Here is a 45,175-nt window from a genome sequence, read left to right as displayed (position 1 = left end):
TATCGAAGCTTATATTAATGATCCACATCACTCAAAATAATACTGACTGCGATTAAAATCGCACGGGTCGCGTTTCCACCCCGCAATAAATTGACGGGGCTACCACGCTCCCGGATGAAGAAGGTGTAAAGTTAACCCCTGATCTATTCGCCAACAGCATGATTAATTTCCGGGCGGTTGGGTGGAAAGGTGCAAGCTCTGAGGCAGGTAACAAACCTTGCCCCTTGCCGCATCGCCCCATAAGAGGTTGGTTTTTCTTGTGGGATAGGCAACATCAGCTGTCCCACCAATTCCAGGTGCTTTCGCTGCCAAACCCACTATTTTTCAGAGAAACCGCTTTAATCGAGCGCCTATCGATCGCGTTTTTGGCTCCCGGACACGACAAGCTTTAATCGCTTTTCAGCGGCAGCGGGGCCTTTTGGCTAATGGGATTGCGAGTGCAAATACCTGGAATGCTCTTCGTCGTTAGGGCAGTCACTATGCCACAATACCTGACCTAAGTAACAAGCGCTTCCAAAGCTTGATACCTTTAGCAGATTTTTAACAGAGCGATCGCATTCATTAAACCAACAGATGCGATCGCTTTCCCATGTCTAGGAGCGAGCGATCGCTTCCGCTTCTTCCATGCTACATTAAGTAAAGAGGTAGTAATACATCGACCAACCTGTAGTTCGGGTTCTGTATGCCCGACTGGTGCGCCACCCTCTGGAGTTGTGCGTATACCGCCCAAGCGATGCGTCACTATTTCACAGTTTGATTAGCTCAGTGGTAGAGCAGCCGAATTTGATCGGTGCGACGTAGGTTCAAATCCTACATCAAACGCCCCGAAAGTTAGCTCAATTGGTAGAGCGATCGCTGTATCGGCGATTTGTCGCAGGTTCGATTCCTGCACTTTCCACCAACGCACCCTCGCCCTGGGTAAGGGCACCTTGTTTTTCACAAGGCAGCTTCACAGCAAAACATACGTTTCGGGAGAAATCCCAAGACGGTTCGAGTCCGTTATCTGACAAACTCTCGCGATGTAGGTGTTCCGCTACCGATCGTCACCTCGCGATCAAAGGTAGTGACAGTAAAGGTGCTAGCGCGATACTCATACCAAGGGTAGCGAGCGATCGCATTCCTCCCTAACTTGAGTATGTCCCTTCGCTTTCCACATTCGGCAAAACGAACGGCTTGCTTTGAGCGCTCTTGTTCTTTTCTGGATTGCCTTTGGGTAGTTTCAGAAAGGTAAGAGCAATCTTAATCCAGTTTTCGAGATGCGAACTGCTTCGCTCCTGCCGCAGGCATTCGCCCGCGCCTAACTGTAAACACCTACATTGGAGAGTTTTAAAATATATGTATTATAAATGTAATAAAAACTTAATTGTTGTGCTATAAATGTTTTTATCAAACCTTCTGCGTCGGTTAATAATGCCCAATTTATCTCGGAAAATTTTTATGTGGAAAACCTTTTATATCAAACCCAACGAAATTGGAATATTATATCACCGCAGCGATTTTAAGAAGATTTTGCAGCCGGGTACTTACACATACTTTGGTTGGCATTGGCAAGTCAAAACCTATGACCTCAACCAACCAGAAGCAAAGATTGAAAACCTGGAATTATTGCTGCGAAATAACAGTTCCGAGTTAGAAGAATATCTCGTAGTGCGAACGGGATTCAATCAAACTGCATTAGTACGCTTGGGGCAAAATTGGGTCGGCGTTGCACCGAATCAACTGCGGGCTTTTTGGCGGGGTTTTATTGAGGTAGAATCCCATCTCTTTAACTTAGAAGAAAGCTTGGAATTACCCGCCCAGTTCGTGCAGCAAGTACGCGGAGTTACCTTAAATGGATTGAAAAAGTTTCAAATCTCAGAGTATGAGATTGGTTTACTATACGTCGAGAATAATTTTGTCCGACCTCTAGAACCTGGCGAGTATGCTTTCTGGTCTGTAGACAGGGATGTTAAAGTTCAGACTCTCAGCCGGATTGTGCCAAATCCAACTTTCCCCCTCGAAGATGTACTGATTGAAAAGCATCCTGACTTTGTACAATCTTACTGCGAAATGGTTCAATTATTGAACCAGCAAGTTGCGATCGTGCGCTATCAAAGTAAGGTTATTTGCATCCTACCGCCTGGAAGTCGCAAGTTGTTTTGGCAAGGAGTTGAAGTGGAAATTATTGATATTTCTGCTGATGCCAAGTTACCACCTCGCTTAGTTGCTGAGTTAGTTTCCGGTGTGCCAGAGGTGTTAAATTTGAGCTGCAAAAGCTTGCATATTTGCGAAGTAGCGGCACAGCATGTAGGATTGCTGTACGTTAATCTTGAATTTCAAGCACAACTAGACCCAGGAATACACGCATGGTGGATATTTGGTCGCTCTTTGAAGGCGGAAGTATTTGACCGGCGCCAACAAACTATGGAAGTATCCGGTCAAGACATTCTTTCTAAAGACAAAGTACCTTTGCGCTTGAATTTAACAGCGGGTTTCCGCATACTCGATCCCCTCAGAGCTAAAAATGGTTTGTCGGATATTTCTGGGTACTTGTACAAAGAATTGCAGTTTGCTTTGCGCGCTGCGGTTGGGGAAAAAACCCTAGATGCCTTGCTGGAGGATAAAGGCGCAATTGATAGAAGTATTGCTGAATCGATTCGCAGCAAAACCGCAGACTATGGAATTGCAGTCGATTCGGTTGGCGTGAAAGATATCATTCTTCCTGGTGAGATTAAAACTATTTTGAGCAAGGTAGTGGAAGCGGAAAAAGCTGCCCAAGCAAACGTAGTCCGGCGTCGCGAAGAAACTGCTGCTACTCGCAGTATGTTGAATACTGCCAGAGTTATGGAGGATAATCCCGTAGCATTGCGTTTGAAGGAACTGGAAGTACTGGAACGAATTGCAGAGAAGATTGAGAAAATTCAAGTCAACGGCAGTTTGGATAGTATCTTGACCGAGTTGATTCGGATTAATCGGCAATAAACCTGCCTTGCCAAACACTCAAGCTTTCGAGTTCTGCACTCCAACAATCGAGCTTGGAACACCATTGTCCCAGATCCTAACTGCAATTACCAGGGTCAGAACTCGATCTTCCGAGTCATGAGCTGGAAAGTTCGAGGTCAGAACTCGATCTTCCGAGTCATGAGCTGGAAAGTTTGAGGTCAGAACTCGATCTTCCGAGTCATGAGCTTGAAAGTTTGAGTAATCAGGTTCGAGTTTTGAGCAAAAAGTATCAATGAGCTAGCGATCGCACTAAGTGCCTTTGATATCGTGTCCGCTTGAATACTCATAGTTAGAACTGACGCGGTGACAAGGGAGAGCGGTGACGCGGTGAGTTTTAATTAAGGGTGAAAAGCCTGACATCATATGACCCATTTTGACAGAGCGGGGGAAGCGATTCTGGCGCGGGAGACGCTTCGCGATCGCGCAGTTCACGACAAAATTATTCGATTGCGCCTTCCACGGCATAAACCTCTCACTGCACTGGAGGTGCGATCGCCCCGCCTGGGGTGCGATCGCGCACCCGATCCGTCACAGCAATCCGCGATAGCGAATAAAAACCAAAATCACCGCCCACGACCCCAACGCGACTTTTACTGCGACCAGGATGTTGAGGATGGGGACAATACCGCCGCTGAAAAGCGCTCCGAACTCTCCGTGGGGTAGTTCGTATCCCGCTAGGGTGATAACCGACAGAACAATGAAAACCAGAACCGACACCTTCTCCCATGTAGCGGCGTGCCAGCGCTTGTAGATCTTCTGCATCAACTGCGGTGATGAGGTAATCGCCACCAGTCCGATTGCCGTTCCCCCCGCCACCCCGGCGGCAAAACCACCGCCCGGACTTAAATGCCCCCGAATCGCCAGTTCGATACCCACCAACGCGGAAATGGTCGCTCCCAGACGCGCCAGCACAATTGATGGTTCATCTTTGAACTGATAAATCGCGCAGGACTGTCTTTCATTCGCCAGCAGAAAACTGGCTCCCAAGATCGCGATCGTAAACACCACCACTTCGTAGATCGTGTCATACAGGCGATTGCGAAAAATGATACCCGAAACCGCATTGGGCAACCCACAGTCTTTTACCACCAATTCGGTGATAGACATCTGCTGGGATAAGTCCGGTGCCGGATTTTGCAGGAGTAGCATTTTGACGTACAGCGCTATCCCCGCTGCAATGTATAACCATTTCATGAATGCTGCTCCTCTAATGCTGGTTTAGTTACATTTGTTGCAATATCATCTGGTATATTTACGTAATCGAGGGTTGTCCCTGCCGACCAAAGTTCGGCTTCCATGATTTCATAGATGCGTTTAATCCTAGTCGCGGTGTGATAGGGTTGCCTTTCTTCCTCATACTCTGAGCTGTCCGGAGCGCTGAATTCCGATGGGATACAGGTAGCATGGATTTCTTTCTCGATGAGCGCGCGGTGTAAAGCTTGGGTATTAGTGTAGGGCACCAGTTCCAGACGCATATAGCGTTTGGCAAAAATGGTGCGTAACTTTTCCAGCAATTGCCCAAAATCTGGATCCCTGTGTGCCTCGTGTTTCACTTCATCTTCGAGTACGCCGAGGCGGAGTACCAGGGATGAACGAACGGCGATCGCATAGAGACTAATCGCCAGCAAGGTTCCTACCAATGCTTCGGTCAAAGCCACATCCGCCGCGCCCAAAATTGAATATATCAAGGCTGCCACCGCTCCCAGTATGCCGCGAATTACCAAGGCATGGAATGGATTGACCTGAAACACCAACATGCAAGCGGACAACGGCATCAGAGCGACTATGGCATAGATATAGTATTCATTCGTAGGTATCATTGACAGTCTCCCCGCTATTGGAACAGTATGCCAACACATACCCCAACATTGTGTTCCAAACCGCCAACCAGATGAGGGCGAGGATCAGCAAGGGCCATACATTGGGTATCTTTAGCAGCAGTCCGACGATGATAGCCATCGATCCGAGGGTATCTGAAACCGAAAGACTATGCAGCTTGAATAATACCGAGCGGTTGCCCAGCAAGAAAGAGGTTCCCCAAAACCAGAAGACCATACCTACGCCGATGCAGGTATAACTAATTACGTTTATTATCATGCATCATTCATCCTTTTGAGAATATGCGCCAGCAACATTAATCCAGCATTACCCACACTCAGAACGATTACCCCGACAACGCCCACCATCCAATCCCCGCGCAAGACGGATACGAATAGAATCATCACCGCCGCCTTGGTGGAAAAACTGGCAAGTGCCAACATTGTCTGCCAGATATCATCTTCCTTCCATGCCTCGTAGAAAGGTATGAGCATTGCCACAATCATGGCGATTACTATCAGGTTCATCAATTTTTCCTCCGTACAACTCGGTGTACTTCGTACCAGCCTTCTTCGTTGTATTTCAAGACAATTGTCTTGGGGGTAAAGGTGATGAGAAATACATCCAAGAATATGAGCCGGGGCGATCGCTTTGATGGCACCCGTTCCAGGATCACGTCTTCATATTTATGGGGACGCAGGAGGAGTTCAAATGCCTCCATATATGCCTGTGGAATCGCCAAAAGGATTTTACCCAGTACAGGTAGCAAATCCTTTAATCTTTCCGGGGTTGTGTAGGTGCGCGGCAATAAAACAGCGATCGCGATGCCGATAATGATATTTTCCACGCTCCAATTGGCGGTGAGCAGAAACCACAAGGTCAGTCGGAATATTAGATGTCCAATCATGCCAGTGCCAACCAGAATAGTAGGATCGAAATCAGCGTCATAAAACCGATCAGATTGTCAAATTCTTCGAGTAAACGCGGCAGTTTGATTGCTGTCCGGCGAAAAATCAAAAAATACGCCACCCATCCAACGGCGATGGTTGCGAGTGGTTTGATGATATTCTCAAAGGTATAGGCATCGTAATACACACCATTTGCCGCCATCAGCCCGCCGAGCAACAAAATCGTCGCTACCCAGAAACCGAGTTTTACTTCTTCATGTCCCCCACGAGGCAGAAAGATGAATTTGGCAAACGAAATTGCCGTTCCTAGTGCTGCAACGTTCATAGCGATCTCTTGCCAAGGCAAAAAATTCTTCGTCGTTAACACCTTCGCCCCAAAACCTGACAACATGGGAAAGCCGGAAATCGAGAAACTAGCTATAACCAGGGCAATCCACACCGGGGTATTGATCTGTTTGAGTTGCAGTTCCTTGAAATTTCGGCTGGGTAAACTTCCCGCGATCAGGAACAGCGCCGCTTTGACCAGTCCGTGAGTTAGGGCATAAAAGCCGCCTACCGCAGGTGCAGCGAGGATAAAGCCTAACTGGGACACCGTGTGAAACGCCAGCATCCGCTTGGTATCTTTTTCAAACACGGCATAGAACACTCCCAGCAGCGCCGTCCCAACTCCGAACATTCTGACGATCGGATCGACTTGCTCCAAAGTCAGCGCACAACGCACCAGGGGATAGACACCAGCTTTTACCACAACACCCGACATCAATGCCGATACTGGTGTTTCCGATTCCGAGTGGGTTAACGGTAGCCACAATCCGGATACAAACACACCCCCCTTGACCAACAGTCCCATAAACATCAGCGCCAGCGCTTCCGGAGGTGCGCCCCGCAACCCGGCAAAAGCAAACGTATGATTTGTTTGATAGGCAAGTACTGCCCCCACTAGATAAAACAACATTGCCGTGTTGCTGACAAACAGATAGCGCAAGGCGACCCAAATCGAGCGATCGCTACGGGGATAGGCTATTAAAAGAAACGCGGCAATACCGCTCACCTCTAACGCCACGTATAAACTGACAAAGTCAGCACAGGCGAACGCGGCATTGACGCTGCCGTGTAAAATGATGGTCTGGGCATAAAAAAAAGCCGTCTTACCTGTGTCCCAACAGTAGAAGACGACCGCAATCGTTACCAGCGCATTGGTCAAGATAAAGAAGGCGCTCAATTGATCCACGACTAACGTGACGCCGAAATTATCTATTAGTTTCAGTGTCAGGGGCGTTGAGGCAAACAGCAGCGCCGCATACCCAGCCGAAACAAGACCCACGCACAGTGCCAGATACCGATCGAGTTTGGGGAGCAGAAAAACGATAAACCCGAGAAAAAACGGTAGGGCGATCCATACAATCGTCAGTTCACTCATCAACTAAAACCTCACGGGAGTTGGGAAACCACCATCTTTTAAAAGTAAACAGAACCTGTTTGAAAAGTAGGGACACGGCATGTGAAACATTGGTTGTCAAACCCGAAATATTGATAATGCCGTGTCCCTACCAGGTTTCGGGTAAACCTCTGAGGAATTTCCGCTCTTTTAAGGCGGTGAGGATGTCAAGGCGTATTGTTTTTCTCGATCTCGTTGGTTTCCAATGTCGGATTATCCCGTGACAGCTTCATGACACCGACCAGCATTAACGCTTGAATCGAAAACCCGATTACAATCGCTGTCAATATCACCGACTGGGGAACCGGATCGGCGTAAGCAACATTATTTTTGGCCTTGTCAAAGATCGGTGTGAACAAGCCAACTCGCGATGCAATCAGCACGTAATAGGCGATTACCCCCGTACTCATGACATCCATAGAGACTATCTTCATCACCAGGTTCTTTTTAAAGATGATGCCGAAAAATCCGCACAATATCGTCGCGAATACGAATGCTTCTAACACGGGATTTGCCTGTTGGGTTAGGGTGACTGTAATTAGCTTTGATAAAATACATTATTTCTGATAGGCAGCGATTGCGGCCGGGAGTCTGGGTAAAGCCGCGCTCGCTTCATTTCGAGAACTTCTCGACATAAGACCGGATAACTGGTCACCAAGAGTCAAAAAGGGCGTTGTTTTTTTCAGCCATTGATAAAACTCGCAGGATGTTATTGACAGACGCATTACTTTTGGTAGTTAACTAGGGTCTTTGAGAGCAATTCTCACGTATATTATATAAAGAATAGATGGTATGATGTACCTAAAGCAATAGATTGGAGTAAATCGGCTGAGGCAAAAAAGCGACACCGAAAGTGCAAGCGATCGCCCCATCACAATCTTGTTGCAGCGGACGGATAAAAACATTACTAGCCGCCAGGGAGCGATATGCCAGAGGCACCCACTCGCGATCGCCCACACCCGCAAAACTAAAGGTTTCCTGCGGCTACGGCGCTCGACGAACCAAGTATCGTAAAAAAAGTATCGCTAGTGCTAATTGAACCGGAAAAATTTTGGTGCGTGACAAAGCGAGCCAAATTTTATTGCCAACAAGCGCAATCCTGTGACGCACCCTACTAATTGAACCGGCAAAAGTTTGGTGCGTGACAAAGCGAGCCAAATTTTATTGCCAACAAGCGCAATCCTGTGACGCACCCTACTAATTGAACCGGAAAAATTTTGGTGCGTGACAAAGCGAGCCAAATTTTATTGCCAACAACCGCAATCGTGTCACGCACCCTACTAATTGAACCGGAAAAATTTTGGTGCGTGACAAAGCGAGCCAAATTTTATTGCCAACAAGCGCAATCCTGTGACGCACCCTACTACCTGAGAAGTACTACAGCTAAAAACCCACAAATAAGCATCAAACCGAGTACCAACAGGTTCTGAGTGGTACGTTGAACTTTGCCTAAGATTTCCTCGTAAGAAAGCTGATGGTTCTGGATCAGGAAGAAAGCTGGAGGACTAAAAAGGTAGGGCAGGGAACGACTGAGTAGAAGTCGGAAAAAAAAGTTGATATTCCACAGCGATCTGCGAAGCGGAGCTTGGTTATACTGCCAAGGAAAAGCAATTTGAGCCAGACGGATTAAAGCTTTGACATCAGGAAAGCGCCAGGATTCGTATAGAGGCAAGGCAACTGAGAGATTGAGATCGCTCTTAGAAAGTGCCTGATTCAGGACAAATACATCCTCCAATGCTGAATTAACTCCTTGTCCGATATCTGGAGGAAAGCAATGAATGGCATCTCCCAACAGTACTACACTAGCAGCGTTAATCGAGTCGCCCATTCCAAGGCTTGCTTGCTTCTGTGCTACAAAGTACAATCGGGAACAGTATTGAGGAGTAGGAAATTTTCCACCTTCACTTTTAGCAAATCGATCGGCTTCTTCGGGCGATAGGATTTGGCTTATAGGCAATTGTGGGAAGGCTTTCTCAAAAAAGTCGTACACCTCCTGACTATTTTTCAATTCCCATATTTTATGGTCAGGCCATGTAATGATATTGGCACTACGGGGTTCATCTGGATTTTTCAGCGGTAATAAACCCAAAGATACGGCTTGCTTGCGACCTCGAAAAGCTCCACGAATCGCGTAAGCCATTTCACATTTTGACTGTTCCTTGCCACTCGGATCGAGAGGAAAGTTTGGCGGTAGGCTTAACACTTTATACCTCAAACCTGCACTGGGCGAGGGAAAACATTTCATCTCAAATCTGTCTGATGCCGAGTCGTCCCACTCTTTCAAGGTGTTGCGGACAATCGAGTTAAAGCCATCACAACCCACTAAAAGATCTGGCTCAAATTTAACCAGATTGTTGTTATCTGTGTCAGCAACAACTTGGAGTTTTTCCGACTCGGCTATCTTGCTAATTTCGATGCATTTGGTATTGAACAGCACGGTGATGCAGTGTTGCCAATTTTTTTCAATTTCCTGGCACAGCAATAACACAAATGCTCTGCGCGGTAACCAGTAGGCAGTTTTCCGGTTTGGATCTGCGACAGGTACTTTAAATGTTTTGCGGCTGTTATTTGGTTTAATCAGCGTTAAATAGAATTCTGTACTGGGAACGCCGATTTTTGATATCTTCTCGGTGATTCCAAGCCAATCGGTCAATTTTTGACCCCGACCATCAATGAGATAATTAAATGATTTATCAGGCTCGTAGTAATCAGCCGCAGGGCGTTTCTCCAGGACGGTGACATTTGTCCATCCCTATCGTCACTTTATCCTATTGGGGTTCTGACTTTCCACCCCAAACTTGATCGGGACTTACCCACGCGGGGGCAGAAACCCAGTTTTTTCGTAGATCTTTAACTTCCCAACTGGGGATTTTTCGTAAAAACCGGGAATATGCGCGTCAGTCCTATTGATAAAAATAAAGATTTTCTTTGGCTAATGCCATCCGGGAAGCCAGTATGTTAGGAAATGTATTTCCGGTCACAAGCCTGAAACCTAACTTTTGCACTATGTCACAATCGACGATTGAATCCATTCTTCAAGAAAAACGTCTATTCCAGCCCAGTGGGGAATTTTCCCAAAAAGCCCATATCAAGAGTTTAGAGGACTACGAGCAACTCTACGACCGCGCTAAGGCCGATCCGTTGAAATTCTGGGCCCAATTGGCTGAAACTGAGTTGCACTGGTTCCAAAAGTGGGATACCGTTCTAGACTGGCAACCGCCGTTTGCTAAGTGGTTCGCCAACGGCAAGATTAATATTTCTTACAACTGTCTTGACAGACATCTCACAACGTGGCGCAAAAATAAGGCGGCGTTGATTTGGGAAGGGGAACCGGGGGATTCGCGGACTCTCACCTACGCGCAATTGCATCGGGAAGTTTGTCAGATGGCGAACGTGCTAAAAGGACTGGGAGTGCAGAAAGGCGATCGCATCGGGATATACATGCCGATGATTCCAGAAGCTGCGATCGCCATGCTAGCTTGTGCCAGAATTGGCGCACCGCACACCGTTGTGTTTGGTGGATTTAGTGCCGAGGCGTTGCGCGATCGCCTGATCGACGGACAAGCCAAAATGGTGATTACAGCAGATGGGGGATGGAGAAAGGATGCGATCGTTCCCCTCAAAGAGCAAGTTGATAAAGCTTTAGCAGAAGGCGTCGAAACTGTCAAGGATGTTTTGGTAGTTAAGCGCACCGGACAGCAAATATACATGGAACCGGGACGCGACCATTGGTGGCACGATTTAAAGCAAGGCGTTTCCGCAGACTGTCCCGCCGAACCGATGGACAGCGAGGATATGCTGTTCATTCTTTACACATCTGGTAGTACTGGAAAGCCGAAAGGGGTGGTGCATACAACGGGTGGTTATAACCTTTACACTCACATGACCACCAAATGGATTTTCGACCTGCAAGATACAGATGTATATTGGTGTACCGCCGATGTAGGTTGGATTACGGGACACAGTTATATTGTTTACGGACCCTTATCCAACGGTGCGACAACTGTGATGTATGAAGGTGCGCCGCGGGCATCGAATCCCGGTTGTTTTTGGGATGTAATTGAAAAATACGGCGTCACTATTTTCTATACCGCACCGACGGCAATTCGGGCATTTATTAAGATGGGCGAACACCATCCCAAGTCGCGGAATTTATCTTCTTTAAGATTGCTGGGAACGGTGGGAGAACCGATTAACCCAGAAGCTTGGATGTGGTATTACCGGATAATTGGTGGGGAACGCTGTCCGATTGTCGATACTTGGTGGCAAACCGAAACTGGGGGAATTATGATTACCCCATTACCCGGTGCAATTCCGACGAAACCCGGTTCTGCGACTCGTCCTTTCCCCGGAATTCTTGCCGATGTGGTGGATTTAGACGGAAATTCGGTTGGAGATAATGAAGGTGGATATTTAGCCGTAAAACATCCTTGGCCTGGTATGATGCGGACAATTTACGGCGATCCGGATCGGTTCCGTCGCACTTATTGGGAACACATTCCCCCCAAAGATGGGCAATATTTCTACTTTGCTGGAGATGGGGCGCGTCGGGATGAAGATGGTTATTTTTGGGTGATGGGGCGCGTCGATGATGTAATTAACGTCGCCGGACACCGTTTGGGAACGATGGAAATTGAATCGGCGTTGGTGTCGCACCCGGCGGTAGCTGAAGCGGCGGTTGTAGGGAAACCGGATGACCTGAAAGGGGAAGATATTGTTGCTTTTGTCACCTTGGAAGGGAATCAAAAACCGACTGAGGAATTGAATAAGGAACTGAAGCAACATGTGGTGAGTGAAATTGGTGCGATCGCGCGTCCCGGTGAAATTCGCTTTACCGATGCGTTACCTAAAACTCGTTCGGGTAAGATTATGCGGCGATTGTTGCGAAATTTAGCTGCGGGACAAGAAGTTTCTGGCGATACTTCGACTTTGGAAGATCGGAGTGTGTTGGATAAACTGCGCGAAGGATCGTAGTTCCAGGAGTTTAAGAAACCCGGTTTTTTGAAAAAACCGGGTTTCTGAGTCAGCTTTGCGATCGTGCTAATCTTCCGCTTCTGGGTTCGCGATCGCTTGCGGATGAACCACTACAATTTCATTGATGTTCCGAAAATCATCTGGGTTAAACGTTAGTAAATGCGTTACACTATGCGCCAACATCACGGCAACTAACCGGGCATCATGTACGCGCTTACCCTGAATTTGGTAGCTTGTCACCAGATTGAACCAGTAGGGGAATATTTGTGGCGTTTCCTCAAGCTGGGGAAACTGATTTAAAATTTGCTCGATTTCAATACGAGTTTGTTCGACACTCCATCCCAAACCGTTGACTTGTGCTGGACGAGTTGCAACAACCCATAACTCAATAATGTTCTGACTGGTGATGAAAACGCGATTTCTTTGCCTTAAAAGAGTAGCTGTTGCTCTACCAGCTAGTAAATTCACTGGTGAAGTGCTGTCGCTCATGCGAAGCAAAACATTGGTATCGAGGAGATAGTCAGTCATTAGTCGTAGATGTTTTCCCGACGTAACGCTTCATCAGGTAGGTTGGCACCATTCTGATGGCTTTGTACCCACTGCATTAATCGTTCCGCCCTTTCTTCAGGCGTGGCGGTTGCCCAAAAGGGTTGCTTTGGGGGAACGGGGGACAGAATTATACGATATTGTTTTCCAACGCTATCCACCTCTACTACAAAGCGGGTATTGGGTCTAATTGCCTGTAAAATCTCGGCGGGTAATTGTAAGATGCCTGATTCACTCACTTCAACGATTGAAGACATTGCGATCGCCTCCAAACAATCAATAAGGTGTCTGTTTAAAGCTATTTTACTGATTCTGGAATTGCCAAGGCTATATTTTTTTTAAGCTTTTAACCCTTTTAGTCTGTCCACTGTGCCACTATTCACTATAATGATATTTACAAGATGCGATCGCAATCTCTTCATCCGTAACTTGATAAACTAAACGATGTTCGTTATCAATGCGTCTTGACCAAAAACCAGTTAACTCGTATTTCAGAGGTTCAGGTTTACCCAATCCTTCAAACGGCGATCGGTCTATATCCTTAATCAATTCAACAATTTTGCGATAAATCTTTTTGTCTAATTTTGCCCATTCATTAAAATCTGCAAAAGCAGAGGATTCAAAAACTATTCTTCTGCTCATTTTCTTCTGCTGATTGCAAATCCTGTAAATTAACTTCAACTAAATTTTGACGCTCTTTAACATTGTCAATAGCTTGCAATAGTTTATTTTTATTGCTTTCTGATTGTAAAAGATATTGGGTTTCATCAAATTCTGAAATAACTATCTCGATTTCTTTATCTGCAAATTCTGCTTTGATTTGCTCTAAAAATTGATTATTGAGTTCGCTGGCTTTTAAACGATAAACTGTTGACATCGTTTTGACCTACTTTTGATTGTGCCAATTCTAGCGTTTTTATTTTAATAGATTTCTCCAAAAAAGAACCTCAAAGACAGGCGGGACGCTTATCCCACAAGAGTTATTGGAGAGGTCTAATGAAGTGCAATGTAATTATAGCATAACCACACCCTGCACGAAAGCGGGTGCGCGTAAGTTCTGTACTCCCCAAGCGATCGCAAGCAGATCTCAACGCTTTTGGCAAAAATCGGGTTTCTGGTTTGTGTAGAGGCAGCAAAAATGGCAGCCTCTACACAAAAGGCGCCAAAAGGCTGTACCTCACTCGCTTCATAAATTTTCCCTAATTTCAATAGGCAATTCTAACCAATCGCTTAATTCGCTAGCCAACCATTTTATTTCTGATTTATTCAGACGAACTTTCCAGTTTAATTGGTATTTCTGATTTCCTGCCCAAATAATTAGCTGAGTGGGAAGCCAACCTATATTACCCCGTTCGTCTGCACCAAATGCATTGATTAATTCTAACTTAGAAATATTGCGCTTAGATGCGGGGCGAAACCGATTCCATTGGCATCCAAACATTTCATTTTTAAAGCAAATTTTATCATCATCAATCCGCAGGCGAAATTGCCTAAATATAAACAAGATAGACTTGATTACGATTAGAGATACCAGAGCGATCGCTAATAAGTGAATAATTGCTTCAGGGACGATATCAGGCAACCTAAATGAAGTCCAAAACACTAATCCCCAGAAAGATAAGGGAATTAAACCAGAAATCCAAGCGATTGCTGCAAAACTCAACCCTCGTGCCGGGATTAAAATTTCAAAAACATCATCTGTTTTTGTCAATTCTACTTCGCTATTACGTGGTTTTATGACTCTCAAGTAAGCTTTTTTTCTAATTTGGGGTTTTGACAATGCTTGCAGTGCTTTACTAGCAGAAGGAAGACGGTTATCTAAACTCGGTTCTGTCATCCATTGCAACCAATCTGCCAAAGCATGATCGATATTAGCTACGTGCTGAAATTGAATGCGAAAATCTTTCTGGGGTAGTTCAGTTGGATGCAAACCTGTGATTAAATAAATCAAAGTTGCGCCTAAACTATAAATGTCAGAAGCAGGAACGGCGCGTCCGCCAAATTGTTCGGGTGGCATATATCCGTAGGTTCCTACAACGGTAATTGTGCCGCCTTCTTTGGCGGCGAGAGTTTGCACGGAACCGAAATCAACTAGATAAACTTGACCGACACTATTGCCAGAGCGATTTGTTAGTAAAATATTGCTGGGTTTGATATCGCGGTGAATAACTGGCGGTTGATGTTGGTGCAGGTAAGTCAGAATTTCTAATAGGGATTTGGCTAATTCTTTGACTTCTGCTTCCCTGAAGGTACGCCCTGCTTTTAGATGTTCTTCTAGGGTTTTTCCCTCGACATAACTTTGAACTAGGGCGAATCCTTTGTTATGGGGTGAATCGAGTTCTAGATAATCAAGGTAGCGGGGAATGGCGGGATGGGAAAGCGCTTTTAAAGTTTCAGCTTCGCGCTCAAATAATTTGAGGTCTTGCCATTCAAAATCATTGCCAAGGGAAAGCAGTTTAACGACTACTAATTCTTGAGTTTGTAAGTCGCGGGCTAGAAAGGTTTTTCTTCCCGTCTGTTGTCCTAATTGCCCTTGGATAGCGTAGCGTTCTCCTAGTAGATTAACGGTCATAGTTTTCGTCCTCTTCTTGTCTACTTTGTTGTGCGTACCAGCGGGCAATTTGTTTGCTACTTGCACCCATAGATAGTCCAGCGAGCGCAGATGGTATTAATACTAAAACAATGTGTAAAAAACCATCAGCCGGTAAACTTTGTTTTGCCAGTATTACGCTAAATGCCACTAGACTCACAATTGTGCCAAATAGCGTGCTGATAAAACTAACGGTGCGTCGATGCGCCTTGGGATCTTCGAGCGGGAAGAAGTACAACCACGTCACAATTGCTACCAATAATCCGTTGAAAAAACCAAGGGGTATGCCAACTATCAAACCAAATAATGAGCCAAAAAATGTGCCAAAAAGTGGATAAACGGCTGTGCCATAAAGAGCGCCGTAACCAGTGCCAACTCCGGCTCCTATGCATATATTCCACACAATTGCGTACCTGAATAATTTCCAGGTTGTAACCGATTTGTAATGGGTGACGGTAATGCGATCGCTCTGGGTCAGCCAAGGTTTTTCTAATGCTTGCAATGCTTCTTTTGCAGATTTAAAGCGGCGATCTACACTCGGTTCTATCATTCGCTTTAGCCAGCGGGTAAAGTCAGGACTGATAGAGGTAATTTGTTCAAATTGAATTCGCAAATCTTTTTGCGGTAAGTCTGCTGGATGTGCGTTAGTCAGCAGTGCAATTAAGGTTGCTCCTACGCTGTAAAGATCGGAAGCTGGAACGGAAATCCCGCCAAATTGTTCGGGGGGCATATATCCATAAGTTCCGACGACAGTAACGGTTTTACCTTCTTTTGTTGCTAAGGTTTGAACCGAGCCAAAATCGATGAGATATAGTTCAGAAATCCGATCCCCCCCTGCCCCCCTTGCTAAGGGGGGTGTTAATTCGGCGGGCGAGACGCCCACCCCACAAGAAATTGATTTGTCTTGTGGGATGGGCATCTTGCCCGTCCCGCCCAATTTATCAGAGATTGATTTGTCTTGTGGCATGGGCATCTTGCCCGTCCCGCCCAATTTATCAGACATTGGTTTCGCTTGTGGGATGGGCATCTTGCCCGTCCCACAAGTCAATAAAATATTGCTGGGCTTAATATCGCGATGGATAACGGGTGGTTTTTGTGCGTGTAGGTAAGTGAGGATTTCTAAAATTGATTTGGCAATTTGCTTGACTTCTCTTTCGCTAAAGTTGCGCCCATCTTTGAGATGTTCTTCTAAAGATTTGGCTTCGATGTAATTTTGTACTAAAGCGAATCCTTTGCCGTTGGGCGTTTCTACTTCAAATGAGTCTAAATAGCGCGGAATGGCAGAATGCGAGAGAGATTGTAAAGTTTCGGCTTCTCGCTCGAATAACTTTAAGTCATCCCAGTTAAAATCGCTGCTGAAGGTGAGCAGTTTGACGACTACGAGTTCTTCAGTTTGTTTATCCCGCGCCAGCAGGGTTTGTCTTCCAGCTTTTTTGCCTAAACGCTGCTGAATTTCGTAGCGACTGTGTAGCGTCATGCTTTTTGCCCTTATGACTAGCCTTTGATCGGTTGTAGCATGTTAATGGTTAGACTACATGGGTGCAATCGCTTATTTCGGATTAGACTTTTGAGCAAACCAACTTCACAAGAGAAGTAGGTTATTAACGCAAGTTGCTAGTTATAAACTTGGGCGTTGGTGGCGCGGGAGCGCGGGATCGCTCGCTCGCGCCGCTCGACCCAAGCGCAGCAATATAGCAAGCATTGTTCTTCCCCTTAGTAGGGACCTTTGTGCATTTGCGCTGTTATCTTGTCGGCCAACAAGAAATATTTCTACGCCACTGCAAAAAGCCCTTACAAGCTATTATATCATGTCCGGTCGATTACCCATAATTAGGAGTAGGGAACAGGAGCAACGTTATTTGTGTGTCTGAGATATCTATGATGTTCCCTACGCAACGACGCGGTGAGATTTTTTATTATGGGCAATTCAACGGACATGATATTAGTAGGGGCGAAGCATTTGCTAGTTATCTCGTTATTGTTAATAGCAACTTGAGTTATTAGTTGGTTCCAGTTGACAAGGGGGACAAAGATGGACTTGCGATGACTATTGAAAATTTCACCAACGGGTTTTGACCACACCCGGGACATGGGGGACGGGGACAAGGGGGACAACTGAAGTATGTGCAGAAAATCTGCTTGTACCATGACTCCCATTAACGATATCAATCTGTGTATCCGCAGATTCCATATTGTGCAGCAGGTGATAAGGAAAAAACGGTTTTAAGTAGATTCAACTATACAATAAGGATGCCAGAGGAATTGATATCAGTAGTAACACGGAAGTGATGCGGCGGAGGGAGTTAGAAAGGGTTATTTTGTAGCGTTTAATAACTTGATGGTTGGTGAGTCTAAGCATCTTGAAGGATAGGTTCTGTGTAGGAGATCGAGTTAGTTTCCTAAGGAATCATAGAGTTTCCTATGGTACCGATCCTTACCTGTTTAAGACTACCAATATGGTTTATTGACGGAATAGGAAGATTTTGTGACCGTTACTATCGACGAGAAAGATATACAAAAAACAGGTATCGAAACGATATCTGTAAGAACCGCAAAGACTCTGGTACTGTCTGACATTGTGGATTTGTTAGAGGGGAGGTTAATTGCGCTACGCATCGCTAATTACTATCCCCAGGAGGAAGTTGAGCGGGCCAGCAAACAGTTACTGAAGCATACAGCTTTTGAACGCTATCTCAGAGCGCCTGATATTGGAGTCCAAAGGACTGGAATCACTTTCTTTGAAACTAATGGGAGTTGGGAAAGGCTCGAACGCTACTATGAGGAAGCTTATCCCTCTATTAAGAGCCTCCGTCAAACTTTTTTCCCTTATCTTTCGCCCATCGACAAGCTGAGAGTGGAACTCGAAGATATTTGGCTAGCAGGAACCTACATAGAGAACATTCATGGGCGCAGAATGTTGGTCGGTATCGGACGTGTATTTGAAGATGGATTTGAACTTCCTCCTCATCAAGATGTTTTGTTGCGAGACATTCTGGACGCTCCGCTTCCTCCGACGCATTCCTTAGACAAACTTATTGTCCAATGCTCCGCAAATATTTACCTACGTCCAGCAGATATCGGTGGAGAGCTTGAGATTTGGGATGAGAAACCATCCAGCGGACAGCAAAAGGCAATTCGCGACCAGAAATACAAATATGAAGGCATCGTTGATCGGCGGAATCTTCCACCAGCAGCAGCGGTTATCAAGCCTTCAGCTGGAGATTTAATTCTTTTTGATGCTGGGCGAATCCACGCAGTTCGTCCTTCAAAGGGGGGTCCGCGCTTATCCATGTCGATGTTTATTGGATATCGCGGTCAGGACAAACCCCTGACATATTGGAGTTGACGCCTGTTCTGCTACTAGCTTGACCGAAAAATAGTCAGTATTTTGTAGGTTGGGTTGAACGATAGTTAAACCCAACACCCCTAAGTGATTTGCCTGTTTGGGTAACAAGCGTCAACCCAACCTACAACTTCAGAACTTAGACAAAGAAACCGGGTTGCTCTGAAAAATCGTCGGGAAAAAAAACTCGCTCTCTAGGTAGAAACCCGGTTTCTAGGAGTACTGACTTATTTGATGACACCTGAATGACCAGGAATGTCGGTCATGGGTTCAAACCGACCCCCCAAGTATTTAGCCAGAAACTCTTCGGCGATCGCATAAAAATGCAATCGATTTTCCGGTCTGGCAAAACCATGTCCTTCATCAGGATAAAGGACATATTCAACTGGTAAGTTTGCCTTTCGCATTGCTGCGACAATTTGGTCTGCTTCTGCTTGTTTCACCCGCGGATCGTTTGCCCCTTGAGCTATTAGCAAAGGTTTCTTGATCCGGTCTACGAAAAATAGAGGCGATCGCGACTTCAAAAACTCCTCTTCTGTCTCTAAATTACCCACGCGATGATAAAACATTGCCTTCAAGGGTTCCCAATAAGGCGGAATCGTTTGGAGCAGGGTAATTATATTACTTGGCCCGACAATATCGACACCGCAGGCGAAGGTATCCGGCGTGAAAGTTAATCCGACTAAAGTGGCATACCCGCCGTAGGAACCGCCCATAATCGCAATCTTTTGCGGGTCGGAAATGCCTTTTTCGATCAGCCAATTGACGCCATCAATTAAATCGTCGTGCATTTTGGCTGCCCATTCGCGATTTCCGGCATTCAAAAATGCTTTTCCGTACCCCGCAGAACCGCGAAAATTAACTTGCAAAACCGCATAACCTCGGTTCGCTAACCACTGCGCTTCTGAATCGTAACCCCAAGTATCCCGTCCCCAAGGGCCACCGTGAACTAACATGACGGTGGGTAAATTTTGGGCAGGAATATTGACAGGAGTTGTTAAGTAACCGTAGATGGTTAAACCATCGCGCGCTTGATAGGAAACGGGTTGCATCGATGCGAGTTGCAACCCTTCTAATTTCGGTTGGTTGGTGAACAGGAAGGTGCTATTTTTAGATTCGCGATTGTAGGCGTAGTAATAAATTGGGCCATCGTCTGTCATGTAAGCGACTAGCCAATTTTTATCTGCCAAATCGCGGCTACTGATGAAGAATTCTCCGGGGCGAACTTGGGAAATTGCTGCAAAATCTGCGGCTATACTTTGGTCGATTATCTGCCATTCCTGTTTGTCTTTAAAAAATGCAACCGCCTCAATAAATCGCGTCACCGGATGTATCATTATCCCGCCAACATCGTATTGGGGATCTTCGGCAATAATAGTTTCCTGATGAGTGGCAAGATCTATGGCAATTAAACGCAGCGCGTTGGCATCGTGACTGCCTTCAATATAAAGCGTTTTGCCATCAGCTGAAAAGCTAACTGCCCCGCCTTGGTCGTCTGGTCCCCAGTGGCGCAATATTTCCCAATCTTTATCCGTTGTTTCCCGATATAAAAGGTCATAACCGCCATCGGGGGTGCTAGCATTTGCTCCACGAATTTGGAATTCGGCATCAGCATTCCAGCTAATAATATTACCTGGATTTTCGATATCGAATTCTACTGCCCCGTTTTTCAAGTTGATGCGATAAACGTCAAACTTTTCCGGGTTATTTAAGTTCATCTGTACCAGCACTTGGTCTGGAAATTTGGGTTCAAGTCCGACCAAATCTGCTTTTACCCCTTGAAATGGCGTTAAATCTCGGACAATATCGTTCCCAGACTCTGCCTGGGAATGCCGAATGTTAACTAAGTACAGGTGAAAGTTTTCGTCGCCGTCCGAGTCTTGCATATAGATTAACTCGTCGGTATTATATGTCCAGAAAAAGATATGAATCCCGCGTTTTTTGTCGGCTGTGATTGTCCTGTCGTCTTCCTGTCCCACTGTTTTTAGCCATACTTGCAAAACGTTATTGTCATCGGGTGCAAGGTATGCTAAATATTTCCCATCGGGGGAAAGACTGGGACTGGTTCGTTCTGGATTTCCGAACAAAATTTCGCGGGAAATCAGCGGCGGTAACGAAGGTGCTTGTTGCTCGATAGTAGCAGATTGCATAGTTGCCTCATCTACTAGAAAATCCTATTGTGACTTGGCTGGCGCTAGGAGTAAATCATACTAACGGGTGAATCAGGTGGATGATATCATGTCCTTAAGATTACCCATAATCATCAGCCGGGACACGGCACGATTAACGTTATCTGTTTGTCCGAGATATCGTCAGATGCCGTGTCCCTACGCAACGACTGGGTGAGGTTTTTTTATTATGGGCAATTCAACGGACATGATATGAGTTGTTGTCCGAGAAACCCGGTTTTTGGCAAAAACCGGGTTTCTCAGTTAAACTAATTGGATGTATAATAATTTTTTCAGCATTTTAGGCTGTGGAAAAAACTGGTTTGATCTTGAAAAAAACAGAAAATTTGTTTTTAGCGATCGCTCTCACATTCGGCATTCTATTCACCCTAATAATTGCCCCCTTTCATGCCGAATCAGATCCTCAACATTACTAGGGTTATTACCAAATATTCCCCAGAAAAATCATAGCAGATAAAAAAGCCAAGTATGGGGCGATCGCCTACAGCAGATTGCAAGTGAGTGAGGTACAGCCTTTTGGCGCCTTTTGTGTAGCGGCAGCGTTAACGCTGCCGCTACACAAACCAAGGTGTACCTCATGCGACTGCAATCCGCTATAAAAATGCCATCCATTTTCCGGTCGGGCAAAACCATGAGCCATTGCTGAGACAATTTGGTCTGCTTCTGCTTGTTTCACCCCTGGAACGTTTGCCGCTTGCTCTCGCTAAATTATTCATTATAAACTTACTTTCAGCTTAAAAATAGAGAGGGGATCGGACATCAGTCGCTCCCACAACCGCTGCCCCAATTCACTAGCAATTTCCTGCCCCAAGCGTTGGGTTTCTTCTTTGAACAACAGTGGGAAAATCTCGGAGAAAGAAGTTAGTTCAAAAGCCGGAGTTTGTTGGATGATATCCACAAGTTGTTGTAGTTTGTCTAGACTGAGCGATTCTCTTGTCGATAGGGGTAAATGAGTAACCGTCAGACCCACCCAGGTCATGACTTTCCCGAAAGTCTTTTGTAAGAGCAGTTCTAAATCGGTAACAATCTCATCAACCAGGGCATGACGCAGGAATTCTCCCTGGGGAGAGTACAAAAACTCTAGTGACCCACCAAGCAGTTGGTTAAAGTCACAATCATCACTGGAACGAGCATTTTGTAATAAGTCAGATACTTGCTGCCATTGGATAGTGCGATTCTTAAACAAGAAATTTGTCAGGGAATTCCTCAAGGTGGGCGTACCCTTCGTTAACATCCACTGTGCAATATAGGGATAGCCCAGCTTAAATGTCTGAAATTTGGGATTGACTTTGAGCGCTATTCCTTCCAGGGTGGCGAAGCAGCGGAAAATCATCAGGTAGTAGGTGGGAGCTTGAAAGGGATATTGATACATCAATTCAGATAGCCTTTCAAAACTTTGCTTGAAGCCAAATTCTGCTACACTCGCTTCCCGGATATTACCAAACACTTGGGCCAGTTTGGGAATCAGGGGAGTTATATCGGTTTGGGGGGGCAGAAATCCCAGTAAGATGTAGTCTTTGGCGAGTCCTTCAAAGTCGCCAGCGATCATATGCAGCAGAGAGACAATCAAGCGATCGCTTGTCTCGGGTGAAACTTCGCTCATCATGCCAAAGTCGAGGTAGGCTAATTTCCCATCGGGGGTGACTAAGGCATTACCTGGGTGAGGGTCAGCATGAAAAAAACCCCCCTCTAGCAGTTGCCTGAGGGAACACTTGAATCCCACAGCTATTAGGTTATTTGGGTCTAATCCTTGGGCGCGAATCTCTTGTGTTGAGGTTAATTTGATGCCATTAATCCACTCCATCGTCAGGACTCGACGACTGGTGTATTCAAAGTAGATGCGAGGCACGTAAATATGATTCAGGTCACCGTATAGTTGGGCAAATTTCTCGGCATTCCGACCTTCCTGAATATAGTCCATTTCTTCAAACAGGCGAGTAGCTAGTTCATCGCTCAAAGCTACCAGGTCACTGTGAATAAATGGAATATTTTTTTGTGCCCAAGCTGCTAATTGGCGCAGCAGGTAAATATCCAGGGCGATGCGATCGATCAGATTGGGGCGTTGCACCTTTACAGCTACGATTTCACCCGTCTTGAGTTTTCCCTTGTAAACTTGCCCCAGGGAGGCAGCCGCTACGGGTTCGGGGGTCAGTTCAGCATAGATTTGGTCATAGCTACATCCTAATTCTTCTTCTATCAGCTGATAGGCTTCCTGATTAGGAAAGGGAGGCAATTGGTCTTGTAAATTGGCGAGTGAGTTTAAATAAATAGGTGGGATGAGGTCTGGGCGGCACGAGAGCAATTGTCCCAACTTGATGAATGTAGGTCCAAGTTGAATCAGCTGATTCCGTAAAGCGCTACCTCGTCGCGCCTGATTTTGTGCTATGCGCCCCGTTAGCCCGTCCCATACTAGAAGAATGCTAAAGGAGAGAAATGTATTTAAAATAGTCAGCCGACGTGCCCAAAGTTTTCGGGGCTGCTGGCTATAGTTGGTCATATCCTTTCCCCAGTTATCGGTAGTGTATGGATGGCTAATTGCTAATTGCTCGCTTGCTAATTGTCAATTGCCAAAAGAGCCATTAGCGATTAGCTATTAGCAGTTACACAACCGTTGCTACCCGACATGATATCATAATTGGTTGCATTATCTGGTAATGGTACTGAAGTTTGATTGAGTAGCCTGATGGCCTGTCTACACCAGATATTTTCTGGGTTGGGAAACCAGTACGGAATTAGAAACCCTTGCTTGCGCTTAATTTCATCAGGACTTACGCAAGGGCGTTGCCATAAACCCGGTTTCGACCTTGCTCTCTGGTTGCCAAACCAACGATTTTTTCTATCACCTTTGTTTCTTTGCGTAATTCCTGTTCATACCAATCCATCCCCTGATTGAATACCTGGGCACTATCTTGAGCAGCTTTATCAGTTATGTCTGAGTTAAATATTGTCTTCATAACAATATTTGCCAATGTGAGGCGCCTCATGTCGGCGTTGACATCACGAGTTTCCCCATCTTGCCTGGTCAGGAATCCCCTCATAGTCAATGCCACAGTACTTACGCAAAGAAACAAAGGTGAGCCGAAAAATCGTTGGTTTGTCAACGAGATATCAAGGTCTAAACCGGGTTTCTGGCCTCGACCTGCGTAAGTCCTGTGCCACTTTCCCTTGCTAGATAGTATAACATTTCATCGGCTATTGTTTCTACAATATCGCGACTGATTGAAGGCTCAGAATACGTGAAATTTAAAATCATTCTTCCCTCAAATTTTGTAACAACAACAACGAGCAATCCTCCATAGGCAGCCATCCCTGCCGTTAAGCTCATTTCTTCTAATTTGAATAGACCGTAAACTCTGGGTATAGTTACATCGCCTACATAGCTGACACCTCCCGTCACAAATGCTAGATTTGGCCATGCGAGATAGGACTCGATCGTCTTCCCAAACATCAAAACCATGCTGTAGATATCGTCACCCTTTATACTAGCGTTCAGTTGTTGTCTCACATCCCGCGCTAATTCCCAAAACGATGTATTCGAGCCTATGGTATGCCATGTTGTCACGTTCGAAGCTAATAGACCCATTTCTTCATGGCTGACAACTGGTGACAAACTTCTCCGCAAATCAACAGCTGAATTACAACTGACGCGCACATCTTTTCTGTTTCCTAAAGTGATTTTTCTCGCGGTTGCGAACATCAGCGCTGCACACAAAGCACCTTGCACCGTTGCCTTTTCCTGCCAGCAACGATTTACGATCTCTCCAGTCAACTCTTTGTCTAGCTGTCTTGTCACCCACCCGCAACGGCGTAACTCTATGGGTACACACTTTTCAAAACCCAAGGTTTCTGGTATGTTTCCCAGGTACTGGAACATCCAACTCAACAAATATGACACACTTTTCAACTGACCTGTCCAACCCTGCATGGATTCAGGAAGTAGCTTTTCGAGAGGTGGAAGTGGAGACAAGCTATCGACTTGGGTAATTTGCTCACCCGATGCAATTTTCTGCATGTATGTCAATAAGTCTTGGTGCATTCTGATGCTTGATAAACCGTCTACTATAGCGTGATGTATTGTTGTAATAAGATAACTTTCACCCTCTGCACTTTCAGGAGGGATTAGTACAGCTCTCATCAAAACTTTGCTACTATCAATTGTCTCGTTCAGTTCGGACGAAACGACATCCTGCCACGCCTGATTATAGACCCCCTTCACAATCCGCAAAGGAATTTGTTGCGTCCCTTCCGTTTCAAAGCGCATACTCCCCCACGCCTCGACAATTCTCGAATTAAGACGTGGATGACGACGCTGAACCAGGTCGAGAGCCTGTCTAACTATTTTTTCATTAAGCGGTCCCGTCAGGCGCATAACTGTCACCACATTAAAGGTGCCAGCACAGCGATTCAGCATTTCCGTTGCTTGCTCTATCGAGTTTAGTTCTCTGTTCTCAATCACAAATACCTGCCTGTAATTCTAACTTTTAATTGTCTATTAACTCAAGTTGCTAGTTACATCCCTTGGCAAAGCAACCCGGTTTCTCTGAAAAATCGGGGTTTTGACGCTAAAGCAACCCGGTTTCAAGGAATTATCGTCTACTCAGAAACCGGGTTGATGACTGGGGTAATGGGTAATTGTCACTCTTTAGACTGCCAATCAATCCAATTACCAATTACCAATTACCAATGTCACAACAATTAACGCAAGTTGCTAGTTATAAACAAGGGCGTTGCGAGCTTGCTAATATAGGATTTTTACTGATTGAGCCATTAGCGATTAGCCATTAGCCGCTGTTCGAGAGATAACTAGTGATTTTGATTACGCAATGCGCTTGAGCATTAAACTGATTGCGTTAATTACAGCTTGCCTATCAACACTGCGGTTTCTCCCACCTGTTTTTGGGGCGGGAATTATTCTCAGGAATAATTCCCATTGTTGTTAAGTGAGGTTACTTGGGTAGTATGGATTCATCGCTTTCGTAACGCTGTCATACGCGTGTTTTTTCTACAAAACTTACGCAAGCGGGGCCAAGGGGCCAAAAACAAAAGTGATGCGTCAATCTCGCGACTCTAATCCCTCATCCCCAGTTTCTTTTACTTGACAATAGTTATGTCTTCATCGCTCTTGACGCTGCTGACATTTTCATTGCCATTTAAGTCGGCGATCTCTTGAGCGAGATTTACGCCTCTTGTCTGTTCATCGCGGAGGAGATCGATCAGAAAAGGACGTAAAATATCCTTAACTGGACGAACCAACTGAGACCAAAATTGCTTCTGATCCTTTAATAACTGAATATAGGTTTCAGCGCTGTGGGGAAAAGGAATGGTAAACGGGATTTCCACAATACCGCCAAAGGATATAGACGCACTTTGACCACCGAGTCCCATAACTGTAATAGCTTCGCCACCGTTAGCATAATTGCCGATGTAAATATTTCCGATCCTTACTCCTTCAGGCGCAATGAGTGACAGAGGGAACGGAGGATCGTAAGGAAATGTTGGAGCAGTATCCAACATATTTTCGACGCGATAGCTGAGTTCCTCGCCCATTTGCTGGTTGTAGTACTCTATAAAGGTTGGGTTGCCGATTTTCGGTGCTGCGATCGCATAAACTTTGATCAGCAATCCCCCTGCTGAAGCAGGCCCGAACCAACGTCGTAGGGATAGAGCAGCTAGCTGGCATAGAGAGCCACCCAAGCTGTGACCAGTTACCCATACCTCTATAGGTTCAGTTAAGGGCGATAGCTTAGATAGAAGTTCTTCTTCAACAAACTGCAACATTTTCTCAAGTTCTTCATCGTCATCAATTTCAGCGTCGGCAAGTACTTTCTGAACTAACTCTTGAGCCTGTTGTTCAAACTCTGCCCCAAGTCGGATTGCACCCGCATTAGCCAAAGCAGTGATGCAGGCAAATTTCCGCAGGGGAGGTAACTGATGGAGCCGCCGGAAATCCGAGGGTTTTAACTCGCCCCGCAGAGTCTTAAAGAATAATTGAATTTCATCCGCCACGGACTCTAAGGCCAGATAAAACCCTCGCACGACTTTCGCCCGTTGGATAGACAAATATTCGTAGCGAACCAGTTCCCAATCGAAATCAGCAGTAAAATCAGTCAGTTCCACGGCACCGCGATCGCTAACGATTGATCCGCGGAAGGAGATCGCATACTGGTGAACTGGCGATTCAGTATTTTTCAGCAGCAGTGCCCGGATATTCGTGTCGTCATTACGGATGGTGTGAACCAGCTGCCATCCCTGATTTCGATAAAGAGCTTTGTAAATTGTCTTTAGCTCTACATCGTCAACACTGCCATCATCATACTGGAAAACGTCATACGCATATTTGGCAAATTGTGTCATTAAAATCGCTTCATCAAAACTGAAGCCCTTACGCATTCTCAAGAATGTAGTCACGGTTAGCTCTCCATTTAATCATCAAAATGAAAATCGGGCACCAACTCAAACTGAGGACTAGCCCTTTCTAGCTGGGTAAAAATGCTGACTAAATTTACCGAATTTTGGGCTTTTCAGCTTAGTGTCTTAGTGACGTACTAAGACACTAAGACACCAATAAAAATACATTACACCCTGAAAGGGCTAAACTTAGGACTTACGCCATTCGTTAATACACATGCTAATCATTTTGTCCAGAGCGTAAGTCCTAAAACAGTTTTTAAACCCTTTCCCAATGCAAATAGGCTCTCACTATTGTGCCTGGTATGGGTAAGCGTAGACTTAATGTCAACCGATTATCTGCAAATTCAAAATAGCGTGGTTGTGCTCCACTGACTGTCATATTAGAAAAGAAATCACCGTAATTAATCACCTTGTCTGGTTGGACTTCATATCTACCACCATAGGAAAGGTTAGTGAACCTAGGAAATGCTTGCAGCGTCCACCTCTCCTCCTCGCTTACTTCTTCTCCCATAAAGACCACGAGTTCTTGCATTGGATCTGGAGGGTTGGGAATCTTCAAGTGTGCAGAAAAGTATCCTTCTTCTGTATATATGATCAGCCCAGTAGCATCGGGACCGTACAATTCACTTCTATTACCCTGGTCGTCCTTGATTTCGGTACTTGCCAGTCGCCAGACTCCGACAAATTGATTCTGTGTCATTTGCTATTACCAGTTCCTTTTTTTTTTGGTTTGAGAATGAACATGATTAAGACAGGCTTTTAACTTTTGGGCTACCACCTGTACGTTAGGGGTTCTTAATACGCTCAGGTGATGACCCGGAATTTGATGAATCTCTACTCCTCCTTTAGCGAAATTGCTCCAGCCTAATGTGTTGTCTCGCTCAACTTCCCAGAGTTTTTCGTTGGTACGAAACAGATGAATTTTCTCGGCATACACCGATGGCACATAGTCGCCACTTGCTATGAAGTTCTTCAAGATTACTCGCAACAAGCGATTAACATTTGGTTGGCGATATTTCATCACCAACTCAGACCGAGGTGCCTGCCTATATTTTAATTTACTCTGAGTTAATTCCCACAATTTTTTCCCAACTCTTTGAACAAGGTTCCTTGGCTTTGATTGATGCAGGGCGGCAAGTGATAGCTCAAGATAGTCGTAGACATACGGCCAGATGTATGGCAGTAATGACATGGAAACAAACTTCAACGCTAGGAAAACACTACCTATCTTGTTCGCAGAAGGGGGCGGCGTGTCTATGACAGCTAGTAAATCTACTTTTTCACCTGCCTGTTCTAGCTGTACAGCCATTTCAAAAGCTACTATAGCGCCAAAAGACCAAGCAACAAGGCGATAGGGGCCTGTTGGCTGAACTGCACGCAAGTCTTGAATATAGCGTTCAGCCATTTCCTCTATCGAGGTTAAAGGTTGCTCATCGTCCCCAAAACCCACTGATTGCAGTCCGTAAACTGGTTGCTTTTCTCCTAACTGACAAGCTAATTCGTAATAGGGGAATACCACTCCAGCAACTGGATGGATGCAGAATAAAGGTGGCTCACTCCCAGATGGTTGCAAGGCAACTAAAGAGGGTGATGCCTTGCTGGTTTCCACTCCGCTAAAAGAAGCGATCGCTTCTTTGATCTGATTTTCCAGTTTAGCAATACTGGAGCCATCAAGGAAGCTTGCTAATGGTACATCCACCTTTAATTCATTTGATAGTCGCTTCCTGAGTTCAATAACTACTAAAGAATCTAACCCAAGATTGCTCAGCGGCTGTTCAATATCTATTTGGTCGGCAGCCACCCCTAATAGCTGAGATACTTGCTCTATTATTAGGGATATTACTGACTTATCATTACTATCATATCTTACCACCTCTGTCAGATTTAGCTCCCGGCGATCGCTTGTTGCTACTGCCAATCTAGCAGCATCTTTTTCGCTCTGGGAGGGTGCTATTTGGCGAGCTACATAACGAATTTGACCGCGAAAGGCTACCTGGTCTGTCCGAGAATCGGAATTTATTTCTTGAAATAAGTATTCAGCTTCATCTCCAATTCTTTCTGGGTCTAAATCCACCCGTATACAGTTTAGTTCAGGGTGTTCGAGGGCGATCGCGTTCCCCATTTTCCATAAACGAGATTGAGCTAACCCTAAAATATTCGGCTCAATTTCAACGGGTTGTGTTCCCCTAGTCACTAACCATAAGCCCAGAGATTGAGAAAATGTTGAATTTAACACCCATTGGACTAAGCCAGACGCACTGCGGTAAGCTATTTCAACTGTTTTCTCTAAATCTCGTACTGTGGAAATTTCTGCTCCTGCTGCATTCAAACTCCACAAATGGATGATTCCATATAGAGGAGTAGGCAAAGACTCGAATATCCGTTGCCAGTCTGTGGGATTGGTTGAGTCTATACTAAATTCAAGCTCTGCTAACTGTTCGTACTTTTCACCTGGGAAGACTTGGGCACATACATCACCCTGAGACGTTAAAAGTGCTGCTAACTGTTGACCCCTTCCCTCGGCATCGCACAGGATGAGCCAATTCCTGCCTGCCACTGACGGCATCATACTTTGAGCTACAATTACTGCCTGGTAGTCGTCAATGCCACGATAGTTGGTTTGTGGCGCAATAGTTGCGGCTTTAGAAAAGCCACTTTCCTGCAACAGTTTCAGCCATTTGGCACTGGAAAGCAAAGGATAGTCAGGACGCAAATCGTAGTCAGTAAACCGCCACCAACCTTCTGTTAACCCAAAGGTTAAGTCCACAAATCCCAGACGACTCGTTAGCTCCAACAATACCAGCATTCCACCTGGAGCTAATAACTGCCGTACATGGTGTAAAGTCTGATGCAAATCCTGGGTAGCATGTAAGACATTTGCGGCGATAACTAGATCGAACTGGTGTAAACCAAAGCCTTGACTCAAAGGGTCTTGTTCGATGTCTAAAAGCTGATAGCGGACGAATGGGTAATCCCTGAATTTATCCTGCGCCTTAGCGGTGAAGAAGGATGATATATCAGTGTATACATATTCAGTTGTAGCGGGGTTGAGGATAGGCAAGACATAGGAGGTTGTCAAACCTGTTCCCGCCCCAATTTCTATAACTCGCAATGTTGATTGTTTTTCTCCTTGGCATTGCTCTAGAGCAAGTTCGACTGCCCTTTGCACCAAGGTTTGCATTATTTTATTTATGGGGGATTCTTGCAGGCGCTGATTTGCAGCTCGATCGTAGACTTTGGGGTGTAACAACTCCAAGGGATCGCAATCTCCTTGGAGTACATCTGCCAAGTTAATCCCACAACGCTGTAGCAGGGAAAGTTCCCCTACGTTGTCTGGATATTGATCCAGAAGATTGTTCATCATCTCCTGTGGATCTAGTATCTGCTGCTCTTTGATCGCTTCCCACCCATCGCCGATTGGCAATAGCATACCTTCTTGGGCGAGCATTTCCAGCACACGACCTAAAAGCTGCTGGTACTTACTGACTACGCCCAACTTCTTTGCTACTTCTGCTACTGAGAAACGTTCTCCAACCTGAAACTGCCACCCCATTTTTTGGAAGGCTTGCAGAACATAGGCCACGCTATTAGCTTCAATTTGAACTAAAAGCTGGTTAAAAATTTTACTATCTGTCTGAGAAATCAGTTCAGGTAATTGGGCAACCAAGCGCTGGCTAATTGCCATCGGAGATAGCAAATAATCCACTAGCCTTCTTTGTAGCACCATAGGCTGCCACTCTATCTCTGAAGTCACTTTGACCAAATTCTTTGAGGGCAAAGAAGCTTGAATCCAATAACGCTGCCGTTCAAAGGGATAGGTTGGTAAGGGCAGGCGATGACGCTCTTGGTGACTATAAAATCCCAACCAGTCCACCTGAACACCCGCTAGCCAGAGTTGACCTAATGCGTTCAACAAGAATGCTACATCAGAATCATTCTGCTGTGGATGGCGTACTGAAGATAGGATAACTTGCTCTGCCGCCCGCTCTGGATGTCTTTTGGCTAATGTGCTTAAAGTTCTTCCCGGGCCAACTTCTAAAAGGATGTTAGCAGGTTCTTTCATCAGTTCAAACAGACCATCAGCAAAGCGTACAGTGGATCGTAAATGCTTAGACCAGTAGCTTGGGTCTGTTGCCTGTGCTGCCGTAATCCAAGTGCCAGTAACATTGGACAGGTAGGGAATTTGCGGGGGATTCAATCTGATTTTTTTGACCCTTTGTGTAAATGAATCCAAAATCGGATTCATCATACTGGAATGGAAGGCATGGGAGGTATGCAAACGCTGACACTCCACCCCAGCAGAGACTAGCTGATTCTCCAAAACATCTATTGCTGCTGTTGAACCTGAAACCACGCACAGGGATGGCCCATTAACTGCGGCTAAGGAGAGTTCAGGATTGAGAAGGGTTTGACACTCCTTTTCTGTCAGGTGAACCACCAGCATAGTCCCACCGGGGAGTTGCTGCATCAACTGTGCCCGTGCGGCTACCAAAGCCAAGGCATCTTCTAGGGAGAAAACACCAGCGAGACAGGCGGCTACATATTCACCAATGCTATGACCAATCATCGCTTTTGGATGCACGCCCCACTCCATCCATAACTTGGCTAGAGCATACTCTATCGCAAATAGTGCAGGTTGAGCGATCGCTGTCTGTTGTAATTTTTCGGTGAATTCTTCAGTGTCTTCTACATCTGGGTATAATATGTGACGCAAATCTCTGCCCAACAGTGGCTGAAGTAATTCGGCACAATCATCAATTTGCTCTCTAAATACAGGCTCACTTTCATAGAGTTCCCTAGCCATGTTCGCATATTGCGATCCCTGTCCTGGAAACATAAAAACGATGGAGCGTTTGATGTTTTCCTGGCAGTGAGCGAACACTGGCTGAGATTCTAACAATGTGGCTGCATCTTTGATATCTTTGCATACCACCATGCAACGATGATTGAATTCTCGACGCCCGACTTGCAGCGTATAAGCTACATCTGCTAAATCTATTTCTGGATGCTGATTTAAGTATTTAGCCAAGTTTGCTGTAGCCGTTTCCAATGCTGAACGGGTTTTGGCAGAAACAACTAACAACTGATGTTTTCTTCCCTGCTCCCCTGCTCCCTTGCTCCCCTGCTTCTTTCCAGTCGGGGCTTCTTCGAGAATGACATGAGCATTCGTTCCCCCAAAACCAAAAGAACTCACTCCTGCACGTCTAGGAGTTTTTCCAGGTTGCCATGCTTGCAACTGAGTGTTTACATAAAAGGGACTATTTGTAAAGTCAATCTGGGGGTTAGGCTGTGCAAAATTCAAGCTAGGTGGAATTAACTTGTGTTGCAAAGCTAAAACAGTTTTAATTAAACCTGCGACCCCGGCGGCTGTATTTAGATGACCGATATTCGTTTTCAACGAACCGATGGCACAAAAGCCCTTTTTTTCCGTACTATCACGAAAAACATTCGTCAGGGCAGCAAGTTCAATTGGATCGCCTAAACTTGTCCCAGTGCCGTGAGCTTCAATGTAGGTAATTGTCTCAGGATCGACTCCAGCTAGGGTGAGTGCCTCGGAAACTACTTCTACTTGACCGTCAACGCTGGGTGCAGTGTAGCCAACTTTATTAGCACCATCATTGTTAATGGCAACTCCTTTAATAATTGCATGGATGCAGTCTCCATCAGCGATCGCATCTGCCAATCGCTTTAACACCACAACTCCTACACCATTACCAACAATTGTCCCACTAGCTTTGGCATCAAAGGCGCGGCAGTGTCCATCCTTTGATAATATCCCGCCTTCTTGATATAAATAACCTGTTTTTTCCGGTACTATAATTGAAATTCCGCCTGCCAATGCCATATCACATTGGTAATTCAACAAGCTTTGGTAAGCTAAAGCAATTGCTACTAAGGAAGTGGAACAAGCCGTTTGAACGGTAATACTTGGTCCGGAAAGATTTAACTTATAAGAAACCCGGGTGCTTAAGAAATCTTTATCGTTCCCAATTAATTTTTGAAAACTACTGACTGAACCTATAGGGTCATTATCAGTATTTAATGCTAGATAAGTATTTAAAGCAGCACCCGCATAGACTCCTATCCTACTTTCACACCGACTAGAGTCATAGCCAGCATTTTCCAAAGCTGACCAAGCACACTCTAAAAATAAACGATGTTGTGGGTCAGTGTTTTCTGCTTCTTTGGGATTAAAGTCAAAGAAGGGAGCGTCAAATAAATCGACATCTTCTAATATCGCTCCCGCTTTAACATAATTAGGATCGTTAATCAGATTTTTATCTACTCCAGCAGCGATTAATTCTGCATCATTGAAGCTATTTACTGACTCTACACCATCTTGCAAATTTTGCCAAAATTCTTCTAGATTTTTTGCCCCAGGAAAACGCCCTGCCATCCCAATGATGGCTATGTCTTTGAAGGCATCATAATCTGTAGCGTTATTCATAATTTTTCTTCCCTTGCTTGTTCAATAATTGCTTTTGGCGGTTCATCGCTTCAAGTTGCTTATTAGCGCGGTTGCGACCGGATTTCAAAGCAGATGAATCCTCTGTTTTCTGATTTAAATATTGCGCTAAAGAACTGATAGTGGGATGTTGAAACATGGACACTATCGATAAATCTTTGTTCAAAATAGCCCTGAGTTTGCTATTAACCTGAACTATTAATACTGAATTACCACCTAGTTCAAAAAAGTTTTGATTTACACCTACTTGTTCTAAGTGTAATACTTCTTGCCAAACCCTAGCAATAATTTTTTCCAAATCTGATTGGGGAGGTGCATAAGCTGCTGCCAAGTGAGGATGTATATTATCGATGACAGGAAATGCACTTCGAGCATAGAAATGAGTTAACTGTTTGAGGTCAACTTCCCCAGTGTCTGTCAAGGGCATTTCATCGAGTTGGACAAAATGGCATTGAGTGGGAGTACCGAAGCGATCGCCTACTTGAACTTGCTCAATTGACAATTCGCGGGTGTTGGCTGTAAACAAGGCAGTTAACTGCTGTAAACTCTGGCAATCTAAAGTAAAGCGCTGAATCGGCGACTTGCTAGCATCCAATCCTATTAAAAGATGGCTAGAGCGATGTGCTAAAGCTATCAATAAGGAATCTATTCCTTGAGAGGGTGAAATGGCATAATATCCCTTAGCTCGACTCACTTCTTTGATGGTATTGCCACGACTCATGCCAGTTTCGTCCCATATACTCCAACTCAAACAATAGCTTTGCCAGGAACTATGTTGTCTTTGATAGGTACTAAAGGCTTCTAGAAAACTGTTAGCTGCTGCATAAGCGCCTACACCTGTGCCCCCAAAGAAGCCATTAACAGAAGAGAAGTGGATAAACAAACCATGATTGTGATTTGGCAGCAGATGATGGAGTACCCAAGTTCCCATCATCTTCTGTCGTAATACATCCGTTAAGCTTTCTTGGGTTGCAGATGCTATCAGTTGCTCCTGGAAAACTCCCGCTAGATGAATCACCCCATCAAATTGAGTTGACCATTGGGATGATACCAAATCCAGCGTCTGTTTCATCTGAGCTAAATTGCCAATATCGACAGCTTGATAGAGAACTGAACCTGGAAGTTGTCTTAGCTGTTGATAAGCCTCAATCTTAGCTCTTAGTTCATCTTCACCTTCTAGATAAGTCTCCCAGGTGCTTTCATCTGGTAAAGGGGTGCGACCAATCAACAGCAAACGAGCTTGGTAATGCTCTAGTAAATACCTGGCAATCTTAACACCAATACCTCCCAGTCCACCAGTAATTAAATAGACTCCACCGTTTTTAAAAGGCAGTTCTTGCTGTTGTTCTTGTTGAAAATCTGTCTTTTGCAGACGAGGAACTAACCGTTGTCCATTTCTGTAAGCGACTTCCTGGTCTGAAGTCAAAGCCGAAATTTCTGCCAGTAAATGAGTTCTATTAATTTCCACCGCAGCAACGGGCAAGTCAATGTGGCGACAGCGCAACCAAGGCATTTCCTGCGGGATGGTTTTCAGGAAGCCCAAAACTGTTGCTTTTTCATAAGCGAGCGCGTCATTCGGTAAGATAAATTGACAATCACTAGCGACAAACAGCAACTGCACATCATCTTTTGTCTCATGCAACTGCTCGATTGCTTTCACCAAAAACAACAAGCTATAAAGTCCTTTCTCTTGACTAACTTCCAGAGCTTCCAGGCTTGATATCCCGTCGTTATAGGTTTCATACTTCCATAGGTGTAAAATCTGACTAATCGAATACTTATTAGCTTTTACCGCTTTGATTAACCGCTGATAATCTGCTTCATTCGCCGGATTTATTACATAATGTTCGCTGCTAATTTGACTATACTTATTTCCTGCCTCTACTTTGATACAAGGATAATTTTGAGCTGCCAGCTCCTGACAAACTGCTTCTCCTAATCCCAAATCGTCAAGCAATACGAGAACTGTTCCTTTGACTGTTGCAATAGGATTAATGTTAGCCTGCTTCTGACACCAGATTTTTTGATAGAACCAATCGGGAATAGTATTCTTGCCCAATTGAATGTCAATTTCCTGAATCAGCCAACTAAAATCACCAGACTCTAGTTTCTGTTTTAGTTGAGACCGCTGAATTTTGCCACTTGTGGTTTTAGGAAATTCCTGGCGTTTTACAGGAATTACATAAGTGGGAGTAATTCCTAACTGAGAGCTAACTTCTCTTCTGATGGCTTGAATAACTTCCAAGTTAAGTTGAGAGGATGTTTTTTCAGGTGCAAAGAAGATTGCTAATCCCTCAGTTCCTGTCTGTTGATTAGAGAATGCACAAGCACCTGCATAGGTGGGAGCTACACCATCAATGCTATTGACAATATCCTCGATTTCATAACAGTAATAATTAGCTCCGTTGATGATGATTAATTCCTTCTCTCGACCAGTCAAAACCAGATGACCTTTCAGAATAAAGCCCAAGTCTCCGGTGTTAAACCACCCATCACCAACAAAAGCCTCTCCATTAGCTTCTGGATTATTTAAATAACCTGGGGTAACTACTTTCCCCTTAATTTGCAATCGCCCTACTACACCTTCTGGCAAGAGAGAATTTTCCCGATCGACTATGCGAATTTGCACTCCAGGCACTGGCAGACCAAGGTCAGTAAACTCAATCGCATCAACGTTATCTGTGGCTAGTTCTAACTGACCACCCACAGAATATTTTTTAATTCTATAAATCCCGGTTGGCTCGTTAAACTGATTTTGATAGGTCATGCAAGTACAGACTTCAGCCATACCAAAAGCCGGTTGCATAACTTCAGAATAAATACCAAAAGATGCAACTGATGCCAGAAATTCTCGGACAACTCTAGGAGTTACCTGTTCTCCTGCATTCATCAAGAATTTCACTGACGAGAGATCCCAACTTTTGCCAGGAGTTTTTGCCAGTACCTCACTAATCAACTTAAATCCAAAGTTTGGTGACCAACTGTGAGAAACTCGATATTGCTCAATCAAATCTAACCATTTTAAGGGTTTAGCTAAGATAACTGCTGTTTCCACTTCGATTTGTTGACAACCCAAATATGTATCTTTAAAGTGACATGTTAATAAAGGTACAACATGGTCAACGGGCAACCAATTCAGGCAAATATCTTCAGTTTCATATCCATTAAATTGTTTAGCTGCCTGGATATGAGCGATAATACCTTGATGAGTTTCTTGAATACACTTAGGAACTCCTGTGCTACCAGAAGTTAGCTGTAAGAAAGCTACTTCATCAGGGCGACATTGGTAAAATTCTGAGGTGGCTGAGTAATTTCTTAACTCTCCTACACAGCAAATTTTTAATTCTGGTATGGCTAGCAATGAGCGCAAATTCCCCAGTGATTCAATTAGAGAATCACTCGCTAAAATCCATGGATGTTCGAGTAATTGCCATGTATTGTATAGTTTATTGATAACTGCATTTTTCTCTGTGTAAGTGGGGGCTACAGCCACAGTCACAGGCTGAATTCCTCCAAGAATACATCCCCACAAGGTGGGAAAATAATCTCGCAGCGATTCAATTTGCAGAATAACTCGCTGTCCTGGTTGTAAGCCTTGATTTCGCAAACCGTTAAGAATGCATTTAGCCTCATCTAGTAGGCTACTATATGTTTGAAATTCATTTTCACCCGAAGAGATGTAAGTAATCCCTTTATTCTTAGAGCGCGTTGCTGTTTGAATTAATGCTTCTACCAAAGTTTTCGGAGCATCCTCTGGAATGTTCAGCGCGCCGCCATCGCTAATAGCAGGTGTTGTGAATTGTGGTTTTTCTGTGGGGACAATACCTATAACAGAAGCAGTTTCAGCAACTGGTAAGGAAATTGCTGTGTTGTTTGTTCCTGGTGGCAGTAGTTTGGCTAAATGGAGTGGTGAGGGTGAAGGGGTGTGACGCGAACTGGCAATTACCACCGCTTGCTCAATTTCGGGATGGCTGTTTAATTGTTCCTGCCATTGTTCTATAAGTTTGTTATCAATAACTTCTTTTGAAGTCAGAACAAGTTCATCAATTTGCCCTGTTGCTGTTAACGGCAAACTTGATACAGGTACATAGGCAACTGGCAACATATAATCGGGCAAGTTAGCATGCAACTGAGGATTGAGAGATTCAGATGATAAGGATTTTGAGCCAACCACGTAAGCAACGAGTTTCCCCGACCGCGCCAGAACATAGCAATCTTCTACACCAGGAATTGATAGTAGAACTTGCTCGATAGTCTGGAGATTTATTCGGTGTCCTTTAATCCAGGCTTGCCGCTGTATTAATCCTAATACCTCTAGAGAGCCATCTCGTCCCAGGCGCCCCCACTTTCTTGTTCTCAGTAAGCTTCCTAGTGAGGGATGTTCCAGAATCTCAGTGAGAGTTTGTTCTTGCTGCTGCTGATTTCTATTTAAATGGGCATCCCCAATATAAATTTCTCCTTCTACACCAAAAGGAACCAATTCTCCACGATTATCTAATACATAAATTGGTGAATTATCTCTCCCTTCAGGATAAATAACTCTAGGATTTTTCTCCCAGATAACTGGTTCGTGACATACCATCAATATCTGCTGTCGTTCTGCTTCAGATAAAAGCGGCAGTTGACTAACTTTTTGCTGTGGATTGGATACAATTGATTCTAATAAATTTTGGAAATTACCTGCTATTTGGGCAATCGTCTCTTCATTAAATAAATCAGTGTTGTACTTGAAAATCCCAGACAAAGACAAATTACTTTCTGCCATAACCAGATCGATATCAAACTGACCCTCCATCTGGGACATTTCCAAAGGTTTGAGTTTAAATCCTTCTCTATCTATTTCACCTCCTAACAGCAGTTGTTGCACATCCGGAAATTGCTGTAAACTCTGCAACGGAAAGTTGAATAAAGCCTGAAAGATGGGGGAGCGGCTCGGATCGCGCTGTGGCTGCAATCGCTCTACCAGTAAAGCAAAAGGAAAATCTTGATGTGCCAATGTTTCCATTACTGCGTGGCGAACTTGAGTGAGAAATTCCTGAAAACTGGGATTTCCTGAGAGATTTGCTCGTGTAACTGTTGTACTAGCAAAGTAGCCAACAATTGGAGCAAATTCCGGCATAGTTCTACCTGAGGTGGGAACACCAATTAGAATATCTTCTTGTCCTGTGTAACGATACAAGAGAACCTGAAATGCAGCTAGCAGAACGACAAATTGGGTGAGACTTTCCCTTTGAGCTAGCTGTTTGATTTGTGCGGTGAGCTTTGGAGATAGTTGGAAATTATAGGAAGCACCGTTATAGGTTTGTATGGCTGGTCGTGGTCGGTCTGTTGGCAAATTGAGTACAGGTAACTCTCCTGCCAGTTTTTCTTGCCAGTAGTTCCAGAGTTTTTCTCCTTGAACACTTGTCAACAATTCTCTTTGCCAACGCACGTAATCTATGTAGGAGTAATTCACAGGAGTCAGAGATGGCTGCACCCCTGACTCTAGTGCGGGATAAATCTCGAGCAACTCTTCGAGCAGCAAGAAAACAGACCAAGCATCAACCGCAACGTGGTGTACTGTCAGCAACAGGACATGTTCTTCCTCAGAGCAAGTGAATAAATGCACCCGCATTACTGGCCCGTTTTCGATGTCGAAGGGTTGCTGGGATTCCTGAAAAATCCTCTGATGAAGCTCCTGCTGACTCCAGGTAGAAGCATTTATTTGCTGAAAGTTTAGCGACTGAGTTTGATGGATCTGTTGAACAGGTTTGTTACCTTGTTTGGGAAACGTGCTACGCAACTGCGGATGACGTTCAATTAGGGTTTGGAAAGCCTTCTGCACAGTCGTAAGATTTACATAGGAACAGATCCGATAGGCAAACGCTACATTGTAAAATCCACTCTCAGGTGCTAATTGCCACAGAAACCACATGGCTTGTTGATTGTAGGAGAGGGGATAAACATCTAAAATCTCTGGGCAATCTCGCAGTAACTGTAAAATTTCAGTTTTGTGCTGCTGTAGCTGTGCAATTACATCACGAGTCAAAGCACTTTGGGAACCACCAATACGCAATTTCTCCCCATCATGCCCAAACTTAACCCCTTTAAAAGAAAGGTCTTGTAAAAATTCTACTAAACTCATAGTTCTATCTCCATCCAATTACTGTCTTTGACATTCGCTAGCTGCAATTGCTCATTACTTCCCGGCTGAATATTTTCAGCTGATTTCTGCTCAAAATTTAAGCCAAAAACTTCCTGGTTCAGATAGTCAGCTAGCAATGCTACTGTAGGATACTTAAAAGCTAAATTTGAGGGCAGAGAGTATCCCAAATTGCTTTGCAAGCGATTTTTCAAATCCAAAGAAGTTAGTGAATCCATCCCTAGCTCGAAAAATTCTTTTTGTAGGTCTACAGGTTCTGATTGATGCCAACCGAGTACTTCTGCCACTACTGAACGAATATGAGTTTGCAAAAGCTCTCGACGTTCACTCGTATCAGCTATTTCTAATTGCTCGCGAAACTCTGATTTGATAACCACCTTGGCTGAAGTTTCTAAAAAGTTAGTAAACAACGCCACAACCGAAGCTGATTTCTCCAAAAACTGCGACCAGTTGATCGATATAACCCCAACTTGGGCAGAGGATTGACACAGTAATTGCTCTAAAGCAATTAATCCCTGTTCTGGGGAGATTGTTTCCATACCGCGCATTTTTGCTTGCCGATCAAGTTGACGATCAGCGAAGGCTCCGATTTGCGACCAAGCTCCCCAATTGATGCTTAAGCCTGTTAATCCCTGAGCCTGACGATAATGCGCCAAAGCATCTAGAAAAGCATTGGCTGCGGCATGGTTAGATTGACCGACATTACCGAGTAGAGAAGCCACAGAAGAAAATAGCACAAAGAAGTCTAAAGGCTGGTTCTGAGTTAAACTATGGAGATGCCAAGCTCCTTGGATTTTCGGAGCCATAACTTTTGTAAAGCGTTGCCAATTTTGTTGTTGTATAACCCCATCATCCAAAACACCTACAGAGTGAATAATTCCGCGCAATGGTGGTAAATATTGCTCAATTTCTCTGATTACTTTTGTGATTTGTTCGACCTCAGATACATCCGCTTGAGCAACAATGACTTGAGCGCCAGCTTGTTCCAACTCTTTAATTTGGTTACTAGCAGCAAGACTTACACCACTACGTCCAACTAGCACCAAATGTCTTGCTCCCTTTTGCACCATCCAACGAGCTACCAGCAAACCCAAACCACCCATACCGCCGGTAATCAGGTAGGTGCTATCTTCACGAAAGCTTTCCAGCTTGTGCCCTGCTTTGGCAATAGAATCTTTGGTCAAGTTGTAGCGAGCTAACCTTGTGACATAACGCATTTGGTCACAGAAGGCGACTTCGTCTTCTTTTGAAGGTAACCAAATTTCCTCAAATAAGGCATGCACTGCATCATCACCTGACTCAGGAGCTAAATCTATCCGCACACAGTTGAGTTCTGGATGTTCTCTAGCAATCACCCTTCCCATTCCCCACAAGCTTGATTGGGCGACTCCTTCTAGGTTGCTGACTGCCACTGCCCCCTGAGTTACTAACCAGAGGCGAGGCGATGCAGAAAAATCAGTCTTTGTCAATGCCTGGATTAAATGCAAAGTGCTACCACATCCTAGCAAAGATGCTGCTGCTAAATCGCCTGCTGTTAGCTGTGCTGCTTTGACTGTATCTAAACTCCAGCAATGAACGACACCATACAAGGGCAAAACATCCCTATTGATTGCCTGCAATAGTTTTTGATAGTGTTCTGGGTTACCTGGGTTAATTTTGAACTGTTGCTGCTCTAATTGTTCATATTCCTCACCAGCAAACACCAAAGTACAGACCTGTGAGTGAGAGTGTAGCTTGGCAGCCAACTGTTGCGCCATCCCATGCTCATCTGCCAACAACAGCCAGCGTTTTGGCTCAACTTGGACTGACTCAGCCTCCAATGGAGGTACTTGTGCCAGCATTACCATTGCTCTTGATAAAACGCTTTGAGTCTGTTGAGGAGGTAGTAAATTGACTGTGCTTGTAAACCCAATCTCTTGCAAAACCTCATGCCATTGGGCAGCACTAATTAAAGGATAGTCTGGTCGCCAGTCCAAATCGCTAAATCGCCACCATCCTGGAGTTAAGCCAAAGATTAAATCAACCCAACGTTGACGCTGAGTTGTTTCCAATAAAATTAATATTCCTTGTGGTGCTAATAATTGCTTGGCGTGCTTGAGGGTTGAGCGCAAATCCTGGGTCGCGTGTAATACATTAGCAGCCACAATCACATCATATTGATGCTGTTTAAATCCTTGATTCAACGGGTCTTTTTCAATGTCTAATACCTCATACTTGACAAACGGAAAATCCCGAAACTTTTCTTGGGCTTTTTTGGTAAAAGAGATCCCAATGTCGGTAAAGTGGTATTCTGTTTGCTCACAGGACAAATGTGGTAGGAGGTAAGAGGTCGTTCCACCAGTTCCCGCGCCAATTTCCAATATTCTCACTCCCCGTCCAGTTGGTAAATGCTCTACAAGTGAAACTATGGTTTGTTGGGCTAAGACATTCATCGCCTTTGTCAGTGGCGAATTCTCATATAACTGGGCTGTAGTTGAGTCGTTTTCCGGGAAAATCAATTCTAATGGGTCACATTCGCCCCGCAATACTTGAGCTAAAGATGAGCCGCAACGTCCTAGAAGAGTGAATTCAGCATTTGCTATTGGATATTGAGTTAACAGGGTATTTAATTTAGCTTGCGGAACGCTGTTTTCTGGCTGGCGGATGACTTGCCACTCCAAAGCCTTTGCTTCTAACACCCCTACTTCCACTAGCATTTGTAGCAGTCGTCCTAGTAGCCGTTCGTGTTGGCTGACTACTCCTAGCTGCTGAGCAATAGCGGCTGTAGTGAAACGCTCCCCTACTTGCAGTTTCCACCCCATTGCTGTTAAGGCTTGCAGCACATAGTCAATACTCAAGGCTTCTAGCTGGCTGACTGCTGCCTCATAGAGTTCTAGCTGTGGTTGAGCTATCAATTGAGCATATTGTGGCTGGAGTTTTTGGCTAATTTCTGCAATTGCTGGCAGGTAATCTGGAGACAGTTGCTCTTGAGTAAAGCGCACTTGAGGACGCCACTGTACTTCGTACAGGCAATTTTCTAAATAATTTTCTTTCAATTCTTCCTGTAGATTTTGTAACAAAGTCTCAGGAGTCGCTTTTCTGCCTGACAAACCTTTGATTTGTGCAATCAACTGCCCGCTAGCATCAAACAGTTTGATATCGGCTATTAGCTCATCGTCATTGGAGTTCTCTGACTGTCGCCGCCACCCATGACACCATAATTGCTGAGTTTGGGGACGTTGGTAAAACTGAAAGCTTTCAATGGCAAAGGGTAAAAAAGTGCCATCAACAGAGAATAAAGTGCTGGTCAGTTGTAAGCAGGAGTCCATCAGACCTGGATGCAATTGATACTCGTTTAGCTGATTTACCAGGGCAGGGCATTTCATCTGGGCTAAGGCTTCTCCTTCTCCACACCAGATGCTATCTAGCCACTGGAAGCTTGGACCCCAGTAAATCTGCTGCTTTTGCCAAAAATATTGGTAAAATTCTCCACCAGCTATTTGTTTCGGACAGCGTGCCTGGATCTCTGGGATGGAAATAGTTTCTAATCTACTGTTAATGCTGCTAGATATTTTCCCTGTGGCATGGACTAGCCACTGATTCACCTGAGTACTGCTGTCGGTGGCTGTATCAAAGCTGATCAGTTGGAAAGAGGTTCCACTCTCTTGTGGGGAAAGCACCAACTGCACCGGGCGTACTGCATCTTCTGGAATCACCAATGACTGCGGAAAAACTATATTTTCTAATAGACATGCCTCGGTGGCGAAAGTTAACTTGGCTGCACCCAATAGCAAGGATAGATGACAGGCTCCCGCCACTACAACAAAGTTATAAACTTGGTGGTCGATTAAAAATGGTAGAGTTTCAGTACTAAAGTCAGATTCAAATAAGATTTCCTTGGATAAGGGCAACTGTAGCTTTTTGTCGATTAAAGGGTGCAGTTTTGTCAAATTTTGTTGCCGTTGTCGCTGAGGTGGTGTATTTTCCACCCAATAGCGCTGTCTTTGAAATGGATAGGTTGGTAGTGCGACTTTTGTCCGAAGGTAATCGCGGTCAAATACTGCCCAATCTACCTTGACTCCGGCGACATACAACTGCCCTAAACTAGAGAGCATCACTTGCCAAGAGTCCACGCCAGGACGCAAAGAAGGTAACCACAACCCCTCACTTTCTGGTAAGCACTCCCGCCCCATCCCCAACAAAATCGGCTTTGGCCCGATTTCTAAGAATACTTCATATCCAAGCTGATGCAATGTCTCCATACTATCAGCAAACCGCACTGTTTGACACACATGATGCACCCAGTATTGCGCTGTTGTAATCGACTCATCAGCAATTTTTCCGGTGACATTGGATACTAAGGGAATTTGAGGCTGATTGTATGTGACTTGATTGGCTATTGCTTCAAAGTCAGCCAACATCGGTGTCATCAACGGGGAATGGAAGGCATGGGATACTTGTAATCGTTTTGTCTTGACTCCCTGTGCTTCTAACTTTTGACAAATAGTAGCCAGAGCGGCACTGGCTCCAGATATTACCACACTTTCCGGACCATTAATCGCAGCGAGCGCTACTGTCTGATCGTATGGTGCGATCGCTTGCCTCACTTGTGCTGCTGTTGCAGACAGCGAAACCATCTCCCCACCAACTGGTAACTGCTGCATCAATCGTCCCCGATGGGCAATCAGTTTCAGTCCATCTTCTAAGCTGAAAACCCCTGCCACACAAGCAGCAACATATTCACCAACACTATGCCCCATGACTGCATCTGGAGTTATTCCCCAAGATTTCCATACCTGATACAAGGCATATTCAAAGGCAAATAATGCTGGTTGGGTATAGGCTGTTTGGTCTAATAATGATGATGCAATTTTCTCAACAGCTTGTTCAGGATATAGTATCTCTAATAAAGAATGTTCCAGCTCGGGGCGTAAAATTTCATTACACTGCTCTATAGTCTGGCGGAAAATCGGCTGATTGTCGTAGAGTTGCCGTCCCATGTTGATATACTGGGAGCCTTGACCTGTGAACAAAAAGGCTATCTTTGACAGCTTTTTGCCTGTCTGATTGCTGAGTAATGCAGTGGTTTCTTGACCTGTTGCTTTAGCAGCTAGTTGTTCGATTAATTGCTCTTTTGATTTGGCCACAACTGCGAGCCGTTGCTCAAAATGCGCTCGCCCTGTATTGGCCGTATAACAAATATCTGCCAGTGGCAAATCTAAATGAGTTTGAATATAGTTTTGATAGCGAGAAGCTAACTGCTCTAAAGCTGATTGTGTCTTGGCTGATAGAGTCAATAGATGTAAAGGACGTTCTACTGATGCGGTTACTGGTTGAGATATTGGGGCTTGTTCCAACACTACATGAGCGTTAGTACCGCTAAACCCGA

32 protein-coding genes, 1 tRNA gene and 1 pseudogene are annotated in these 45,175 nt (G+C 44.8%); 6 read left to right on the top strand and 28 right to left on the bottom strand.

From position 1 onward, the window contains the following. Positions 1–143: 143 nt before the first annotated feature. Positions 144–287 carry a hypothetical protein gene (locus MiSe_RS24220; protein WP_226585656.1) on the bottom strand — a complete coding sequence of 48 codons (144 nt, stop codon included), beginning with the start codon at positions 285–287 and terminating at the stop codon, positions 144–146. A gap of 2 nt (positions 288–289) precedes the next feature. On the opposite strand from MiSe_RS24220, the gene MiSe_RS52890 reads away from it, so the two are divergent. Beyond that, positions 290–469: a peptidoglycan-binding domain-containing protein gene (locus tag MiSe_RS52890; protein ID WP_373872859.1), complete on the top strand. Its 180-nt coding sequence runs from the start codon at positions 290–292 to the stop codon at positions 467–469. Between the two features lie 60 nt (positions 470–529). Here MiSe_RS52890 and MiSe_RS24210 read toward each other — a convergent pair whose 3' ends face one another. After that, entirely contained in the window at positions 530–742 is a 213-nt protein-coding gene (locus MiSe_RS24210; RefSeq protein WP_226585655.1) for a hypothetical protein, read from the bottom strand. 9 nt (positions 743–751) lie between these two features. On the opposite strand from MiSe_RS24210, the gene MiSe_RS24205 reads away from it, so the two are divergent. Beyond that, positions 752–822, top strand: a tRNA-OTHER gene (locus tag MiSe_RS24205). Between the two features lie 14 nt (positions 823–836). Here the strand turns inward: MiSe_RS24205 and MiSe_RS24200 are convergent. After that, positions 837–1,010, bottom strand: coding sequence for a hypothetical protein (locus MiSe_RS24200; RefSeq protein ID WP_226585654.1), 174 nt, complete (start codon positions 1,008–1,010; stop codon positions 837–839). Between the two features lie 427 nt (positions 1,011–1,437). Here MiSe_RS24200 and MiSe_RS24195 point away from each other — a divergent pair, with 427 nt between their 5' ends. Further along, complete coding sequence (locus MiSe_RS24195) at positions 1,438–2,961, top strand: slipin family protein (protein ID WP_226585653.1); 1,524 nt, start codon at positions 1,438–1,440, stop codon at positions 2,959–2,961. Between the two features lie 270 nt (positions 2,962–3,231). Here the strand turns inward: MiSe_RS24195 and MiSe_RS24190 are convergent, their stop codons facing one another. From MiSe_RS24190 to MiSe_RS24150, 9 genes and pseudogenes are all read right to left on the bottom strand, one after another. Then, entirely contained in the window at positions 3,232–3,447 is a 216-nt protein-coding gene (locus MiSe_RS24190) for a hypothetical protein (RefSeq protein WP_226585652.1), read from the bottom strand. 63 nt (positions 3,448–3,510) lie between these two features. Further along, positions 3,511–4,176, bottom strand: coding sequence for a Na(+)/H(+) antiporter subunit B (locus MiSe_RS24185; protein WP_226585651.1), 666 nt, complete (start codon positions 4,174–4,176; stop codon positions 3,511–3,513). Next, positions 4,173–4,802 carry a DUF4040 domain-containing protein gene (locus MiSe_RS24180; protein WP_226585649.1) on the bottom strand — a complete coding sequence of 210 codons (630 nt, stop codon included), beginning with the start codon at positions 4,800–4,802 and terminating at the stop codon, positions 4,173–4,175. The genes MiSe_RS24185 and MiSe_RS24180 overlap by 4 nt, the downstream gene beginning before the upstream one ends. Then, a complete protein-coding gene (locus MiSe_RS24175) occupies positions 4,786–5,079 on the bottom strand; it encodes a monovalent cation/H(+) antiporter subunit G (RefSeq protein WP_373872858.1) in 294 nt (97 codons plus the stop codon). Before MiSe_RS24175 ends, MiSe_RS24180 begins: the two co-directional genes overlap by 17 nt. Beyond that, positions 5,076–5,327 (bottom strand): hypothetical protein, encoded by a 252-nt coding sequence (locus MiSe_RS24170; RefSeq protein ID WP_226585646.1) that lies wholly within the window; start codon positions 5,325–5,327, stop codon positions 5,076–5,078. The genes MiSe_RS24175 and MiSe_RS24170 overlap by 4 nt, the downstream gene beginning before the upstream one ends. Continuing rightward, positions 5,327–5,707 carry a Na+/H+ antiporter subunit E gene (locus MiSe_RS24165; RefSeq protein ID WP_226585644.1) on the bottom strand — a complete coding sequence of 127 codons (381 nt, stop codon included), beginning with the start codon at positions 5,705–5,707 and terminating at the stop codon, positions 5,327–5,329. The genes MiSe_RS24170 and MiSe_RS24165 overlap by 1 nt, the downstream gene beginning before the upstream one ends. After that, positions 5,704–7,128 (bottom strand): cation:proton antiporter, encoded by a 1,425-nt coding sequence (locus MiSe_RS24160; protein WP_226585643.1) that lies wholly within the window; start codon positions 7,126–7,128, stop codon positions 5,704–5,706. The genes MiSe_RS24165 and MiSe_RS24160 overlap by 4 nt, the downstream gene beginning before the upstream one ends. 185 nt (positions 7,129–7,313) lie before the next feature. Then, complete coding sequence (locus MiSe_RS24155) at positions 7,314–7,652, bottom strand: NADH-quinone oxidoreductase subunit K (protein WP_226585642.1); 339 nt, start codon at positions 7,650–7,652, stop codon at positions 7,314–7,316. An 857-nt stretch (positions 7,653–8,509) separates the two neighbouring features. Beyond that, positions 8,510–9,898 (bottom strand): annotated as a pseudogene (locus tag MiSe_RS24150) (FAD-dependent oxidoreductase); the annotation flags it as partial. A gap of 254 nt (positions 9,899–10,152) precedes the next feature. Between MiSe_RS24150 and acs the strand changes: the two are divergent. Continuing rightward, complete coding sequence (gene acs, locus MiSe_RS24145) at positions 10,153–12,120, top strand: acetate--CoA ligase (RefSeq protein ID WP_226585640.1); 1,968 nt, start codon at positions 10,153–10,155, stop codon at positions 12,118–12,120. A 66-nt stretch (positions 12,121–12,186) separates the two neighbouring features. On the opposite strand, the gene MiSe_RS24140 is transcribed toward acs, so the two are convergent. From MiSe_RS24140 to MiSe_RS24115, 6 genes are all read right to left on the bottom strand, one after another. Next, the gene (locus tag MiSe_RS24140) at positions 12,187–12,648 is read right to left on the bottom strand and encodes a type II toxin-antitoxin system VapC family toxin (RefSeq protein ID WP_226585639.1); all 462 of its coding nucleotides are present in this window, start codon (positions 12,646–12,648) and stop codon (positions 12,187–12,189) included. Next, positions 12,648–12,923 carry a hypothetical protein gene (locus MiSe_RS24135; RefSeq protein WP_226585638.1) on the bottom strand — a complete coding sequence of 92 codons (276 nt, stop codon included), beginning with the start codon at positions 12,921–12,923 and terminating at the stop codon, positions 12,648–12,650. The genes MiSe_RS24140 and MiSe_RS24135 overlap by 1 nt, the downstream gene beginning before the upstream one ends. A 118-nt stretch (positions 12,924–13,041) precedes the next feature. Beyond that, a complete protein-coding gene (locus MiSe_RS24130; RefSeq protein WP_226585636.1) occupies positions 13,042–13,308 on the bottom strand; it encodes a Txe/YoeB family addiction module toxin in 267 nt (88 codons plus the stop codon). Continuing rightward, a complete protein-coding gene (locus tag MiSe_RS24125; protein WP_226585634.1) occupies positions 13,286–13,543 on the bottom strand; it encodes a hypothetical protein in 258 nt (85 codons plus the stop codon). The genes MiSe_RS24130 and MiSe_RS24125 overlap by 23 nt, the downstream gene beginning before the upstream one ends. 309 nt (positions 13,544–13,852) lie before the next feature. Then, positions 13,853–15,238 (bottom strand): serine/threonine protein kinase, encoded by a 1,386-nt coding sequence (locus MiSe_RS24120; RefSeq protein WP_226585632.1) that lies wholly within the window; start codon positions 15,236–15,238, stop codon positions 13,853–13,855. Next, on the bottom strand, positions 15,228–16,733 hold the full coding sequence (locus MiSe_RS24115) for a serine/threonine protein kinase (protein ID WP_226585630.1): 1,506 nt from the start codon (positions 16,731–16,733) through the stop codon (positions 15,228–15,230). Before MiSe_RS24115 ends, MiSe_RS24120 begins: the two co-directional genes overlap by 11 nt. Positions 16,734–17,134: 401 nt before the next feature. On the opposite strand from MiSe_RS24115, the gene MiSe_RS51145 reads away from it, so the two are divergent. Next, complete coding sequence (locus tag MiSe_RS51145; protein ID WP_264196677.1) at positions 17,135–17,260, top strand: hypothetical protein; 126 nt, start codon at positions 17,135–17,137, stop codon at positions 17,258–17,260. Positions 17,261–17,741: 481 nt separating this feature from the next. Further along, positions 17,742–18,602 (top strand): 2OG-Fe(II) oxygenase, encoded by an 861-nt coding sequence (locus MiSe_RS24110; RefSeq protein ID WP_226585629.1) that lies wholly within the window; start codon positions 17,742–17,744, stop codon positions 18,600–18,602. A 224-nt stretch (positions 18,603–18,826) separates the two neighbouring features. Here the strand turns inward: MiSe_RS24110 and MiSe_RS24105 are convergent, their stop codons facing one another. The 10 genes from MiSe_RS24105 to MiSe_RS24060 all read right to left on the bottom strand — a co-directional run. After that, positions 18,827–20,749, bottom strand: coding sequence for a S9 family peptidase (locus tag MiSe_RS24105; protein ID WP_226585628.1), 1,923 nt, complete (start codon positions 20,747–20,749; stop codon positions 18,827–18,829). 520 nt (positions 20,750–21,269) lie between these two features. Then, a complete protein-coding gene (locus MiSe_RS24100) occupies positions 21,270–21,464 on the bottom strand; it encodes a nucleoside phosphorylase-I family protein (RefSeq protein WP_226585627.1) in 195 nt (64 codons plus the stop codon). A 39-nt stretch (positions 21,465–21,503) separates the two neighbouring features. Continuing rightward, entirely contained in the window at positions 21,504–23,285 is a 1,782-nt protein-coding gene (locus tag MiSe_RS24095; RefSeq protein WP_226585626.1) for an ABC1 kinase family protein, read from the bottom strand. Positions 23,286–23,556: 271 nt separating this feature from the next. Then, a complete protein-coding gene (locus MiSe_RS24090) occupies positions 23,557–23,826 on the bottom strand; it encodes a cytochrome P450 (RefSeq protein WP_226585625.1) in 270 nt (89 codons plus the stop codon). Positions 23,827–23,903: 77 nt separating this feature from the next. Further along, the gene (locus MiSe_RS24085; RefSeq protein WP_226585624.1) at positions 23,904–25,244 is read right to left on the bottom strand and encodes a phthiocerol/phthiodiolone dimycocerosyl transferase family protein; all 1,341 of its coding nucleotides are present in this window, start codon (positions 25,242–25,244) and stop codon (positions 23,904–23,906) included. A gap of 635 nt (positions 25,245–25,879) precedes the next feature. Further along, entirely contained in the window at positions 25,880–27,196 is a 1,317-nt protein-coding gene (locus tag MiSe_RS24080) for a lipase family protein (RefSeq protein ID WP_226585623.1), read from the bottom strand. Positions 27,197–27,455: 259 nt separating this feature from the next. Further along, positions 27,456–27,899 (bottom strand): lipocalin-like domain-containing protein, encoded by a 444-nt coding sequence (locus MiSe_RS24075; protein ID WP_226585621.1) that lies wholly within the window; start codon positions 27,897–27,899, stop codon positions 27,456–27,458. 6 nt (positions 27,900–27,905) lie between these two features. After that, on the bottom strand, positions 27,906–33,647 hold the full coding sequence (locus MiSe_RS24070) for a type I polyketide synthase (protein WP_226585620.1): 5,742 nt from the start codon (positions 33,645–33,647) through the stop codon (positions 27,906–27,908). Continuing rightward, positions 33,640–39,789 carry an SDR family NAD(P)-dependent oxidoreductase gene (locus MiSe_RS24065; RefSeq protein ID WP_226585619.1) on the bottom strand — a complete coding sequence of 2,050 codons (6,150 nt, stop codon included), beginning with the start codon at positions 39,787–39,789 and terminating at the stop codon, positions 33,640–33,642. The genes MiSe_RS24070 and MiSe_RS24065 overlap by 8 nt, the downstream gene beginning before the upstream one ends. Continuing rightward, positions 39,786–45,175: type I polyketide synthase (locus MiSe_RS24060; protein ID WP_264196676.1), on the bottom strand; the 5,390-nt coding region annotated here is incomplete at its 5' end. The genes MiSe_RS24065 and MiSe_RS24060, both read right to left, overlap by 4 nt.

Source organism: Microseira wollei NIES-4236 (genome assembly GCF_020521235.1).
In the GTDB taxonomy this organism is placed as follows: domain Bacteria; phylum Cyanobacteriota; class Cyanobacteriia; order Cyanobacteriales; family Aerosakkonemataceae; genus Microseira; species Microseira wollei.
This window is presented reverse-complemented; position numbering and strand designations above follow the sequence as displayed.

Bases quoted from the DNA above. Each gene is read 5' to 3' on its own strand.
- MiSe_RS24195 (WP_226585653.1), top strand. From the start codon at position 1,438: ATGTGGAAAACCTTTTATATCAAACCCAACGAAATTGGAATATTATAT.
- MiSe_RS24190 (WP_226585652.1), bottom strand. From the start codon at position 3,447: ATGCCGTGGAAGGCGCAATCGAATAATTTTGTCGTGAACTGCGCGATC.
- MiSe_RS24185 (WP_226585651.1), bottom strand. From the start codon at position 4,176: ATGAAATGGTTATACATTGCAGCGGGGATAGCGCTGTACGTCAAAATG.
- MiSe_RS24180 (WP_226585649.1), bottom strand. From the start codon at position 4,802: ATGATACCTACGAATGAATACTATATCTATGCCATAGTCGCTCTGATG.
- MiSe_RS24175 (WP_373872858.1), bottom strand. From the start codon at position 5,079: ATGATAATAAACGTAATTAGTTATACCTGCATCGGCGTAGGTATGGTC.
- MiSe_RS24170 (WP_226585646.1), bottom strand. From the start codon at position 5,327: ATGAACCTGATAGTAATCGCCATGATTGTGGCAATGCTCATACCTTTC.
- MiSe_RS24165 (WP_226585644.1), bottom strand. From the start codon at position 5,707: ATGATTGGACATCTAATATTCCGACTGACCTTGTGGTTTCTGCTCACC.
- MiSe_RS24160 (WP_226585643.1), bottom strand. From the start codon at position 7,128: ATGAGTGAACTGACGATTGTATGGATCGCCCTACCGTTTTTTCTCGGG.
- acs (WP_226585640.1), top strand. From the start codon at position 10,153: ATGTCACAATCGACGATTGAATCCATTCTTCAAGAAAAACGTCTATTC.
- MiSe_RS24140 (WP_226585639.1), bottom strand. From the start codon at position 12,648: ATGACTGACTATCTCCTCGATACCAATGTTTTGCTTCGCATGAGCGAC.
- MiSe_RS24135 (WP_226585638.1), bottom strand. From the start codon at position 12,923: ATGTCTTCAATCGTTGAAGTGAGTGAATCAGGCATCTTACAATTACCC.
- MiSe_RS24130 (WP_226585636.1), bottom strand. From the start codon at position 13,308: ATGAGCAGAAGAATAGTTTTTGAATCCTCTGCTTTTGCAGATTTTAAT.
- MiSe_RS24125 (WP_226585634.1), bottom strand. From the start codon at position 13,543: ATGTCAACAGTTTATCGTTTAAAAGCCAGCGAACTCAATAATCAATTT.
- MiSe_RS24120 (WP_226585632.1), bottom strand. From the start codon at position 15,238: ATGACCGTTAATCTACTAGGAGAACGCTACGCTATCCAAGGGCAATTA.
- MiSe_RS24115 (WP_226585630.1), bottom strand. From the start codon at position 16,733: ATGACGCTACACAGTCGCTACGAAATTCAGCAGCGTTTAGGCAAAAAA.
- MiSe_RS51145 (WP_264196677.1), top strand. From the start codon at position 17,135: ATGATGTTCCCTACGCAACGACGCGGTGAGATTTTTTATTATGGGCAA.
- MiSe_RS24105 (WP_226585628.1), bottom strand. From the start codon at position 20,749: ATGCAATCTGCTACTATCGAGCAACAAGCACCTTCGTTACCGCCGCTG.
- MiSe_RS24095 (WP_226585626.1), bottom strand. From the start codon at position 23,285: ATGACCAACTATAGCCAGCAGCCCCGAAAACTTTGGGCACGTCGGCTG.
- MiSe_RS24090 (WP_226585625.1), bottom strand. From the start codon at position 23,826: ATGAGGGGATTCCTGACCAGGCAAGATGGGGAAACTCGTGATGTCAAC.
- MiSe_RS24075 (WP_226585621.1), bottom strand. From the start codon at position 27,899: ATGACACAGAATCAATTTGTCGGAGTCTGGCGACTGGCAAGTACCGAA.
- MiSe_RS24070 (WP_226585620.1), bottom strand. From the start codon at position 33,647: ATGAATAACGCTACAGATTATGATGCCTTCAAAGACATAGCCATCATT.
- MiSe_RS24065 (WP_226585619.1), bottom strand. From the start codon at position 39,789: ATGAGTTTAGTAGAATTTTTACAAGACCTTTCTTTTAAAGGGGTTAAG.